This is a genomic window from Rossellomorea sp. YZS02, assembly GCF_033963925.1.
In the GTDB taxonomy this organism is placed as follows: Bacteria; Bacillota; Bacilli; order Bacillales; family Bacillaceae_B; genus Rossellomorea.
Genome location: NZ_JAXBLY010000015.1, coordinates 1 through 57671, shown reverse-complemented (window position 1 = coordinate 57671; position 57671 = coordinate 1). Strand labels below are relative to the sequence as shown.

At 43.0% G+C, this 57671-nt stretch carries 61 protein-coding genes, 1 tRNA gene and 1 riboswitch (1 of these 63 running past the window's edge); of the genes, 10 read left to right on the top strand and 52 right to left on the bottom strand.

Annotation, left to right across the window (positions count from 1 at the left end; genetic code table 11):
- The 8 genes from SLH55_RS15300 to SLH55_RS15265 all read right to left on the bottom strand — a co-directional run.
- Positions 1-107: the beginning of a dihydrolipoamide acetyltransferase family protein gene (locus tag SLH55_RS15300; protein ID WP_320323883.1), read on the bottom strand. 1207 nt of this gene lie to the left of the window's left edge; only the first 107 of its 1314 coding nucleotides appear in the window; the start codon lies at positions 105-107; its stop codon lies beyond the left edge, outside the window.
- A gap of 45 nt (positions 108-152) precedes the next feature.
- Positions 153-1136 (bottom strand): alpha-ketoacid dehydrogenase subunit beta, encoded by a 984-nt coding sequence (locus SLH55_RS15295; protein ID WP_098353637.1) that lies wholly within the window; start codon positions 1134-1136, stop codon positions 153-155.
- A gap of 14 nt (positions 1137-1150) precedes the next feature.
- Positions 1151-2149, bottom strand: a complete 999-nt coding sequence (locus SLH55_RS15290) for a thiamine pyrophosphate-dependent dehydrogenase E1 component subunit alpha (RefSeq protein ID WP_219168464.1) — start codon at positions 2147-2149, stop codon at positions 1151-1153.
- A 108-nt stretch (positions 2150-2257) separates the two neighbouring features.
- On the bottom strand, positions 2258-3682 hold the full coding sequence (gene lpdA, locus SLH55_RS15285; protein ID WP_320323882.1) for a dihydrolipoyl dehydrogenase: 1425 nt from the start codon (positions 3680-3682) through the stop codon (positions 2258-2260).
- Positions 3683-3701: 19 nt separating this feature from the next.
- Positions 3702-4808, bottom strand: coding sequence for a butyrate kinase (gene buk / locus SLH55_RS15280; RefSeq protein WP_219168466.1), 1107 nt, complete (start codon positions 4806-4808; stop codon positions 3702-3704).
- 149 nt (positions 4809-4957) lie between these two features.
- Positions 4958-6055: a branched-chain amino acid dehydrogenase gene (bcd, locus tag SLH55_RS15275; protein WP_219168467.1), complete on the bottom strand. Its 1098-nt coding sequence runs from the start codon at positions 6053-6055 to the stop codon at positions 4958-4960.
- A gap of 46 nt (positions 6056-6101) precedes the next feature.
- Positions 6102-7007, bottom strand: a complete 906-nt coding sequence (gene yqiS / locus SLH55_RS15270) for a phosphate butyryltransferase (RefSeq protein WP_320323881.1) — start codon at positions 7005-7007, stop codon at positions 6102-6104.
- Positions 7008-7142: 135 nt separating this feature from the next.
- A complete protein-coding gene (locus tag SLH55_RS15265; RefSeq protein ID WP_320323880.1) occupies positions 7143-9212 on the bottom strand; it encodes a sigma 54-interacting transcriptional regulator in 2070 nt (689 codons plus the stop codon).
- 125 nt (positions 9213-9337) lie between these two features.
- Between SLH55_RS15265 and SLH55_RS15260 the strand changes: the two genes are divergently transcribed.
- Positions 9338-9577, top strand: a complete 240-nt coding sequence (locus SLH55_RS15260) for a DUF2627 domain-containing protein (RefSeq protein ID WP_219168470.1) — start codon at positions 9338-9340, stop codon at positions 9575-9577.
- 9 nt (positions 9578-9586) lie between these two features.
- Here SLH55_RS15260 and SLH55_RS15255 read toward each other — a convergent pair whose 3' ends face one another.
- The 29 genes from SLH55_RS15255 to SLH55_RS15115 form a co-directional block, all read right to left on the bottom strand.
- Positions 9587-10324, bottom strand: coding sequence for a glycerophosphodiester phosphodiesterase (locus SLH55_RS15255; protein WP_320323879.1), 738 nt, complete (start codon positions 10322-10324; stop codon positions 9587-9589).
- A gap of 146 nt (positions 10325-10470) precedes the next feature.
- Positions 10471-10683: a hypothetical protein gene (locus SLH55_RS15250; RefSeq protein ID WP_219168472.1), complete on the bottom strand. Its 213-nt coding sequence runs from the start codon at positions 10681-10683 to the stop codon at positions 10471-10473.
- Between the two features lie 242 nt (positions 10684-10925).
- Positions 10926-11705: a sporulation transcription factor Spo0A gene (gene spo0A, locus SLH55_RS15245; protein WP_206849709.1), complete on the bottom strand. Its 780-nt coding sequence runs from the start codon at positions 11703-11705 to the stop codon at positions 10926-10928.
- A gap of 313 nt (positions 11706-12018) precedes the next feature.
- Positions 12019-13308, bottom strand: a complete 1290-nt coding sequence (gene spoIVB / locus SLH55_RS15240; protein ID WP_219168556.1) for a SpoIVB peptidase — start codon at positions 13306-13308, stop codon at positions 12019-12021.
- 126 nt (positions 13309-13434) lie between these two features.
- Positions 13435-15144 carry a DNA repair protein RecN gene (gene recN, locus SLH55_RS15235; RefSeq protein WP_320323878.1) on the bottom strand — a complete coding sequence of 570 codons (1710 nt, stop codon included), beginning with the start codon at positions 15142-15144 and terminating at the stop codon, positions 13435-13437.
- A gap of 111 nt (positions 15145-15255) precedes the next feature.
- Positions 15256-15705 (bottom strand): transcriptional regulator AhrC/ArgR, encoded by a 450-nt coding sequence (gene ahrC / locus SLH55_RS15230; RefSeq protein ID WP_098353657.1) that lies wholly within the window; start codon positions 15703-15705, stop codon positions 15256-15258.
- A 497-nt stretch (positions 15706-16202) separates the two neighbouring features.
- Positions 16203-17036, bottom strand: a complete 834-nt coding sequence (locus tag SLH55_RS15225; protein WP_219168630.1) for a TlyA family RNA methyltransferase — start codon at positions 17034-17036, stop codon at positions 16203-16205.
- A gap of 2 nt (positions 17037-17038) precedes the next feature.
- The gene (gene dxs, locus SLH55_RS15220) at positions 17039-18931 is read right to left on the bottom strand and encodes a 1-deoxy-D-xylulose-5-phosphate synthase (RefSeq protein WP_219168558.1); all 1893 of its coding nucleotides are present in this window, start codon (positions 18929-18931) and stop codon (positions 17039-17041) included.
- A 21-nt stretch (positions 18932-18952) separates the two neighbouring features.
- A complete protein-coding gene (locus SLH55_RS15215) occupies positions 18953-19585 on the bottom strand; it encodes a hypothetical protein (RefSeq protein ID WP_219168559.1) in 633 nt (210 codons plus the stop codon).
- Positions 19586-20285: 700 nt separating this feature from the next.
- A complete protein-coding gene (locus tag SLH55_RS15210) occupies positions 20286-21176 on the bottom strand; it encodes a polyprenyl synthetase family protein (protein WP_320323877.1) in 891 nt (296 codons plus the stop codon).
- 2 nt (positions 21177-21178) lie between these two features.
- The gene (gene xseB, locus SLH55_RS15205) at positions 21179-21412 is read right to left on the bottom strand and encodes an exodeoxyribonuclease VII small subunit (RefSeq protein WP_061809680.1); all 234 of its coding nucleotides are present in this window, start codon (positions 21410-21412) and stop codon (positions 21179-21181) included.
- Positions 21399-22766 (bottom strand): exodeoxyribonuclease VII large subunit, encoded by a 1368-nt coding sequence (gene xseA, locus SLH55_RS15200; protein WP_320323876.1) that lies wholly within the window; start codon positions 22764-22766, stop codon positions 21399-21401. The genes xseB and xseA overlap by 14 nt, the downstream gene beginning before the upstream one ends.
- A gap of 116 nt (positions 22767-22882) precedes the next feature.
- Positions 22883-23749 (bottom strand): bifunctional methylenetetrahydrofolate dehydrogenase/methenyltetrahydrofolate cyclohydrolase FolD, encoded by an 867-nt coding sequence (gene folD, locus SLH55_RS15195; protein WP_320323875.1) that lies wholly within the window; start codon positions 23747-23749, stop codon positions 22883-22885.
- 20 nt (positions 23750-23769) lie between these two features.
- Positions 23770-24156, bottom strand: a complete 387-nt coding sequence (gene nusB / locus SLH55_RS15190; protein WP_219168563.1) for a transcription antitermination factor NusB — start codon at positions 24154-24156, stop codon at positions 23770-23772.
- 580 nt (positions 24157-24736) lie between these two features.
- Positions 24737-25147, bottom strand: coding sequence for an Asp23/Gls24 family envelope stress response protein (locus SLH55_RS15185; RefSeq protein WP_219168564.1), 411 nt, complete (start codon positions 25145-25147; stop codon positions 24737-24739).
- A 23-nt stretch (positions 25148-25170) separates the two neighbouring features.
- On the bottom strand, positions 25171-26523 hold the full coding sequence (gene accC, locus SLH55_RS15180; protein WP_219168565.1) for an acetyl-CoA carboxylase biotin carboxylase subunit: 1353 nt from the start codon (positions 26521-26523) through the stop codon (positions 25171-25173).
- A gap of 15 nt (positions 26524-26538) precedes the next feature.
- Positions 26539-27042: an acetyl-CoA carboxylase biotin carboxyl carrier protein gene (accB, locus tag SLH55_RS15175; protein WP_219168566.1), complete on the bottom strand. Its 504-nt coding sequence runs from the start codon at positions 27040-27042 to the stop codon at positions 26539-26541.
- A 270-nt stretch (positions 27043-27312) separates the two neighbouring features.
- Entirely contained in the window at positions 27313-27870 is a 558-nt protein-coding gene (locus SLH55_RS15170) for a SpoIIIAH-like family protein (protein ID WP_320323874.1), read from the bottom strand.
- 14 nt (positions 27871-27884) lie between these two features.
- Positions 27885-28535: a stage III sporulation protein AG gene (gene spoIIIAG, locus SLH55_RS15165; protein WP_219168568.1), complete on the bottom strand. Its 651-nt coding sequence runs from the start codon at positions 28533-28535 to the stop codon at positions 27885-27887.
- Positions 28525-29154 (bottom strand): stage III sporulation protein AF, encoded by a 630-nt coding sequence (spoIIIAF, locus tag SLH55_RS15160; protein ID WP_219168569.1) that lies wholly within the window; start codon positions 29152-29154, stop codon positions 28525-28527. The genes spoIIIAG and spoIIIAF overlap by 11 nt, the downstream gene beginning before the upstream one ends.
- A gap of 13 nt (positions 29155-29167) precedes the next feature.
- Complete coding sequence (spoIIIAE, locus tag SLH55_RS15155; RefSeq protein ID WP_320323873.1) at positions 29168-30367, bottom strand: stage III sporulation protein AE; 1200 nt, start codon at positions 30365-30367, stop codon at positions 29168-29170.
- A 23-nt stretch (positions 30368-30390) separates the two neighbouring features.
- A complete protein-coding gene (spoIIIAD, locus tag SLH55_RS15150) occupies positions 30391-30783 on the bottom strand; it encodes a stage III sporulation protein AD (protein ID WP_206850505.1) in 393 nt (130 codons plus the stop codon).
- Positions 30784-30797: 14 nt separating this feature from the next.
- Positions 30798-31004, bottom strand: a complete 207-nt coding sequence (spoIIIAC, locus tag SLH55_RS15145) for a stage III sporulation protein AC (RefSeq protein ID WP_034758004.1) — start codon at positions 31002-31004, stop codon at positions 30798-30800.
- 54 nt (positions 31005-31058) lie between these two features.
- Positions 31059-31574, bottom strand: coding sequence for a stage III sporulation protein SpoIIIAB (gene spoIIIAB, locus SLH55_RS15140; protein WP_219168571.1), 516 nt, complete (start codon positions 31572-31574; stop codon positions 31059-31061).
- Complete coding sequence (spoIIIAA, locus tag SLH55_RS15135; RefSeq protein WP_219168572.1) at positions 31575-32498, bottom strand: stage III sporulation protein AA; 924 nt, start codon at positions 32496-32498, stop codon at positions 31575-31577.
- 239 nt (positions 32499-32737) lie between these two features.
- A complete protein-coding gene (gene efp / locus SLH55_RS15130; protein ID WP_098354363.1) occupies positions 32738-33295 on the bottom strand; it encodes an elongation factor P in 558 nt (185 codons plus the stop codon).
- A gap of 38 nt (positions 33296-33333) precedes the next feature.
- Positions 33334-34398: a Xaa-Pro peptidase family protein gene (locus SLH55_RS15125; protein WP_320323872.1), complete on the bottom strand. Its 1065-nt coding sequence runs from the start codon at positions 34396-34398 to the stop codon at positions 33334-33336.
- A complete protein-coding gene (gene aroQ, locus SLH55_RS15120; RefSeq protein WP_219168574.1) occupies positions 34388-34846 on the bottom strand; it encodes a type II 3-dehydroquinate dehydratase in 459 nt (152 codons plus the stop codon). The genes SLH55_RS15125 and aroQ overlap by 11 nt, the downstream gene beginning before the upstream one ends.
- A gap of 94 nt (positions 34847-34940) precedes the next feature.
- A complete protein-coding gene (locus SLH55_RS15115; RefSeq protein WP_219168575.1) occupies positions 34941-35510 on the bottom strand; it encodes a YqhR family membrane protein in 570 nt (189 codons plus the stop codon).
- A 305-nt stretch (positions 35511-35815) separates the two neighbouring features.
- On the opposite strand from SLH55_RS15115, the gene SLH55_RS15110 reads away from it, so the two are divergent.
- A complete protein-coding gene (locus SLH55_RS15110) occupies positions 35816-36178 on the top strand; it encodes an SA1362 family protein (protein ID WP_226673114.1) in 363 nt (120 codons plus the stop codon).
- Between the two features lie 16 nt (positions 36179-36194).
- Here the strand turns inward: SLH55_RS15110 and SLH55_RS15105 are convergent, their stop codons facing one another.
- The 3 genes from SLH55_RS15105 to SLH55_RS15095 form a co-directional block, all read right to left on the bottom strand.
- Positions 36195-37076, bottom strand: coding sequence for a patatin-like phospholipase family protein (locus SLH55_RS15105; RefSeq protein ID WP_320323871.1), 882 nt, complete (start codon positions 37074-37076; stop codon positions 36195-36197).
- A gap of 106 nt (positions 37077-37182) precedes the next feature.
- A complete protein-coding gene (locus SLH55_RS15100) occupies positions 37183-39753 on the bottom strand; it encodes a vitamin B12-dependent ribonucleotide reductase (protein ID WP_320323870.1) in 2571 nt (856 codons plus the stop codon).
- Positions 39754-40102: 349 nt separating this feature from the next.
- On the bottom strand, positions 40103-40939 hold the full coding sequence (locus SLH55_RS15095; RefSeq protein WP_320323869.1) for a biotin/lipoate A/B protein ligase family protein: 837 nt from the start codon (positions 40937-40939) through the stop codon (positions 40103-40105).
- A 212-nt stretch (positions 40940-41151) separates the two neighbouring features.
- On the opposite strand from SLH55_RS15095, the gene SLH55_RS15090 reads away from it, so the two are divergent.
- Positions 41152-41535: a rhodanese-like domain-containing protein gene (locus tag SLH55_RS15090; RefSeq protein WP_219168632.1), complete on the top strand. Its 384-nt coding sequence runs from the start codon at positions 41152-41154 to the stop codon at positions 41533-41535.
- Between the two features lie 421 nt (positions 41536-41956).
- On the opposite strand, the gene gcvPB is transcribed toward SLH55_RS15090, so the two are convergent.
- From gcvPB to gcvT, 3 genes are read right to left on the bottom strand one after another with little or no spacing between them, the layout of a single operon-like run.
- Positions 41957-43420: an aminomethyl-transferring glycine dehydrogenase subunit GcvPB gene (gene gcvPB, locus SLH55_RS15085; protein WP_320323868.1), complete on the bottom strand. Its 1464-nt coding sequence runs from the start codon at positions 43418-43420 to the stop codon at positions 41957-41959.
- Positions 43413-44759 carry an aminomethyl-transferring glycine dehydrogenase subunit GcvPA gene (gcvPA, locus tag SLH55_RS15080; RefSeq protein WP_320323867.1) on the bottom strand — a complete coding sequence of 449 codons (1347 nt, stop codon included), beginning with the start codon at positions 44757-44759 and terminating at the stop codon, positions 43413-43415. The genes gcvPB and gcvPA overlap by 8 nt, the downstream gene beginning before the upstream one ends.
- 16 nt (positions 44760-44775) lie before the next feature.
- Entirely contained in the window at positions 44776-45882 is a 1107-nt protein-coding gene (gene gcvT / locus SLH55_RS15075) for a glycine cleavage system aminomethyltransferase GcvT (RefSeq protein ID WP_219168582.1), read from the bottom strand.
- A gap of 180 nt (positions 45883-46062) precedes the next feature.
- Positions 46063-46154: riboswitch (glycine riboswitch) on the bottom strand.
- A gap of 174 nt (positions 46155-46328) precedes the next feature.
- Here gcvT and SLH55_RS15070 point away from each other — a divergent pair.
- Together SLH55_RS15070 and SLH55_RS15065 are read left to right on the top strand one after the other, a co-directional pair.
- Complete coding sequence (locus SLH55_RS15070) at positions 46329-48029, top strand: DEAD/DEAH box helicase (protein ID WP_320323866.1); 1701 nt, start codon at positions 46329-46331, stop codon at positions 48027-48029.
- Complete coding sequence (locus SLH55_RS15065; RefSeq protein WP_320323865.1) at positions 47998-48789, top strand: YqhG family protein; 792 nt, start codon at positions 47998-48000, stop codon at positions 48787-48789. Before SLH55_RS15070 ends, SLH55_RS15065 begins: the two co-directional genes overlap by 32 nt.
- 66 nt (positions 48790-48855) lie before the next feature.
- Here the strand turns inward: SLH55_RS15065 and SLH55_RS15060 are convergent, their stop codons facing one another.
- From SLH55_RS15060 to comGA, 7 genes are all read right to left on the bottom strand, one after another.
- The gene (locus SLH55_RS15060) at positions 48856-49035 is read right to left on the bottom strand and encodes a YqzE family protein (RefSeq protein ID WP_206849811.1); all 180 of its coding nucleotides are present in this window, start codon (positions 49033-49035) and stop codon (positions 48856-48858) included.
- A 48-nt stretch (positions 49036-49083) separates the two neighbouring features.
- Complete coding sequence (locus tag SLH55_RS15055; protein WP_219168585.1) at positions 49084-49593, bottom strand: shikimate kinase; 510 nt, start codon at positions 49591-49593, stop codon at positions 49084-49086.
- Between the two features lie 352 nt (positions 49594-49945).
- A complete protein-coding gene (comGF, locus tag SLH55_RS15050) occupies positions 49946-50461 on the bottom strand; it encodes a competence type IV pilus minor pilin ComGF (protein WP_320323864.1) in 516 nt (171 codons plus the stop codon).
- A 209-nt stretch (positions 50462-50670) separates the two neighbouring features.
- Positions 50671-51117, bottom strand: coding sequence for a competence type IV pilus minor pilin ComGD (comGD, locus tag SLH55_RS15045; RefSeq protein ID WP_320323906.1), 447 nt, complete (start codon positions 51115-51117; stop codon positions 50671-50673).
- Positions 51113-51439, bottom strand: a complete 327-nt coding sequence (comGC, locus tag SLH55_RS15040; protein WP_413787098.1) for a competence type IV pilus major pilin ComGC — start codon at positions 51437-51439, stop codon at positions 51113-51115. Before comGC ends, comGD begins: the two co-directional genes overlap by 5 nt.
- A gap of 8 nt (positions 51440-51447) precedes the next feature.
- Positions 51448-52470: a competence type IV pilus assembly protein ComGB gene (comGB, locus tag SLH55_RS15035; RefSeq protein ID WP_320323862.1), complete on the bottom strand. Its 1023-nt coding sequence runs from the start codon at positions 52468-52470 to the stop codon at positions 51448-51450.
- Entirely contained in the window at positions 52454-53494 is a 1041-nt protein-coding gene (comGA, locus tag SLH55_RS15030) for a competence type IV pilus ATPase ComGA (protein WP_320323861.1), read from the bottom strand. Before comGA ends, comGB begins: the two co-directional genes overlap by 17 nt.
- A gap of 220 nt (positions 53495-53714) precedes the next feature.
- Here comGA and SLH55_RS15025 point away from each other — a divergent pair, with 220 nt between their 5' ends.
- Positions 53715-54353: a cupin domain-containing protein gene (locus tag SLH55_RS15025; RefSeq protein ID WP_320323860.1), complete on the top strand. Its 639-nt coding sequence runs from the start codon at positions 53715-53717 to the stop codon at positions 54351-54353.
- Between the two features lie 57 nt (positions 54354-54410).
- Positions 54411-54482: transfer RNA gene (locus SLH55_RS15020), tRNA-Gln, on the top strand.
- Positions 54483-54821: 339 nt separating this feature from the next.
- Here SLH55_RS15020 and SLH55_RS15015 read toward each other — a convergent pair.
- The gene (locus SLH55_RS15015; RefSeq protein ID WP_219168592.1) at positions 54822-55202 is read right to left on the bottom strand and encodes a Spx/MgsR family RNA polymerase-binding regulatory protein; all 381 of its coding nucleotides are present in this window, start codon (positions 55200-55202) and stop codon (positions 54822-54824) included.
- A gap of 393 nt (positions 55203-55595) precedes the next feature.
- Between SLH55_RS15015 and SLH55_RS15010 the strand changes: the two genes are divergently transcribed.
- The gene (locus SLH55_RS15010; protein ID WP_034757675.1) at positions 55596-55841 is read left to right on the top strand and encodes a DUF2626 domain-containing protein; all 246 of its coding nucleotides are present in this window, start codon (positions 55596-55598) and stop codon (positions 55839-55841) included.
- A 36-nt stretch (positions 55842-55877) separates the two neighbouring features.
- Here SLH55_RS15010 and SLH55_RS15005 read toward each other — a convergent pair whose 3' ends face one another.
- Positions 55878-56513, bottom strand: a complete 636-nt coding sequence (locus SLH55_RS15005) for an MBL fold metallo-hydrolase (protein WP_320323859.1) — start codon at positions 56511-56513, stop codon at positions 55878-55880.
- Positions 56514-56718: 205 nt separating this feature from the next.
- On the opposite strand from SLH55_RS15005, the gene SLH55_RS15000 reads away from it, so the two are divergent.
- A complete protein-coding gene (locus SLH55_RS15000) occupies positions 56719-56892 on the top strand; it encodes a DUF2759 domain-containing protein (protein WP_320323858.1) in 174 nt (57 codons plus the stop codon).
- A gap of 208 nt (positions 56893-57100) precedes the next feature.
- Complete coding sequence (locus SLH55_RS14995) at positions 57101-57454, top strand: winged helix-turn-helix transcriptional regulator (protein WP_206849844.1); 354 nt, start codon at positions 57101-57103, stop codon at positions 57452-57454.
- Positions 57455-57671: the final 217 nt, after the last annotated feature.

The window sequence follows — 57671 nt, the reverse complement described above, 5'->3', positions numbered from 1 at the left end:
GGGTCATATTTATTAACGGTATCACCAGGTGACACCAACCATTTACTAATTGTACCTTCTGTAACACTTTCCCCTAGCTGAGGCATTTTCATATTTTCAATACCCAATGAGGAACCCTCCTTACTCTCGCGTTTAATTGGTGTTGATTGTGATTAAAATTCTGCAAGTTCACGCATTGCTTTTTCTACTTTGTCCGGGTTAATCATAAAGTATTTTTCCATTGTCGGTGCATACGGCATAGCAGGTACATCTGGACCGGCAAGACGTTTAACCGGAGCATCAAGCTCAAATAAACAATTTTCGGCAATGATTGCAGAAACCTCACCCATGATGCTTCCTTCTTTATTGTCTTCAGTCACAAGAAGGACTTTGCCTGTTTTAGAGGCTGCTTCAATGATTGCTTCTTTATCTAAAGGATAGATGGTACGAAGATCCAGGATATGCGCTTCGATTCCGTCCTGGGCAAGTTTTTCTGCTGCTTGAAGAGCAAAGTGAACACACAGACCATATGTGATGACCGTGATGTCTTCTCCTTCACGCTTCACATCTGCTTTTCCGATTGGAAGAGTGTAATCATCCTCAGGCACTTCTCCTTTAATTAGACGGTAAGCACGTTTGTGTTCAAAGAATAATACCGGATCTTCATCGCGGATCGCAGCTTTCAGCAAGCCCTTTACATCATAAGGAGTAGAAGGCATCACTATTTTCAATCCTGGCTGATTGGCAAACACAGCCTCAACGGATTGTGAATGGTAAAGCGCTCCATGTACTCCGCCACCATAAGGAGCACGGATGACCATCGGACAGCTCCAATCGTTATTTGAACGATAACGAATACGTGCTGCTTCAGATATGATCTGATTAACTGCAGGCATAATGAAATCAGCAAATTGCATTTCAGCAATCGGCCTCATACCATACATGGCAGCCCCGATTCCAACTCCTGCGATCGCAGACTCCGCAAGTGGTGTATCAATGACACGGTCTTCCCCAAATTGATCATACAATCCGTGGGTTGCTTTGAACACCCCACCTTTTTTACCTACGTCTTCTCCAAGAACGAATACTTTCTCATCACGTTCCATTTCTTCTCTTATTGCCATCGTTACGGCATCAATATATGAAATTACTGGCATGATTGAATTCCCCCTTACTTCTCTTCTGCGTATACATACTTCATCGCTGATTCAGCTTCAGCATATGGAGCATTTTCTGCATAATCCGTTGCTTCGTTCACAAGTTTCATAATGCGGTCATTGATTTCTTTTTCAATCTCATCATTCATGACGCCTGTTTCTTTTAAGTAAGCACCAAAGGTGATGATTGGATCATTTGTTTTCGCTTTGGCCACTTCGTCAGGAGAACGGTAGCTGCGATCATCATCATCAGAGGAGTGAGGAGTTAAACGATAAGAAACTGTTTCAACAAGCGTTGGACCTTCACCACGACGACCGCGGTCAGCGGCTTCCTTTACAGCTTTATATACTTCGATCGGATCATTTCCATCTACTGTGATACCAGGCATGCCGTATCCAATGGCGCGGTCTGATACTTTTTCACATGCCAATTGTTTTTCAATCGGAACTGAGATCGCATATTTATTATTTTCACACATGAAAATAACAGGAAGTTTATGTACACCTGCAAAGTTTGCACCTTCGTGGAAATCTCCCTGGTTGGAAGATCCTTCACCGAATGTCACAAACGTCACAACGTCTTTCTTCTCCATCTTTCCTGCAAGGGCGATACCCACTGCATGGGGAACTTGAGTCGTTACAGGAGAGGAACCCGTTACGATATTATTTTTCTTTTGACCGAAGTGACCTGGCATTTGACGTCCGCCAGAGTTTGGATCTTCTGCCTTGGCAAAACCGGATAGCATTAATTCCTGCGCAGTCATACCGAATGTCAGAACGACACCCATATCGCGATAGTATGGAAGAACGTAATCCTTCTCACGATCTAAGGCGAATGCAGCACCTACTTGAGCCGCTTCCTGACCTTGACAGGAAATAACAAAAGGAATTTTACCCGAACGGTTCAATAACCACATACGCTCATCGATTTTCCTGGCAAGGAGCATGGTTTCATACATTTCTAATACTTTCTCATTGGAAAGTCCTAATTCTTCATGACGATTTTCTGCCATTTTATTTACCTCCTACACAATCTAATGGTTGTAATAAGGTAGAGAAACTCTCTACCTTATTACTATTTTTCTTTTCATGAAGAGGGCTAATAAGCCTTCTCCGTTCTTTTAAGAGTGAATCGCCTTTCCATCCACAGCAAGTGCTGCTTCTCCAATCGCTTCAGATAAGGATGGATGAGGATGGATGGTATGGGCAATCTCCCATGGTGTTGCGTCTAATACTTTCGCCAGACCAGCTTCGGAAATCATATCCGTTACGTGAGGTCCGATCATATGAACACCCAGGATATCATCACTGTCCTTGTCGGCAATGATCTTCACAAAACCATCCGATTCCCCGTAAACAAGTGCTTTACCGATGGCTCTGAAGCTGAATTTACCGACTTTTAAGTTGTATCCCTTTTCTTTCGCTTCCTGTTCTGTGATACCGACACTTGCGATTTCAGGATTGCTGTAAATGCATTTAGAGATAAGTGAATAGTCAATCGGATCCGGCTTTTCATTAGCCATATGTTCAACTGCCGTGATTCCTTCATGAGAAGCGACATGGGCTAATTGAAGTCCACCGATCACATCACCGATCGCATAGATGTGGGATTCCTTCGTTTGGAAGAACTCATTTACTTCAATGAAGCCTTTTTCGACTTTTATATCTGTATTCTCAAGTCCTATCCCTTCCACGTTTGCTTGACGGCCAACGGATACCAGGATTTTATCAGCGGTAAATGATTTCTCGTCACCTTTATGCTCTGCTTTAATCGTGACCATTCCATCCCCTGTTTCTAAGGACTCAGGAAGCACCTTGGCGCTTGTCACGATTTTGACGCCTTTTTTCTTCATCAGGCGCTGCATTTCTTTTGAGATTTCATGATCTTCCGTCGGTACGATTTTATCCGCGTATTCAACTACGGTTACTTCAACATCGAAGTCCGAAAGCATAGAAGCCCATTCGATGCCGATGACACCTCCACCGACGATGATGATCGACTTCGGAAGCGCATCAAGTGAAAGCGCTTCATCAGAAGATAAAACATAGTCACCATCTATCTCAAGTCCAGGCAGTGAACGCGGTCTTGATCCTGTTGCCACAATGACATTCTTCGGAATAAGCATTGCGTTTTCTTCACCGTTGTTCATTTCCACGGAAATCGTCCCAGGCATCGGAGAGAAGATGGATGGTCCCAAAATACGTCCAAGACCTTCAAAGACATCGATCTTACCTTGTTTCATCAAGTGTTGAACGCCTTTGTGAAGCTGTTCGACGATTCCATCTTTTCTTGATTGCACTTTGGTGAAATCAAGTTCAACCCCATTGATTTTCACACCAAAGTTTTCACTGTGTTTCGCTGTTGCATATACTTCAGCACTGCGAAGGAGAGCTTTACTAGGGATACATCCTTTATGCAGGCATGTACCACCGAGCTTTCCCTTTTCAACGATTGCTGTTTTTAATCCAAGTTGAGAAGCACGGATGGCGGCTACATAACCACCCGTCCCTCCTCCTAGAATGACTAAATCATATTCTTCTGCCAATCTTGAGTCCTCCTTGCTCTTATACTCTTGCTTCCTTTTTCACATTTCCAGGGTATACTTTATAGTCTTCTTCCTTCCGCAATACCCGGAGTGCCCCTTCAGCAAGAGCCTGAAGTTCATTTTCTCCCGGATGGATGACGACATCCGCTATCCAGTTGATCCGATCGCTGATCGCTTTGACGAATTCTTTGCCATATGCAAGTCCTCCCGTTAATACGATCGCATCTACTTTGCCATTTAAGACGGCGCTTGCCGAACCGATTTCTTTCGCGATCTGGTAGGCCATCGCATCATATACGGCTTTGGCCTTTTCATCGCCATTTTCAATCATTTTCTCTACTTTTACTGCATCATTGGTACCAAGATACCCGACCAGGCCGCCTTGACCAACAAGTTTTTTCATGATTTCATCCCGATAATAGTCCCCGGAGAAGCATAAATCAACCAAATCACCAGCAGGTACGGTCCCTGCCCTTTCTGGACTGAACGGTCCGTCACCGTGCAATCCATTATTCACATCTACGACTTTTCCATTCCGGTGAGCCCCGACGGTGATTCCTCCACCCATGTGAGTGATGATCAGATTCAAATCTTCATATTTTTTTCCGATTTCTTTCGCGACTCTACGCGCAACCGCTTTCTGATTCAACGCGTGGAAAATACTCTTTCTTTCGATCAGGGAGAACCCTGATACCCGGGCAAGAGATTGAAGTTCGTCTACGACAACGGGATCTACGATGTACGATGGAATATTTAATCCGGAAGCAATTTCAAATGCCAGAATCCCTCCCAGATTCGAAGCATGCTGACCAGAGTACCCTTCTTTCAGGTCCTTCAACATGTCATCATTGACAAGGTAAGTGCCGCCTTCTATCGGTCTTAGAAGTCCCCCGCGGCCACATACGGCACTCAGTTTAGAAACATTGATCCCTTCTTCATCCAATGTCTGAAGAATGGTGTTCTTTCTGAATTCATATTGATCGATGATGGTTGGGAATTCATTTATCTTTTCTGAATCATGACGGATCGTTTTTTCAAATATTGAGCGATCGTCATCGAAGACACCAATTTTGGTAGATGTCGATCCAGGATTAATAACGAGTATTCGATGTTTGTTTTCTTGCACTGTTGTTACCTCCATTTGGGCAGCTATATTGTATTGTTTGCATGAAAGATTTTTCCCCTATGATAGATAACCCCTTAGTCTGTTACATGTTCGCATTAACAGGGAAGAAACGCTTTACTTTCTGAAAGTAAAGCGTTTTTCTCTTCTCATTATCCACGTCTGCTAAGGATGTGGTGTCCATTTTGCAGGAATTGACTTCTTGAACGGCGCATTTTTTCAATTCGTTCTTCTGCCATGCGGTCAGCAGCTACGTAAGTTGGGACGTTATCACGTTTCGCGATTTCGATTACGCGCTCAACGTTGTTGTATACCTGCTCGACTTTCTTCATGGCTCTTTCACTGTTGTAGCCGTATAATTCATCCGCTACGTTGATGACTCCACCAGCGTTGATTACATAATCAGGTGCATAAACGATACCCATTTCATGGATCGCGTCACCATGACGCGTTTCTTTCAGCTGGTTATTCGCAGCTCCTGCAATGACTTTTGCTTTAAGCTGAGGGATTGTTTCATCGTTAATGATCGCACCAAGCGCACATGGGGCAAAGATATCACAATCAACACCATAGATATCGTTGATGTCAACTGCTTTAGCACCAAACTCTTCAACAGCACGTTGAACAGCTTCTTTGTTGATATCTGTAACGATCAGGTTCGCTCCTTCTTCGTGAAGGTGGCGGCACATATTGTATGCTACATTCCCGACCCCTTGAACGGCAATTGTTTTCCCTTCAAGGGAATCTGTTCCGAATGCTTCTTTCGCTGCTGCTTTAATTCCACGATAAACTCCGTACGCAGTAACAGGAGATGGGTTACCAGAAGAACCAAAGGCTGGTGAAATACCTGTTACATAATCCGTTTCTTCATGGATCAAATCCATATCGGCAACTGTGGTACCCACATCTTCTGCAGTAATGTAACGGCCGTTTAAGCCTTGGATATATCGACCAAATGCACGGAACATTTCTTCGTTCTTATCTTTACGTGGGTCACCGATGATAACCGTCTTTCCCCCACCTAAGTTAAGGCCAGCGGCAGCATTCTTGTACGTCATCCCTTTCGCAAGGCGAAGTGCATCTTCAATCGCCGCTTCTTCAGATTCGTATGTCCACATACGAGTTCCTCCAAGTGCAGGTCCAAGTGTTGTATCATGAATGGCGATGATTGCTTTCAATCCTGATGCTTCATCTTGACAGAATACCAATTGCTCATAATCATATTGTTCCATATAGCTGAAAATTTTCATTATTATTTCCCCCTGTAGTCTGGTAGTATTTGTTGTTTTACATCATTTATTTAGAAGCAGAGCATATAGCGAGTGCCAATGAATATAATTTACTTTCAGCACTGTCCGCTCTGGATGTTAATACGATTGGTGCTTTTGCCCCGGCTATGACAGCCCCTACTTTGGCTTGGGCAAAATAGATCAGTGATTTGTATAAAGCATTCCCTGTTTCAATATTGGGCACCAACAGGATATCCGCCTGCCCTGCAACGGAGCTTTCGATCCCTTTATGTTCTGCTGCATGGTGAGAAACGGCATTATCGAGGGCCAACGGACCATCAACGATACAATGACGAATTTGTCCCCTATGGTTCATCATAGTAAGAGAGGCAGCATCGACTGTAGCCTGCATTGCAGGATTCACTACTTCCACAGCAGCAATCGGCGCTACTTTCGGCATGTCCACACCGATTGAACGCGCAACAGATACTGCATTTTCTATGATTTGTGCTTTTTGCTGAAGGTCAGGAGCAAGGTTCATCGCTGCATCTGTAATAAATGTAAGTCTCTCGAATCCAGATACCTCAAATGCTGCAACATGTGAAAGTACATTCCCTGTACGAAGTCCCCACTCTTTATTTAGGACTGCTTTCAAGATGACTGCTGTAGGGACATTCCCTTTCATTAAAACCCCTGCTTCGTTTTCCTTAACAGCCTTCACTGCAAGTTCCGCTGCTTTCTGCGGAGAAAAAGCATGTTTGATCTTAATATTGCTATGGGATATAAGATGCGGAGCAACCTCTTCTAAAAGGGAGAGGATTTCTTCTTTATCCCCGAACAATAAAAAGTCTGCCATCTTCTTTTCAACCGCCATGGTGACAGCACCCAGGACTTCTTTATCTTCTGCAGCGGCAACGGCTACAGTGGAGTTTTCAATTCGGGTTGCTTTTTCCACTAAAGATTGTAGATTCATGTATGTCGTTTCAACCCCTTTTTTCTGTTTTTTTGTTCCCATAAAACTACATGCAAGAAGCGTGCCAACTTCAAAACATTGAAAACGCTTTAAAAAATCGAATAAAAATGCGCAAATTATTTCATACCCTGCAAATTATTTCATGCTATTTATTTCAATGTTATATTTTTCAATTTTATAATATAAATTCCTCACCGACACATTTAATACTTTGGCCGTAGCCGTTTTGTTACCATTATTCTGCTCTAAAACCTTTTGAATTATATTCTTTTCAAAAACCTCAACTTGGATGGCAAGATCTTCAACGGAGTCAGGCGAAGGTAATTCCGCTGTATTGACCACGGTTTTGACTGAAGATTCTAATTGAGGTAAATGCTTCCCATCGATATTCACTTCATTGTATTTCATGAAGATGATGGCTCTCCCCAGGACATTCTCCAGTTCCCTCACGTTTCCCGGCCAATGATAATTCATCAATTTGTACATTGCGCTTTCTGTTATCCCCTCTACATTTCTCCCATAATCCTGATTGATCTTAGTTATCAACGCTTCAGCAATGAGGGGTATATCGGATTTGCGCTGCCTCAAAGGCGGTATCTGTATCGGCATCCGATTCAGTCGGTAATAGAGATCTTCCCTGAATGACCCGTCAGCAATTCCCTTTTCAAGGTTTACATTCGTGGCAGCGATGACACGGACGTTGATTTGAATTGACTTCGTCCCACCTACTCTCACAATTTCATTTTCCTGGAGGACCCTTAATAATTTCGCTTGTGTATTTGCACTCAGTTCTCCTATTTCATCAAGAAAAATACTGCCGTTATTCGCTTCTTCAAATAGACCGCGTTTACCTCCACGCTTCGCTCCGGAGAACGCACCCTCTTCATACCCGAATAACTCACTTTCCAACAGGTTCTCTGATAAAGCTGCACAGTTCACCCTGAGGAATTTATTGAATTTACGGTCACTGGCATTATGTATCGCATGGGCAAACAATTCCTTCCCGGTTCCCGATTCCCCGCGAAGGAGAACGGTAGCTGGCGTCTTGGCCCCTAGCTTAGCCTGCTCAATGGCAATCATCATTTCCTCAGAATCACCGATAATATCCTCAAACATATACTTTGCTTCAAGCGTTCGGATAATTCTTCTGGCACGGTCCAGTTCCTGGGTTAGTGACTGGATTTCTGACATGTCATGAATGACCCCGACACTTCCCTTAAGCTTATTGTTCACAATGATGGGTGCAACGTTGACGATGACTTCCTTTCGTTTCGGTCCTACCCGCATTTTTGTTCCACGGATCGCTCTCCGCGTTTGCAGCACCTTCAAATGAATACTTTCTCCTTCAGAAATGTCTGCCGTCGCAGGCTTCCCTATCACTTCCTCCTGGGAAAGGCCCGTTATCCTTGTATAAGCGGGATTAATCAGGATCCCTTTCCCATCTTCATCTACGACAGAAATTGCATCGTCACTAGAATGGATAATGGCTTCAAGCATCGTCTGAATTTCTTTGAGGTTGGTTATTTCTTCAGCCAAATTCACTACTTCCGTGATATCTTTGAAAACCGAAAAGGCCCCTATTATTTCATCATGGTCGGTGATCATCGGTATTCGGTTTGAGATAATCTTCAACCCATTCCCCAGAATGACCTCCTGATTGATTTCCGTCCGCTTTGTCTGAATCGTTTTGGTCAATTTACTTTCCGGGATCACTTCTGAAATATGAAGACCCATTACATCTTCCTGATTCTTCCCAATCATCCGCTCAGCACTTTTATTGAATAACATAACAATGCCTTGTTCATCGATCCCGACCATTCCATCATCAGTCGAATTAAAAATAAGATCCCTTTTAAATGATTCACTCGTCAATTGGTGGATAAGGTCTTCTTTTTCTTCAAGGAGCTTCGAAATAAGGAATGCCACACTTCCAGGTATGATGACCGTGTTTTTACCACGCTTATCCCTTATCTGTTCGAACACTTCCTGCTCACCGGTCACTTCTATGACGATGTCGACAGAATCATTGAGGAAAGGCCGCCAATCCGTACCGACTTGGATCCCCAGTTCTTTTGAGAGCTCGATCCCCGGAGCTTTTTCATTTATGTCTACAACCGCAATCACTTTCATGACTGAGACTTCATGGAGGATCTGTAAAATAGCTGTACCGCCCTTACCCCCACCAACAATTAGAACCTCTTGCAACTTTCTTCACCCCGACACCTGCAATATTTTTCACACTCATAATGTTACACTACTTTTTGAAACTTGACAATTTTCTGCGTGGATGTAGAATTTTAGTATGGAAACGAAAAGGAGTTATGCATCTCATGGTCCGTCTAATTGCCTTGATTATTATGTTGATCCCCGGCGCATTTGCAGCTCTTGGGATTAAGTTAATGAGAGATATGCTATTCGGGATCCTGCAGCCCCCGATCCCTTTTTTATGGCTGCAGTTCATTATCGGGTTACTATTCTTTATTTGTGGTTTAGCATTCATTGCCGGATTCGTCCTGCATCGTGATCGAAAACGCAATAAAGTTCAGTCACGATTCAACAAGAAAGGCTAGCGCAGAGCGCTAGCCTTTCTTGTTGGTTTCTCTCAATTTCCTTGCTTTTTCCGGGTAGTCCGTTACAAATGCAGTGCATCCTAAATTCAATAACCTCTCCATCTGCTCAACCTTATTCACCGTGTAAGGCCTGACGCAAATCCCATTGTTCATCGCCTCTATTATAATGTCGTCCCTGACGGCTTTCAGATTGGGATGTATCCCCTTCGCCCTTAATGACTGGGCATAAATCCAGGGCATGAATAAGCCCGACGAATAGAGGGGTGCAATTTCGACGGCAGGCTCTAACCGGTAGCATGCTACAATCGAATAATGATTAAAAGATGATATAATGATCCGTTCCTCAAATCCAAATTCCCTGATTAAGGCAATCACTTTTTCTTCTAGGCCTTGATAGTCGATGATACTATTCTTCAGCTCAATATTACAAAGAAGTTCATTCCCCTTCAGCCACTGAAAGACCTCCTTTAATGAAGGCACACGATTCTTCTTGAATAATTTACTTTTAAATGTAAAGTTCGCTTGTAATTTTTGAATTTCTTTCAACGAATAATCTTTAACGAAGCCCTTTCCATTTGTCGTCCTATTAACGGTTTCATCATGTATCACAACCATTTCTCCGTCTTTCGTCAGCTGAACATCCAATTCAATCCCATCAGCCTTCACTCTTTCAGCTTCATAAAAAGCTTCCATTGTGTTTTCCGGATGAGTACCTGCGGATCCACGATGAGCAAAAATCAGCGTCATGAGTTCACTTCCTTCTTTTTCTTTATGTACGCTTTATATCTGACTTCATTATATACTTATTATACCCCTTCTCAAAGGATGAACCTTATAATCCAGAATAATAAAAAATCCTGAGAAACTCAGGATTTTTTAAGGGTGGCTTTATATTAGAACCAGCGGCAACCACATCTGCGGCGGTTGTCCATTTCCCCGGCTACATCATTATCTCTGCAACGGCGCACTGCTCTGCAGAAATCTTCTCCTCTGATATAAGCTCTAACAGGAACTCTGAAGTCGTTGTCGGAAGCACCTGCAACATCATTGTTTCTGCAGCGGTCAGAAGCTCCTCCAACATTGTTATTATTACGGTAGTTTCCCATCGTCTCACCTCCCCCTATATTGTTTTTGCACTACCCTTTATCTTATGCCACCGAGGACAAGCTGTAAGGGCTAACCACCATCTATGAACAAAAGAGGCGATTGCAATAGGGTTTGATGAGGATTCACGCAAGAGGAAGAGGAGAACTTAAGCAAACAAAAACCCCCTGAACCGCATGGCCCAGGGGGATTGTCATAAATGTATGATTCAATTTGGAAGATGTTTGTATTATTTCTTACTCTTTCAAGAAGCCATATGCTCCAATCGAAGCTTGTCAGCCACCATGGCGATGAACTCTGAGTTGGTTGGTTTCGCCTTAGACATGCTGACGGTGTATCCGAACAAGGAAGAAATGGAATCAATATTCCCTCTGCTCCAAGCCACTTCAATGGCATGACGGATTGCCCGCTCCACACGCGAAGCCGTTGTATTGTATTTCTTGGCAATATCTGGATACAAGACCTTTGTGATCGATCCAAGCAATTCGATATCATTGTAAACCATAGAAATCGCTTCTCGCAAATATAAGTAACCTTTAATATGTGCCGGTACGCCGATTTCGTGGATGATGCTTGTAATACTTGCATCCAAGTTTCTTGGTTTTTGCTCTGTATTCATTCTGGATGAGGAAGGTTTTTTGATGATTGGGTTTGATTTTCCGCTAACTTGTCTGATATGACTCACTAGGTTTTCCATATCGAATGGCTTTAGGATAAAATAAGAAGCTCCTAGGTCGACAGCTTTCTTCGTAACATCTTCCTGACCGAAGGCCGTAAGCATGATAACGTTCGGAATGCTCTTCTTTTCACGAAGTCGTTCCAATACAGCCAGCCCGTCCAGATGAGGCATGATAATATCTAAGACCAGAACATCTGGATCGACTTCTTCTAATAAATCCAAACAATCTTGACCATTATGAGCAATACCTACTACTTCCATATCATTTTGTGAAGCGATGTAGTCCTCCAATAATGACGTCAGTTCACGGTTATCATCCACAACACATACTTTAATCGATTTCACTACAGGTTTCCTCCTCAATCCTAATTAATTCATCTCTGTAATTTTATTCTAAATTACTTTTTCGACAATGCAACCTAAATTCCTTTTATTTTTGAAAAAAACTTGAAAAATATTATATTTTCTTTGATTTTCTAAAGATTTCTTTATATTTCGACCCTATTCGATATTCCCGTTTCTGTTTGTCGAATAATCTTTATTTTAACAAGGAGAGGCTCTTTTTGGCAAACCGACATGATGATAAATCCATATTTCTAAAACAAAAAAGAACCCTTAAAAGCACCCGGGTTCGGTACTTTGGTAAGGGTTTTCCACTTCAGCTTGCTCGGTTATGATCTTTTTTATAAATATCGATTCCAGCTTCACTCAGCATCCATTCGATATGGACACCATATCCACTGGTCGGGTCATTCACAAATACATGGGTGACAGCCCCGATGACCTTCCCGTTTTGAATGATCGGGCTACCGCTCATACCTTGGACAATTCCACCTGTTTTCTTTAGGAGCTCAGGATCAGTCACTTTCAGGACCATCCCTTTCGTTGCCGGATACTTCTGCGGGATGGTGCTGACTATTTCGATGTCGTACATCTCAACTTCTCTTCCATCCACCACAGTTAAGATTTGTGCCGGTCCTTCTTTCACTTGATGAGAGAGAGCGATTGGCATCGGTTTATCCATCAGATCATTATCGATGGACTGATTCAGTTCTCCAAAAATTCCAAAAGGGCTATTTCGTGTGATATTACCAATGACGTTCCGGTCAGATGAAAAGCGCGCTAGTTTTTCCCCAGGCTTTCCATCCGTGCCTTTTTGAATGGACGTTACTTCCGAGTTCACGATTTCACCATTCTCAACGACGATGGGCTTTTTTGTATCCATATCTGAAATGACATGCCCAAGTGCACCATATTTTTTGGACTTCGGATCATAAAATGTCATTGTGCCGATACCTGCTGCTGAATCACGGATATACAGACCCAATTTATAATTTTTATCCCCTTTTTCCTTCAATGGCAGCAAGTGTGTCTTTACCGTCTTTTGCTCCCTCTTGATCACCACGTCCAGAGATTTGGATTCTTCTCCCGCCTTCTGAACAAAAGGAGCAACATCAGCTAATTCTTCAATTTTTGACCCATTGATTTCTGTAATCATGTCCCCTACCTGAATACCGGCCTTTTCGCCGGGGGACATTTTCCCATCATCTGTATCAACCAGATGATGACCAACCACCAACACCCCAACAGTATTTAACTTGACTCCAATAGATTGCCCACCAGGAATCACCTTGAAATCTTTCAGTACTTCAACATCGACCTTTTTAATGGGTAAACCGGCGAGCTCAAAGACCACTTCGTCCTTCCCTACAGAACTTCCCTGGATGGAGAGCTGCCCTTTCCCTTCTTCTACTTGAACATGTCCATTATGCGACGAACCCATAGTCGTGACGGATGCAGCCTTAGGGAGAGCAACTTGATCCCCTTCCATCACCCTTACAGTGTTCGGTGTATTGATATATTGTTGAACAGGCTTGTAAAAACCAATAAGACAAAGCGAAACAAGGAGAATTCCACCTATACATTTCCTTAACCAATCTATACTCAATATATTCACTCTCCTCGCTTCTAATCCACACACATTAACTATTGGCTACAGTTATAATTTTGCCTTTAAAAGCCACATTTATAACTGGTAATCACGAAAAAAAAGCTACCCGAATTGGATAGCTTTTCATGTTTCTTTTATAGATCCTGCCAACTGCAGTAGTTCCTTTGCATGTTCCAACGTTAAATCAGTTATTTCCACACCTGATATCATGCGTGAGATTTCTTTAATCTTATCTTTCTCCTGTAGCCGTTTCACCATGGTACTTGTCCTGCCACCGGACAGCTTTTTCGATATGAATAAGTGACAGTCTGCCATAGCAGCCACCTGTGGCAAATGGGAAATACACATAACCTGGGAATGGACGGCAACTTGATAAATTTTTTCGGCGATTGCCTGAGCGACTCTTCCGCTCACACCCGTATCCACTTCATCGAAAATGATCGAAGTAATTCCTTGATGTTTTGAAAAGATGGTCTTAAGAGCGAGCATGATCCTTGAAAGTTCTCCACCTGAAGCCACTTTAGATAAAGGCTTTAAAGGCTCTCCAGGATTGGTAGAGATATAAAACTCAACCGTATCCCATCCATCCTTTTTGAAATGTTGAAAGGAAAATGATTCACCTTCTCCACTTTTCACAAAACGGACTTCGAATTTCGTTTTATCCATATACAGCTGCTTTAGCTGCTCATGAATACTTGCGGTCAATTTTTTTGCCCATTGCTTTCGTGTTTGGGAGAGATTTTTCGCTTCCAGAGATAAATCTTTCTCCAAAGAATGTAATTTACTCTGTAAATGTTCAACATGGGAATCCTTATTCATGATGGTTTCGATTTCTTCTTCGATCTTTGAACTGTAAGCAAGGATTTCTTCCACTGATGATCCATATTTTCTCTTAAGACCATTGATTTCATTCAACCTTGCCTCGATCAAATCCAAACGATTCGGCTCGAACTCAAGCATATCCAACGCTCCCCTTACCTGATGGGCAGCATCTTCTAGGATGTAATAGGCATTTGACACGGATTCAAGTGTCTTTTCATATTGTGAATCCACTTCTGCAGCCGTTTCAAGATGGCTCATGGCAAGTCCTGCCCAGTCCATCCCTTTTCTCTCGCCCTGAATGCTATCATAGGAAGTTTGAAGCGCTTCAAACAGCCGTTCGAAATTCATCAGCTTCCGTTTTTCTTCCACCAGCTCTTCATCTTCGTTGAGCTGTAGATTCGCTTCATGGATTTCTTTCAGTTGAAATTGAATGAGATCCAGACGGTGCGCCATCTCCTGCTCATTCTCATTCAATCTGTTCAATTGCTTATAGATGGAAAGATACTCTTTATATACTTCTCCGTAGCTGGATAAACCAGAGGCGATTTCACTGCCACCGAATTGATCCAATAAGGAAAGATGCAGACTTTCATTCATCAGTTCCTGATGTTCGTGCTGTCCATGGATATCAATGAGACTTGCCCCGATTTCTCTCATGATAGCGATGGTCACCAGCTTGCCATTGATTCTACATACACTTTTTCCAGTGCTCGAGATATCCCTTCTGAGGATGATCATGCCTTCCTCAATCTCAATCCCGAAATCCGCCGCTTTCCGAAAGCAAGGATGAGTTTCATTATCAAGAATAAATAACCCTTCAATTTCAGCCTTTTTCTCTCCATGCCGTACATATTCAGAAGATCCTCTACCGCCAACCAATAAATGAATGGCATCGATGATAATCGATTTACCAGCACCCGTTTCACCAGATAATACGGTCAATCCTTCTTCAAAGGAAAGGGAGAGGGAATCGATTATGGCGAAATTTTTGATTGATAGTTCTTGTAGCAAAACATTCACCTCAAATAAAAAGGAGCTTTCCCCTCACATTACTCAAAAGAGAAGCCTCCTATTGGATTTTGTATAAGGGTCAGTAATAGACCCATTGTGTTCATTACTGATTTACAACATATCTAAAAATCGTTCCGAAACGACTCTGGTTTCTTCCTCTGTCCGGCAAATGATCAAGCAAGTGTCATCGCCACAAATGGTCCCTAAAATTTCTTCCCAATCCAAGTTATCGATCAATGCACCGATGGCGTTGGCATTACCGGGTAACGTTTTCATTACCAGCATGTGTCCTGCCTGATCCACTTTCACGAAAGCATCGGTCAGTGTCCGCTTTAACTTTTGAAGGGGATTGAATCGTTGATCAGCCGGTAAACTATATTTGTACCTGCCATCCATCAACGGAACCTTAACGAGATGCAGCTCCTTGATATCCCTTGACACGGTTGCCTGCGTCACATTAAAACCTGCATTCTTCAGGCTTTCCACAAGCTCATCCTGTGTTTCAACATCTCTATTCGTAATGATTTCCCTGATTTTAATATGTCTTTGCCCTTTGTTCATCATAGAACATACACCTCTTACATTGGATTAAATCCTGTATAAATATACCTCTACGCTTATGTTAGCCTATTTTGTATGGAAGTACAATAAAAAAGAAAAGCGGAGGCGGCTTGGTAGGGGCGACAAGCATAAGGCGAGTAACCCGGAAAGGCGCTCTTTGCCTTTTTGGGGTGCTTGACTTATGACCTCGAGCCCCTAGCCGCCGGAGCTGGACAATCGAAAAGCGGAGGCGGCTTGGGTAGGGGCGACAAGCATAAGGCAAGTAACCCGGAAAGGCGCTCTTTGCCTTTTTGGGTTGCTTGACTTATGACCTCGAGCCCCTAGCCGCCGGAGCTGGACAATCGAAAAGCAGAGGCGGTTGGCTCTTGAACTGAGCAGCTGCTCTATTCTCAAAAGTGAACCGATTATAATAAATTTTAGAGTTTTATTTTCAAGACCAGCCCAATGATAATAAAAACGAAAAAAAAGCCGCCCTCCGAAGAAGAGCGGCATGATCCTTATTCCGATTTTGCTTTTAATTGACTATGAGCATCCTCGATGACTTCATCCGGGGTGATGTCTAGAAGCGACTGTCCTTCACCTTCAGCACCTGACCATTTCAAGTGAATGAGAAACTCGATATTACCGTCTCCACCAGTAATAGGAGAGTAAGACAAGCCGGCGATTTGATAGCCTTCTTTGATTGCCAGCGTCATGATTTTCTCGATGACCATCTTGTGCACAACTGGATCTCTTACGATTCCTTTTTTCCCAACCTGGTCCTTCCCTGCTTCAAACTGCGGCTTGATTAAGGCGACACAATCCCCACCAGGCACTAGCAATGTTTTCAGAACAGGCAGTATCAAGGAAAGGGAAATGAAGGATACATCAATGGATGCAAAGCTTGGCATTTCCCCATCGAGATCAGCCGGGGTGACGTAGCGGAAGTTGGTCCTTTCCATCACGACGACCCGTTCATCCTGTCTCAGTTTCCAGGCTAATTGATTGTATCCTACATCGAGGGCATAGGACATTTTGGCACCGTTTTGAAGGGCACAATCCGTAAATCCACCTGTGGAAGCACCGATATCTATCATCACTTTACCGTCTACATCCACATCGAAGACCTGCAAGGCTTTCTCGAGCTTCAACCCCCCACGGCTCACATAAGGGATTACTTTCCCCTTCATCGTCAGAGGGATGTCCTCACTGACTTTTTCACCCGGCTTGTCCAGTCTCATTTCATTGGAATAAACTAGTCCAGCCATGACGGCCCGTTTCGCTTTTTCTCTTGTTTCAATTAATCCTCGTTCTACTAGAAGTACGTCTACACGTTGTTTTTTTACTTTCATCATTAAGCCCTTTTTTGTTTTTTTGGTGTAATCGTCAGTATCCGATCCACAACATTTTCTTTCGTCATACCGATTTCGTTCAATAATTCCTTCACGCTTCCATGCTCTATGAAGTAATCCGGGATTCCGATACGGTCGATCACTGCCTCATGGAAGCCATGTTCCTGTGCAAACTCGAGAACGCCGCTCCCGAATCCACCTTGAAGCACAGCCTCTTCAATCGTCAGCACTGGCATTTCTTCTTCCAGGATACTCTTCAGCATGGCTTCGTCCATCGGTTTGATGAAACGCGCGTTCACCACCCGGACTGAAAGCCCTTGTTTTTCAAGATCGGCCGCCGCTTCCATGGCCATCGGTATCGTTGTCCCAAAGGTCAGGATCGCTGCATCCGTTCCGTGTTTCAATACTTCCCACGACCCAATAGGAATCGGCTTCAACTCTGAATCCATCGGTACCCCATACCCGTTTCCACGAGGGTAGCGCAGAGCGATAGGACCGTCATCATATTGAAGTGCCGTACTGACAAGGTGTTGTCCCTCATTCTCATCCTTCGGCATCATGATCACCATATTAGGCAAATGTCTTAAAAACGCGATATCAAATACACCCTGATGCGTTTCACCATCCGCTCCCACTAAGCCGGCACGGTCAATTCCAATGAAAACATTTAAATTCTGGCGGCAGATATCATGAACCACCTGATCATATGCTCTTTGCAAAAAGGTAGAATATATTGCTAAAAACGGCTTCATATCCTGAGTTGCAAGGCCAGCAGCAACCGTTGTAGCGTGCTGCTCGGCAATTCCTACATCAAACATCCGGTCAGGGAATTCCTCCGCAAACCCGAGCAGTTTTGAACCTACAGGCATAGCCGGGGTGATGGCAACAATCCGCTCATCCTCACGGGCAACCTTTCGAACTGTTTCACTGACAAGGCCGCTCCATGATGGAGGGGCATTCACCGGCTTGATGAGATCCCCGGTATCGATCTTATACGGACCAGTGCCGTGCCAAGTCCCCTGTTTGTCGGACTCTGCTGGATGAAACCCTTTTCCTTTTTTCGTGATCACATGTAAAAGGACGGGTCCTTTGGTTTTCTTGGCATATTGGATGTTTTCTGAAAGATCTTGATAATCATGACCATCGATTGGTCCAAGATAAGTGAATCCCAGCTCTTCAAAGAACATGCCAGATACGAATAAATACTTTAAGCTGTCTTTCACACGCTCGGCAGTACTCGCAAGTTTCCCCCCTACAGCAGGGATGCGCTTAAGGATATACTCCATTTCATCCTTCACCCAGTTGTATTTGCCAGCTGTGCGAAGGCGTCCGAGTACATTGTGAAGGGCCCCTACATTCGGGGCGATGGACATTTCATTGTCATTCAGAACAACAATCATATCTTTCTTTTCATGACCGATGTGATTCAGAGCCTCGAGTGCCATTCCCCCTGTCAGGGCACCGTCCCCGATCACAGGGATGATGTAGGAATCTTCTTTCTTAACGTCCCTTGCGATCGCCATACCCATTGCAGCAGACAGTGACGTAGAACTGTGACCTGTTTCCCATACATCATGCTCACTCTCATTACGTTTCGGAAAACCGCATAACCCTTTGTACTGGCGGAGAGTGTCAAACTGACAGGCTCTCCCTGTTAAAATCTTGTGAACGTACGATTGGTGACCAACATCCCAAAGGATTTTATCTTTCGGACTGTTAAAATGCTTATGGAGGGCAACAGTTAATTCGACCACCCCTAAGTTTGGACCAATATGACCGCCAGTCTTGGATAGATTCTTGATTAAGAATTGGCGAATCTCCTGGCTGAGCTCTTCCAATTGTTCATTTGACATGCTTTTCAGAAAAGAAGGCTCCTTTATTGATAATAAATCCATGGGGTCCACTCACTTTCATCACTAAATATTTTGTTTCTCACGCTTATACCCTTTTTTCTTGTTTTTATCTTTTTTGTCTTTTTTATCTTTGATTAACACGATTTTGAATCGATCTTCAAGGAATTGTAGAACTTTACCAACTCTAAATATTATATCCTTAGAATAGGTGATAGCAAACGTTTTTCCAAGTGCTTTACCTCCGACCGTCAAAGAAGCGATGATGCTTGTAAGGGTTACGCTTACGATATATTCCTTCAAGGATCCCCCTTCAAGACGGAAGGTTACAGCCAGCTGAATCAGGACAATGGCCGAGGCCGTCCCGCTTATGATCCCTGATATATCACCGATCACATCGTTACAGAAGCTTGCAAACCGATCCGCGTTACGTACTATTTTAATTGAATATTTGGCACCGTACACCTTTTTGGCTGCCATGGCATGAAAGGGTGTTTCATCAGCCGCTGTAGCTGCGATTCCCAACATATCAAAAAAGATCCCGATGAAGACGATGATCAACACGACGATGAGCCCTGTAAACCATGCGACACCATTCAAAACCATATTGGATGTGACTGAAAAAATAGCCGCTAACACAAATGTGATAACGGCAATGCTGACACTCCACTTTATTGAGTTTTTCATCGTTTCATTCATTATCGTTTAAACACACCGTTTCTTGTGTAAATAGTTTGTTTTTATGTAATTGGGGGGTCATATAAAGAGTAAAAATTGCAGCTTAGGTCCAGTAGGTTTTCCCAATCAGGTACCGGATGTTGCCATACCGGCGGTTTCCCATTAAACCCGACTTAGCCGCGTCACCACAAGCTAGACTGGATTACCACTTAGTCCGCACTATAATCCTCTTTATATGTCCGAATATGAACAGTCTAGGAGTTTTCCTCAACAGTCCTTAACGCAATCCTTAGCCTCTTTTGCAAAGAGGATTTCATATGGGCGAAAAAGCACATATCAATGGCCAACTGATGTGTACCCTGTAACCATAATCCCCTCACTCTTCACTCAAGGCAGGCTACGCTGCTAGTGAATCATCACATCGCAGGTTCATACTTTGTTCTTATTGCATATGCTTAATGCCAGCATAAGAAACAAAGCCTCCGCGGCTCGCGGGTCAACGCCCACATGCCATTGTGGATCGCCCTCAAGCCTTACTCCCAGATATGACCCAAAGCTGGGCGCCTCAAGCCAATTCCAGGAACTTCATCGATGTGCCCTTTAGTGGATTTTTAGGCCCACCTTCAGGATTGGTGGACTGACTAGAATACTGCACCACCCCAAAATTTATTCTAACCGTATTATAACATATGTTAAATCTTTTGCTCAAACATAGAATGTTTTAATGATTCCTTGAAACAATCAATTGGGCAATTTCTGTAAGCAGACTGGAATCCACCGGCAATTCATCAATGGACATTAACGCTTCGTCCAAATGGGATTGAAGCTTCTCTTTCGCGCCTTTCATCGTCAATAGACTCGGGTAAGTACTTTTATGTTTCGATTCGTCGCTCCCCACCGGTTTACCAATCATTTCTTCTGATCCCTCAATATCAAGGATGTCATCCTGAATTTGGAAGGCGAGACCGATATGAAAAGCAAATCGTTCAAGAAGCTCAAGTTCATTATCTGACGCCCCTGAGATGATCCCACCGGCTATAACACTGAATGTAAGTAACTTCCCCGTCTTGTGAACGTGAATGTTCTCAAGCTCATTGGCTGTAAGCTGCTTCATTTCACCTTCGATGTCGGCGACTTGCCCCCCCACCATGCCTTCGGGACCGGCACACCGTGCGAGAAGGGCTATAAGCTTCACCTTCTTATCACTTGTTAAGGCAGGATCTTCTGCTATGAGCTGAAAGCTATATGTAAGCAGACCATCGCCGGCTAGAATCGCGGCTGCTTCCCCAAACATTTTATGATTGGTCGGCTTTCCTCTCCTTAAATCGTCATCATCCATGGAAGGAAGATCGTCATGGATAAGGGAATATGTATGAATCATTTCAAGGGCTGCCGCAGTATTCAAGCCCAGCATCGGGTCCTGATTGAAGGTTTTGATTGCAGCTAACAGAAGGATGGGGCGAATTCTTTTCCCACCTGCCTGCAGGGAATAAACCATGGCCTCCTTTAAGACAGGGGGCATGGAAAGTCTCTCGACGTTTTCAACCATATGATTGGTAATCAATTCACCATGCTCCTGTTGAAACTCTTTCAATGTAATGGGAGAATTCACATTTATTCCCCCTCATCAAGATCAAAGGATTTTTCCCCTTCATCTGTCATCATTTTCGTTAATTGATTTTCTGCTTTTTGCAGCGTATCATGGCAGTATTTCGAAAGGTCCATCCCTTTTTGATAAAATTCCAGTGCCTTTTCTAAAGGAACTTCTCCTTCTTCCAATTTCTCCACGATCTCTTCCAACTGATCCATTGCTGTTTCAAATGATAGCTCTTCTTTAGACTTTGCCATTTTCCTCACGCTCCTCAACAGTTTCCACTTCGCAATGTATTTTCCCATCTCTGACATTGATCTCCAAGCGGTCGCCTGTTTTGATTTGTCGAGATGATTTAATCAATGTACCTTCATCCCCGTAAACCAAACTATATCCTCTGTCCATGATCTTCAATGGACTTAGGGCATGCAGGGTAGAAAGAGCTGAACTGAAACGAAGATTCTTTTCCTTCAACACTTGTTTAAATTGCTTCTCCAATCGTGTTTGCATAAACATGATCCGTTCATTCTGCATCTTGATGAGTTGTGATGGATGAACTCGCTGCAGCCTGGAATGAAGGGCGCTTAATTGATCCCTGTTCTGTTTCACATGGAGACTGATATTCCTTTGAAGCTGATCCGTCAGCCTGTCGACGGTCTCAACCTTTTGCTGATAGAGGTTACGGGGATTTCTTAAAGCGTAAGACTTCATCAATCCATTCAGTCGGCTTCTTTCACTTTGAAGCTTGGTTTTAAAGGACTTAATCAGGCGTAACTTACGGTTCATAATTCTTTCCAATAAGTCATCAATATGGGGTACCGCAAGTTCACCGGCAGCCGTCGGGGTTGGAGCCCGAAGATCTGCTACAAAGTCTGCGATTGTAAAATCCGTTTCATGTCCGACAGCTGAAATGACGGGAACATCGGACTCCACGATGGCTTTTGCCACAATTTCTTCGTTAAATGCCCACAATTCTTCTATTGACCCTCCGCCACGACCGATGATCATCACATCAATATCCCCTACACTGTTCACCATATTCATCGCCCCGGCAATCGAGGCTGCAGCCTGATCACCTTGGACCAAAGCAGGAAATACGAGGATTTCACCAATCGGAAAACGCCGTTTGATCGTTGTGATGATATCCCGTATCGCAGCACCAGTCGGAGAGGTGACCACAGCAATCCGTTTAGGGAATTTGGGGATCATCCGTTTGCGGATTTGATCAAAGTAGCCGGCTTTCTCGAGCTTCTCCTTCAACTGTTCATAGGCTAAATAGAGTTCACCTATGCCATCAGGCTGCATTTCTTTCACGTAGATCTGATATTGCCCACCTGATTCATATACAGAGATATCCCCGCGTATCAATACATTCATCCCATTTTCCGGCCTGAATTTAAGGGAATGATTGTTGCTTGAAAACATCACTGACAGGATACGGGCTTTTTCATCCTTCAAGGTGAAATACATATGACCGCTTGAATGCCTTTTGAAGTTGGATATTTCCCCCCGTACAAACAGGTTGGAGAGGTGGGGATCTTTATCAAATTTTCTTTTTATGTATTTTGTCAGAGCTTGTACCGTTAAATATCGAGATTGATCAAGTTCCATGCTCAATGACTCCTTTGTTCCGTTCATGATCTGGTGGATTTTTTATGCAGGAAAACGGAAAGGGACCAGCAATTTGACTGTCCCTTTCCTTTTCGTTAATTCCAGTGTACTATTTTTTAACCATTTTGGCGATTCTGAATGGCCCATTCGGCAGATTTCACAGTGTTATATAGAAGCATTGTGATCGTCATTGGGCCGACACCACCTGGTACCGGTGTAATTTTACCGGCCTTTTCCTTCACCTCTGCAAAATTCACGTCCCCACATAGCTTGCCTTCTTCATCACGATTCATTCCCACATCAATGACAACGACCCCAGGTTTAATATCCTCTGCACCGATCAAGTTCGCTTTCCCCACCGCTGATACGATGATATCAGCCTGTTTGGTGTAGGAAGACATATCTTTGGTCCTTGAATGGCAATACGTGACTGTCGCATTTCGGTTCAGGAATAAATGACCGGCCGGTTTCCCAACGATGTTACTTCTCCCTAATATGACAACGTGTTTACCATCAACGGGGATGTTTTCATATTCAAGCATTTTCATGATTCCCAATGGCGTGCACGAATAAAACGTATCTTGGTTCGTTACCATTTTGCCAATCGAAACCGGATGGAATCCATCAACATCCTTCGATGGGGAAATGGTTTCGATCACCGTAATCGGATTAATGTGTTCCGGGAGGGGAAGTTGCACGAGAATCCCGTGGATATGGTCCTGTTCGTTTAACTCCCCAATTTTTGTTAGGAGCTCTTCCTCTGTTAGGTTGGATTCATATTGATAAAGCTCTGAATGAATCCCAAGGTTGCTGCATGCCTTCCTTTTCATTCTCACATATGAATGGGAGGCATGGTTATCCCCAACCAATACAACAGCCAAACCCGGAGTGACATCTTGTTGTTTCAGCTGTGTAATCTGATCCTTTAATTGTTCCCGGTAATGATCTGCAATGAGTTTACCATCAATTATGGAAGCTGACATTCAATCGTCCCCTGACATTGTTAGGATTGACTTACCTTTGAAAGAACACCATTGATAAATTTACTGGACTGATCATCCCCAAAGATCTTTGCAATTTCGACCGCTTCATTTATGACGACTTTATTCGGTACATCTTCTACAAACAGGAGCTCGTATACACCTAAACGCAAAATATTCCGATCAACTTTCGCCAGCCGGTCAAAAGACCATTTCTCCAGGTTTTCACGAATAAGACCATCGATTCGCTCCTGATTTTCAATGAATCCCAGTACGATCTGTTGAAGATAGGCATCCATCTTCTCTTCTTCCTCCAACACATTCGTTAACGCAACCTCTGGCTCAATCCCACTCATATCTATTTGAAATAACGCCTGTAAAGCCTTTTCACGGGCAACTCTTCTTTTCATCTTATATTTACTCCTTTTACTCCATCAATTTTCATACCTTTGATAATAGCACAAACTAAGGGCAATACGCACGCGTATGTAAAAAAATCAATATTCTGAAAGAAAAGCGGAGCCGACTGGGCTGGCCCGACATGCATAAGATGAATGGGCCTTGAAGGCGTCCTTTGCCTTCATGGACCATTTAGCTTATGACCTCGAGGGACAAGGAGGCGGAGCTCGACAATGAAAGGTGGAGGGGCTTTGCCAGAGGCGACAAGTATATGACGAACCAGCCGGAAAGGCGTTCTTTGCCTTTTTGGTTGGTTTGACATATGACCTCGAGCCTCTAAGCCCCGGAGCTCGACAATGAAAAGCGGAGGCATAATCGCGCACCCACATAAGAAAAATCCAGCCAAAATTCAAATAAATCCAGCCGTTTCGTAAAAAATTCCAGCCGAAACTTTTAATAATTCAGCCGTTCCAGATAATAATCCGGCCAATTTTCACAATAATCCAGCCATTTTACAATGATATCCAATTATCCGATCACAAAACCTCAGCACAAAAAAAGAACGGTCCCCCTAAAGGACCGTCCTCCCTATTACATTTCGTCTTCAATTTCAGCTTCATACTTTTGATTTTCAAATTGTACGCCTACGATATGAACATTTACTTCTTCTGCTTCGAGAGCTGTCATATTTAGCAGGGCTTGACGGATGTTGTCCTGGATTTTCTGGGCAACTGTCGGGATTGCTACACCAAATTTCATGATGCAATAGACATCTACGACGATTCCTTCTTCGGAAAGCTCAACCTTGACACCTTTACCGTGGTTTTTCTTACCAAGACGCTCTACGACACCTGTCGCGAAGTTCCCGCGCATCTGAGATACTCCTTCAACCTCTGACGCTGCGATACCTGCGATCACTTCAATCACTTCAGGTGCGATTTCAATCTTCCCGAGACCGTCTTTTCCGTGAGACATTTGTAAAAGGTTTTGATTTTCAGCCATGTAAGGCACCTCCTGAATTCACACTAGGATTTCATTACTTCGTATTTCTCTAAAAACTTCGTATTAAATTCTCCGCCAACAAAGGTTTCATGATCTAATAATTTAAGGTGGAACGGAATGGTTGTGTGTATTCCTTCAACCACAAATTCACTCAGGGCACGTTTCATCCTTGAGAGGGCTTCTTCACGAGTCGCACCATAGGTAATGACTTTGGCAATCATGCTATCGTAATATGGAGGGATCATATAACCAGGATATGCTGCGGAATCGACTCTTACGCCAATTCCACCTGGTGGAAGATACATTTCAATCCGTCCCGCTGAAGGCATGAAATTCTTCTCCGGATTCTCTGCATTAATACGACATTCAATGGCCCAGCCAGTGAACGTTACTTCCTCTTGTGTAAGTGAAAGTTTTTCTCCTGACGCCACCAAAATCTGTTCTTTAATCAAATCGACCCCGGTAACCTGTTCGGTTACTGGATGCTCCACCTGGATACGGGTATTCATTTCCATAAAGTAGAAGCTTTGGTTAACGTAATCATATATAAATTCTACCGTGCCTGCACCTGTATAATCAACCGCTTTGGCTGCTTTTACGGCTGCTTCCCCCATTTTAACACGGATTTCCTCTGTTAAAGCAGGTGACGGTGTTTCTTCGATCAGCTTTTGAAGGCGGCGCTGAATGGTGCAGTCACGCTCCCCAAGATGGATCACATTTCCGAAATTATCTGCCAGGACCTGAATTTCCACGTGTCTGAAGTCCTCAATAAATTTCTCGATATAGACACCCGGGTTTCCGAATGCAGTCATGGCTTCCTGTTGGGTAATCGTCACCCCTTTAACAAGCTCTTCCTGACTTTTTGCAACACGGATCCCTTTTCCTCCACCACCGGCAGTGGCTTTGATGATAACCGGATATCCCATTGATTCCGCAAGTTTAACCGCATCTTCTGCGTCCTTAACGATCCCTTTTGAACCGGGTACGATCGGAACGCCTGCTTCCCTCATCGTTTCACGGGCAACATCTTTTGTCCCCATCTTCGAGATCGCTTCGGGTGATGGTCCGATGAAGATGATATTGCAATCGCGGCACAGGTCGGCAAAATCAGAGTTCTCCGCTAAAAATCCATAACCCGGGTGGATCGCATCACAATCCGTCAATTTTGCCACGCTAATGATATTGGTGAAATTAAGGTAACTGTCTTTCGATGCAGTGGGTCCTATACAGTACGCTTCGTCCGCTAATTGGACATGAAGCGCTTCTTTATCGGCTTCAGAATAAACGGCTACACTTTCGATGCCTAAATCACGGCATGCACGAATGATTCGTACAGCAATTTCTCCTCTATTGGCGATTAATACCTTTTTTATCATATCTGTTTTCGCTCCTTATTCAGGTTTAACCAAGAATAATGGCTGTCCATATTCAACTAATTGACCGTCTTTTACTAAGATTTCTACGATTTCACCTTTCGCTTCGGCTTCGATCTCATTAAATAATTTCATGGCTTCTACGATACACACGACAGAGCTTTCATCTACCTTATCTCCGACTTTCACATATGGTCCTGCTTCAGGTGAAGAAGATTGATAGAACGTACCAACCATCGGGGAAGTGATTTTATGTAAGTTTTCATCCTCAACATTTGCTTGTGGAGCTTCTTTTACTGGCTGTGCAGGAGCTGGTGCTTCCTGTACAGGCGCTTGTTGGACTGCCTGTGCAGCAGGCTTCACTTCTTCTACCGCTTGTACCACTTGTGGCTGGGCAGATACCGTTACTCCATTATTTTTCTTTAAATTGATCTTTGATCCATCATGCTCGTATGTAAACTCTTCAACACTAGACTGATCTACGAGTTTGATTATTTCGCGAATTTCTTGAATTTTCAACACTGTTGACACCCCTCTTATAGTTTAAAAAATTATGACTAGCTACTAATATCATACGATAATACCATGTATAAATTCAATATGCGATTCCTACCATCCTGTAAAGCGCATACAACTCTCCTTCTATTCTAGACCTTTTTCGAAAAAAAATAAAATAATAGAAAGGGATTTTTGATGAATCCTGTAAAAAAAAGTACGAAAAAGGGATTTTGAGATGAGTACAAACAGAAATAAGCCGCCTAAAGTTCTCCTTTAGGCGGCAAGGATTTTCATTTATTCAGTTGTGGGTTGGAATTCCACAGCAACTGGCTTCATTTGCCCCACTTCACTCATTACCAGACGGATGATTTCGTTGGCATCTGCTTTAGAGTGCTCCTTGTCTGATTTCACTGTGATGCGGATGTTTTCTCCGTTCGCTCTTACCAGTGCATCCTCATATCCCATTGTTTTAATCATGGTTTCGAGGACCGATTCTGTCATTGCAAGTTCTCGAAGATTTTCCATCTGCTCATAAGCTGCACTCTTTTCTTCTGCAGACACATCTGCGTTTGCTACTTTTGCTTCAAGTTCTTCACGGAGCTGTTCACGCTGGTCTGTCACTTCTAAACGGAGTGCTTCGAACATTTCATTTCCTGCCGCGTCGGTCACTACTTCCATGTCAGTGCCTGACATCGTTTCTTTATCTCCACCTTTCACCTGCTCTTTTCCATCCTTTTCCTGATAGGCCATATCTGTCGCCTGCTGCGTGGGCGACGTAATGTAATAAACTGAGAGTACGATTACAAGGCTCAACATCGTTAATAACCAAACTGTTTGTTTTTTAAGTAACATCTATCATTTCCCCCTTATTGTTTGGGCAGGACCGACACCCTGTGGCTTGGAACATTAAGCGAACGGGTTACGGCCTCTATAATCCATTTTTTGATTTGTATGTTATCGGCACCTTTTGCTACTACAAGGACACCGCTGACTTTAGGCTTTTTCGTTTCTTTCACTATGGGAACTTCCTTATCTCCGTTATTGACAATGACGATTTCTTCTTCTTGTGATTTATCTTCTATCGACCGCTTCCCACCTTCTTTATCTTCTTCATCAGTGGATTGCACCTTGGTCGATTCATTCTTCTCATACACTTTCGATTCTGTCGCTTCTACATTGACTACCACATACACATCGCTTACCCCGACGATTTGATCAAGTGCTTCTTTCAACTGATTTTCGTATTGATCTTCGTACCCCCTCATCGAACCATCCGATTCCTTTTGACTGGAGCCGAACGCCTCCACATCCTGGGTTCCTCCATCCACGGTCTTCGCGACCTCGATGCCCCTATCACTGCTCCACAGATCACTGATCAGCATGAAAGCGACACCAACCAGCAGAACGATGAGAAAATAATGCAACCTTTTTCCTTTTTTAACTTTGGGCGGAGAATTCGCATCTTCCTTTGACAACCATTCCTTCAATAGATTCAGCGGACCTTTATTAAAGTTCATTTCCTTCCCCAGTCCCCCCTTCAACGGTAATGATTATTTTGTCTGGTGTAAGATTCCATTGTTCGGCAAGTAAGGAGGCCAATCGGGACGTATCCTCTTCTGATGTGTTCTTTCTCGCTTCAGACCCCGTATCGATTTCAACGTTCTGGACTGTTTCAATTGTGCTGTCTGTTTCACTTTCTTTGTCTTTCATTAGGACTGATACTTCTGAAATACTATCAGGAACATTTTCCAGATCATCTGCTTGTACGGTTATTTTCTCAATAACTTTACCGTGTTCATCCATCAGCTCCTTTTCTGCTTGTTGTTTCATTTGGACAGCCATCTGTTCTAAAATATATGCATGTTGTGAGGCTTGTATTTCTTTTTTCTTCATTTCTATTACATTTTCTACAGAATTATTCTGAGAAGTTCCATTAAAATCGATTGAATTCATCACTTCATCAAAATCGGTGGACATTAATTTGAACAGCGGTGTGAGGATGATGGTGATCAGTAGTAAGCCCGTCACGATTTTGGCATATTTTTGCATGTTGGAGCTTGGAAGAAGCATGTCGATGACGGTGGCTAATAGGACAAAGATAATGATATTCGTAATCCAATCGGTTAGAAATGACAAAACTTCTTCCTCCTTAACGCATCATCATCGTGATATTACCTGCTGCAATAATGACCGTAAGACTTAAGAAAAACATGAATGACACGATGGCCAGGGCTGCAAATACATAGATTACACTCTTCGCGATTGTATCGAGACATTCTATGACCGGCCCTCCACCCAGGGGTTGCAGAAGGGCAGCTGCAAGTTTATATATAAATGCAATCATGAGGATCTTGATGGCAGGAAAGGCCGCAATGATCAGTACGATGGCGACTCCCGCTATCCCTACCGTATTCTTAAGAAGGACCGACGCGCTGATTACCGTATCAGTGGCATCTGTGAACATCCTTCCGATGACAGGGACAAAGTTTCCTGTCACAAATTTCGCCGTTCGGATCGTAATGCCGTCCGTCACGGCGGCAGTGGCCCCCTGCACGGAAATAACACCGAGAAAGACCGTCATGAATGCTCCCAGGAGTCCGATACTCCAGGTCCTCAAAAGCTGAGCCAGCTGTGTCACTTTATAGTGAACGGAAAGGGTGCTTACGATGCTCAGGAGTGCGGAAAGGAATAGGAGCGGCAGCACGATATTTTGAATGAGTAAGCCGCTTGTATTCATAAGAAATATAATCACAGGGTGAAAGAATGCTGCCGAAACCACTCCGCCTGAAGCGGCGATCAAGGCGAGCAGCAGGGGGATGAGGGCGATGATGAAATGAACCATGGTGGAGATAGCATCCCTGGTGTAATCGATCGCCACATGAAAACTGTTCAGGGCGATGATGATCAACACCATGAAAATGATGCTGTACGCCACCTTACTGACACTCCCCCCTTCGAAAGAATTCTGAAGGGATTGAAGAAACATACTGAAAATCGTGAGCATGATCAGGGTCCCCAACAATTTCCCATTCATCACGAGCTCTTGAAAGGCAAATTTGAAGATGCCGCTGAACCACACCTTGAATGAAAATTCTTTTTCTCCTTTCATGAAATCAATCAAACTGCCTTTTTGACTTTCAGGAAGAAACCCGCCGTACTGATCCACGATGTCATTCCAGTATCCTGTTAGTTCTTCAATTCCTAATCGGTCCAGCTGAGTATCGATCATTTCCTGCTGAATGGTTGAATCGGGAGGGCTCTCCCCTTCCCCCTCTTCTGCTTGTCCACTTGAGGTGCTTATCATAAATAAGACGAGTGCCATGACGATAATCCGATATAGCTGCAACATTTTTTCACCTCTTAACGTTTCGCTTATCCAGTCGGTATCATATTGATAATTGTTTCGATCATCACTGTAAGGATGGGAACAGCCATTGCCAATATTAATATTTTTCCGGCAAGCTCCACTTTTGCTGCAAGGGCCCCCTGCCCGGCATCTTTCGTAATGTGAGAAGCAAATTCCGCTATGTAGGCGATGCCGATGATCTTTAAGATGGTTTCCACATACACCATGTTCACATTTGCGTTGGCAGCAAGTTTTTCAATCATATGGATGATCGAGTAGATCTGGTCAATCAGAAAAAGAAAAATCGTACAGCCTGTAAATACAATGAGCAGGAAAGCAAAATTCGGTTTCTGTTCTTTAACAATTAACGCAAGAAATGTCGCAACCAATGCAATACCTACAATTTGAATGATTTCAATCGCCGCCGCCCCCTCTATCCTTGATATAAGAAGACCGACTTAATCTTCTGGAACAAATCATCCACAATCGAGGCCACCATGAACAAAATATAGATGAATCCAAACAACGTGACCCACTGGGCATATTCTTTTTTTCCCACCTGGTCCAGAATCGTGTGTAAAAAGGCGACCACTATCCCTACCCCTGCAATCTTGAAAATAATATCCACGTCAATTCCCATTGTTATTTCCCTCCTGGTTTCTACATGCTAAATCCCCCGTCCGGGTGCGGCAAATCAAAGCAATAGGATGATCAGCAGCAATCCCGATAGAAAGCCTAAACTCTTCGTCATCTTTTCATATTTCCGCTGTTTTTCTACGGCTTCTGTTTCTTCCCTTTCAAGATGCTTCAGAGCAAGCTGGATATGTTTCTGTTGAGTCATCATATCGTGTCTGCCCAGATTTTCGCCGAATTGCTTGAGGATTTCGAATTCACCTGACTTGAAAGCCGTTAATTTCCAAATATCATTGAGGCTCTCTTCCCATGCTTTCTTCACGGAGATTTCCTGCTCGGTCAATTTCTTAGAAAATGTTTCAAAAAACCAGGAAACAGGCTTTTGCAGCTGCTTGGAAATCTTTCTGGTTGCTTCATGCAAAGGGGTATGACTGTAGGTGATCTCTGCTTCCAAAGACTGAAGTGCCACTTTCAGCAATCGAAGCTGGCGGGGACGTTCCGTCAAATATTTCGAAGCTTCGAATCCTGCCCAGGAAGTGGATAGGAGAATAAAAACTGCACCGATCAGTTTGATCATTTATGTCACACTCACTTTTTTGAGAAGAGATTTACCGTGTTGGTCCCACACTTCATGAACCATTCCGGGTTCATCCCCTCTCCTTAGTTCAACGAAACGCTCAATCGTTTGGAGACTCACTAAGTCCTTGATCACCGGTCTTTTTCTCACTTCATTCAGTGTTGCTCCATGAGTCGTCATGACCAGAGTAATACCGGCATTCACGGCTTCCTGGATGGCTTGACCATCTTCTTTCCGCCCGATTTCATCGACAATCAGGACATCGGGGCTCATGGAACGAATCAGCATCATCATGCCTTCCGCCTTTGGACACGCATCCAGCACGTCCACTCTCGGCCCAAACATCAGCTGTGGAATTCCATTCACACATCCGGCAATTTCCGAACGTTCATCGACGATCCCCACTTTATAAGGCGGGATATTTTTTTCTGGGATACCCGTGGAAATCATCCTGGCAAGATCCCTGAGGAGCGTCGTTTTTCCGGTCTGGGGTGAACCGATCATCATCGTATGCTTCCAGCCTTCGTTGTAAACATAAGGTAAAATGGACTGTGCAATACCAATTTTCTCCCTGGCGATACGGATATTAAAGGAAGAGAGGCTGCGAATCCCTTTTACGACACCTCCTTCGAGTATCACTTTCCCGGCAAGACCTACACGATGACCGCCTTCAATCGTGATATAGCCCCTTTTCAATTCTTCTTCCAATGTATAAAATGAATGGCGCGATAATTTGTTAATGAGCTGTTCACTATCATCCTCTGTCACGACATAGGAGAGAAAATGGGGTTTCCCTCGTGCCGTGACTTCCAAAACACGGTTGGTTCGGATCCTTATTTCCTCTATCCGGTCGATCAGTTCTTGTGGAAGAGTCAGGACTTTTTCAGAAATAGTGCTGGGTAGTAAGGCTAGAACTTCTTGCATTTGGAGTACCTCCTAATCTTGTTCCACTTCAGGATGAATGAAAAAGGGAACGCTCCCTCGTACATGCTTCCCGATAATACAATGTATTCTAGTGAAATAAGATTATGACAGTGGAGGTGGAAGATTTCTGGTTGACGTGGATTTGAATGGAGTAAAATGGATGAAGAGTAGAAGCATGTAGCTAAATAAACATAAAAAAAGCCTGAACAGGAGTATTCCCGTTCAGGCTTTATGATCATTTATCCACGTGATACGTATGATCCATCCGTAGTATTGATGATTAATGTATCCCCTTCGTTGACGAAGAATGGTACGTTAACCACGAGTCCCGTTTCTACAGTAGCAGGTTTTGAACCACCGGAAGCCGTGTCTCCTTTGATTCCTGGTTCCGTTTCCGTCACCTTCAGTTCGACTGAGTTCGGTAGCTCCACCCCAAGGGTTTCACCTCCGTACATCATGATGGATACTTCCATGTTTTCTTTCAAATACTTCAATTCATATTCGATGGAAGTAGCAGGAAGCTCAATTTGATCATAGCTTTCATTATCCATAAATACATGCATGTCCCCATTTGCATACAGGTACTGCATTTTGCGGTTATCGATTTGCGCTTTCCCTACTTTTTCACCTGCACGGAATGTTTTTTCCTGGATGGCACCTGTGCGAAGGTTACGGAGTTTAGAACGGACGAACGCGGCTCCCTTACCCGGTTTAACGTGTTGGAAATCGATTACTCGCCAAATCCCGTTGTCGACTTCAATCGTTAAGCCTGTACGAAAATCATTTACTGAAATCATGTTTATTCCTCCTATTGTCTAGTAGGCCTTATTCAGGACTAAAATGGTAGAATGATTAGATCTTTTGTTGAGTGTGTCAGGGTTTCATTCGAATCTTCCGTAATGAGTGTATCATCCTCGATACGTACGCCGCCAACACCCGGTACATAGACACCTGGTTCAACCGTTACAATCATTCCAGGCTCAAGAACCACATCAGAGCGTGAGGACAATCCCGGTCCCTCGTGTACTTCAAGACCGATCCCATGTCCTAATGAATGTCCGAAGTACTCACCATAACCTTTTTCTGTTATGTAATCCCTTGCGATCGCATCCGCTTCTTTACCTGTCATGCCCGGCTTGATTTGTTCCATTGCAAGAAGCTGAGATTGAAGGACGACATCGTAAATCTCTTTCAATTTCTCGCTCGGTTCACCTACAGATAAAGTGCGTGTCATATCGGAGCAATATCCTTTATAGTATGCACCATAATCCAATGTTACAAAATCACCTTTTTCAATAACTTTATCACTGGCAACCCCATGAGGAAGTGCAGAACGATTACCTGAGGCTACGATGATATCAAAAGATGATGACGTCGCTCCTGCTTTTCTCATGAAGAATTCTAATTCGTTGGAAACTTCTAACTCTGTCACACCCGGTTTGATAAAATCTAATATATGCTTAAATGCTGCATCGGCAATATCAGCCGCATCCTTAATTATATTAAGCTCTTCAGGTGTCTTAATCAAGCGTAACTTTTCCACAAGGCCTGATACAGGCACCATTTCCGCTTCCACTGCATCCCGGTAGCTTTCGTATGCACTGTAAGTCATGTCGTTCTTTTCAAAACCGAGCTTTTGTATGCCCAGATTTTTAGCCTGTTTCGCTACTTCTTCATGAATCGGTCCCGTGTGCTGAACGATCTCATAATCAGCCGCCTGTTCTGTTGCTTGCTCTATGTATCTGAAATCTGTAATGAACAGGGCTTTCTCTTTTGAGATCAATACGACACCGGATGAACCCGTAAAGTTCGTCATATAGCGTCGGTTATACGTACTTGTTAAAAGAATACCGTCTAATTCATTTTGTGAAAAGGTCTCTCGTAATCGTTCAATTTTCATCCAAATCCACTCCCTTAATGTGCTTTATGATTGCTTGTAGAGCTAATTCGTATCCAAACAGTCCCAAACCAACAATCTGCCCAATCGTTTCGGCTGCTATGACTGACTGGTGCCTGAACGCTTCACGGGCATGAATATTTGAGATATGCACTTCCACGACCGGTACAGATACGCTTGCCACAGCATCCCTTATGGCATAGCTGTAGTGGGTAAACGCACCGGGATTCAGTATGATTCCACCAAAGGCTTCGTCTTCTGAATTATGGATGATATCAATCAAATCCCCTTCATGATTCGATTGGGCGGCAATCAATTGAAAGCCTTCATTTTCTGCTTGTTTCTTTAATTTCTCTTCAAGTTGAATCAGTGTTACATGACCATAGATTTCAGGTTCCCGCTTTCCTAACCTATTTAAATTCGGGCCATTCAACAGTAAGATTTTAACCATATGTAAACTCCTAAAAAAAAAGAATGTTCATCATGAACATTCTAACATAAACCTTTTACCTATACCTACATAATTGTCTGATAAATAGGATTTCTTAATGAGATACTTCCCCGGACTTTTCCTTATTATCCTGGTGTCTTAATTCATTTTCTTCATAAGAAATCGAGTAACCTATGAATACCCCATATAGAACATATATACAAAGAGTGGTGATTAATGTATGATAATCAATCGCGGTAAAGGATTTTATACTTGGGAAAAGTGGATTAAGAACCAGGAAAAAAGCCAGGTAAAGCACAATCCCATACCCTGCACCTACCCACATTGACTTGAATTTCCTCAATACTCCATAATAGATAAGGGCCACACCGATCGAGATGACACCGTAGGCGACGATGGATAACACGACTCCGATCCATTTGTCCACCCAGTTCCCCACTGCCCAAGGTTCGAATATTATATTCGGTTCAATCTTCGTAAAGGAAAAGAAATAGCAGAGGTATGCAATCGAACTCCAAAACATTCCCCCGATAAACCCAGTGACGACGACCATTGCCGTGAAGGAAAGAGGTTTTTCACTCTGATTCTGCTCTAAACGAGGGTTTTCTTTACTTTCTTCCGTACCCTCCTGGACTTTTTCATGTTGACCTTTTTGTTCTGCCATCTGTAACACCTCCATTCGTAGTATGTCCCATCGAATGAAACATTTGCATATAATTGAGCATATTTCATTTAAACGGCAGGCAGTATTTCACAGAATTACTTAATGAGGAGACCTCTCTCTAGTGCTTTTCTTCATTTTTTAGTAAAATAGATAGTATCTTTCGAAACTTCAGAATAAAGATGCGAGAATGGTACATTTATAACACGATAAAAAATCAATTAATACGGTTAAAGAACACACAAATGGTCTAGAATAATAGTATAGATATCATTTATGATGGATAGTCATGTAAGGAGGTGGCTTTGTTGAACGCTCGTAATATCTTTGTTTTCACACTCATATTATTGGCTACGATCGGGCTTGGAACTTCCCTGTTCGGAAATCCTTTAGGACTTGCAAGAAAACTGCTCGTGACAGCAGCTGTCATCGGAATCATCTATTTTATATATCGAAGGTGGTTCAGCGGCAGAGGGGCTGGTAATAGCAATGAACAGAGAGCGTTTGTTAAAGCAGCCAAACAATCAAAGAAGCGGCATAAGAGGAAAACTGCAAGTAAGCCTCAAGTATCCAATGTTTCAAAAAAACGCCCGATACGAAAAAAATCCAATGCCAAACTGACTGTAATTGAAGGTAAAAAGAATAAAAAAAACAATCGAGCCTCTTTTTAGGAGCTCGATTGTTTTTTTAATAGTGCCATTTTTGCAGAAAGCTTTCAGCCTTGGATTTACCATATTGAATGAGTTCTATTTTCCTTTCCGGAGTGAGTTCAAACTCCGTGGTCAGGACTCCCTCCGTCGGGATAAAGATGATATTCTTTTCGAGCTTTCTGGATATATACCTCGAATCATGGGCATCTTTCATGGTAGTAAAGAGCGCTCCGTATAAATCAATGGCATTCTTGATTTGCTTTTTTGGTTTGCCTATGATGTCGTGACTCAGCTTGACACCGATAACAGGTCTAATCTTTTTCACGTTCTCTCTGTCAAATAGCCACATGGGGAAATTACTGAGTACCCCTCCGTCCACCATAAAGCTGACCCCTTCCAATGAACGCAGTTTCACCGGTTCAAAAAAATAAGGAAGACTCGCGCTCATCCGGATCGCCCGTGCAACAGGGAAGGTTTCTTTCGCGATCCCATACTTTTCGAGGTCATCCGGGAGGACCAATAACCGACCATTTGATAAATCGGATGCTATGACACGTAGTGAATGTGGAGGTAGATCGGCAAACGTGTAGACCCCCCTCGCTTTCAGCTTTTCTTCCAGCCAGTTTTCAAGTGCCACACCTTTGTATAGCCCTAAACGATAGTAGATACGAAACCACTTGAGAATGGGAAGGGGAATGATCGCATTTGAGTCCAACAGCTTTTTGAAATCCACATCGTCCATGATATCGAGCAGTTCACGGCTTGAATACCCGGCTGCAATAAAAGCGGCAATCACGGCACCTGCGCTTGTACCCGCCAGTCTCTTGAATGTGTACCCTTTTTCCTCTATAGCCTGATATGCTCCAATCAGGGCGAGTCCTTTTATGCCTCCACCAGAAAATACGCCGTCAATGTCCACAGGCTCCACTCCTCTTAGGTGTATTACTACATCTTTAATTCACCGTGAAGGAATTTAGACTAAAAAAATAAGAGGGGAACCAGTCCCCTCTTACCCTTTTCCCTGATTATAGTCCACACTTCAGCTGAGCGCCGCAGTTGGTACAAGTATTGCACCCGCCCATATCTTTTACCGTCCCTTTACGGCAGACAGGGCATGTATTCCCCACTTCAGAACCGATGGTCACGTCCGTTGAACGTACGTCCTGGATCGTATCCAGCAATACAATCGGCTTCTTGGATGTTGGAATATCATGTTGAACTTGTTCCTCTTCATCGTCAAAGCTGTTTTCTTCCGCTTTAAGGGTAAGGACCTGTGAATCACGGCTTCCGTCGACGTACACGGTCCCGCCCTTGGCGCCGCCTTTATAAAGACGCTCATACACTTTTTCCACTTGCTCAACCGTGTAACCACGAGGTGCATTGACGGTTTTCGAAATAGAGCTGTCGATCCAATTCTGGATGACACACTGCACGTCAGCATGAGCTTGAGGTGCCAGGCTCATGGAAGAAACGAACCATTCCGGGAGATTATCAGCATCGGCATCGGGATTTCTCTTTAAGTAATCCTCAACAATATCCGCTTTCACTTCAATGAATTTACCGAGGCGCCCGCTTCTGTAATACGTAAAGGAGAAGTACGGTTCAAGACCTGTCGAAACTCCTACCATCGTACCTGTAGAACCTGTTGGAGCGACGGTTAACAGATGGGAATTCCTGATACCGTATTGTTCGATGTCGGCACGTACATCCTCAGGCATTTTGTTCATGAATCCTGTTTCCACAAAGGCTTTTCTTAAGGCCTTTGTTTCTTCATCGGTACTTCCAGTAAGGAATGGGAAGCTTCCTTTTTCCTTCGATAATTCAACGGATGCACGATAAGCCGTTGTGGCAATGACTTCAAAAACTTCGTCCACAAGCTTATTTCCTTCTTCGGATCCATATTCTTTTTCACAATAGATCAACAGGTCTGCAAGACCCATTACGCCAAGGCCTACCCGTCTCTCACCGAGTGCCTGCTTCTTATTTTCATCAAGGAAGTATGGCGTCGCATCGATGACATTGTCCTGCATGCGTACACCGACTTCAACCGTACGCTTCAACTTCTCGAAATCAACCGTTTTGTTCTCCTTATCCGCGAACTGTGCAAGGTTGACGGCAGCCAGGTTACACACGGAATATGGAGCTAGAGGCTGCTCGCCGCATGGGTTCGTGGCCACTACCTTTTGACCGTATGCTTTCGCATTTGTCATATCATTGGCGTTATCGATAAAGAAGATTCCAGGCTCAGCAGAGTAAGTTGCACACACATTGATCAGGTTCCACAGCTCTTTTGCCTTGATCTTACGGTACGTGCGCACTTTGTAGCCGAGCTTTTCCCACTCACGGACATCACCGACGTTGTGCCATTCTTCATTATAGTATTTCATTTGCTCTTCATTATAGCTCTCCACATCAGGGAAGCGCAGCTCATATTCGCGGTCGTTTTCCACCGCTTCCATAAAGTCGCTCGTCAGGCACACAGAGATATTCGCACCTGTAAGAAATTCTGGATTATGGACGCTGTATGTTCCTCCTGTACGGAGTTTTTCTTCTGCATTTTTAAGGATCTTTGCATCAAATCCACCGTAGCCCGGGATTTGTCTGTAGTTCAAAATCCCTTGGTACATCGCTTCCTCTTGTTCTGTCAGCGGAGTGAACTTCAACTTTTCCTGAGCAGCCTTTTTGATGGTTTCATCTTCTGTGTTCTCAAGAAGATAGCGCAGGATACGCGGGTTTTGCATTTTGGAAATGATGAATTCAATGATATCGGGATGCCAATCGGAAAGCATGATCATTTGAGCCCCACGTCGTGAACCGCCCTGCTCAACCAAGTGAGTCAACTTCGCAATATCATCCAGCCATGAAACGGAACCGGATGATTTACCGTTCACACCTTTTGCCAAGGTATTGCGTGGACGTAGCGTCGATCCGTTCGTTCCGACTCCTCCGCCGCGGCTCATGATTTCCATCACCTGCTTGCGGTGTTCTGAAATGCCTTCACGGGAATCCTGGACGAAGGGCATTACATAACAGTTGAAGTACGTTACATCCGTTCCTGCCCCTGCTCCGTAAAGCACACGCCCTGCTGGAACAAAATGCAGATTTACTAATTCATGATAAAATTTTTCAAACCAAACTTGTCTCTTTTCAGGAGTTTCTTCCACTTCTGCCAAGCCTGTTGCGTTACGCTTCGCAATTTGTTCATAGTAGACTTCCAGTGGTTTCTCAATGACATCCAGTGTTCTTGAGACGATCCCCGTTTCCATTTCCTCCGGCTTGTCGATGGCGCTTCTGTATTCATCTTCAATCCAGACAGATGCTTTTTTCGTTTCCCAATCGATACTCGTGATATACCCTAATCCCCTTGCAGGAAATTTAGGATCTTCCTTGATGGTAAGAACGACAAAGTCACCTTCAGACAGGGTGATTTTTTCTGTGTCCTTGAACGAATAACGATCGATCATGACCAGACGGGATACACCTTTGTGTGTTGTTTTCATATCAGGGGTGATGGGATGTACTTGAGGAAACAATCCAATATCCTTGTTTAATCTTTCGGTGTTTAAATTCATCGTATTTTTCGACGCAACAGTCATAAAGACAACTCCTTCTATCTCAAATGTTTCAGTTTATGTTATTTCGCTGATGACTAATATCAAATATTAAGATATCACAGCCATTCTGGAAAAGCAATAAATAAACACAACATATTGTGTACGAAAAATTATTCGACACACCATATATTGTGTTTCAGGTCAATAGGTCATTTGTTTGTCAAACGGATAATAAGCCAATAAAAATAGAAAACAGGAGTAAATAATAGAAAACAATATAATCCATGAGTCAATTCTATTAATTCAAGACTTGATATAAATCGAAGCCCTGCAATAGTTGCTAAAATAGGAAAAAAGCGACAAGGATCGCTTTTTATCTACAAAAAAATTTTTACCGTTTAAAATTCCATTCATCTGATTCGTATCTGGATTTCGCGAGGTCCACTACATATTGTGTTTCTTCTTCAGAAAGTTCATATGGCTCAAGATGAATGTTCAATCCCTCTTCAAAGCCTTTTTTGAATGCGTCTTTGGCCATGTCCATCATTATCGTTTCAGAACTGATTTCGTTCATGGCAACCGCCTTGTTTTTGAAGGCACGCTGCATTCGCTCTTTTACTCTGTCAGATGGATAGTTAAACAGACTGAACAATTTATCTTCATCAAGATCCAAGAGAATAGAACCGTGCTGAAGGATGACTCCTTTTTGACGGGTCTGAGCACTTCCTGCCACTTTCCTTCCCTCTACCACCAGCTCATACCAGCTTGGTGCGTCGAAGCATACGGAAGATCGCGGGTTTTTCAATCCTTCCCGTTCCTCTGCCGTTTTAGGAACTGCAAAGTAAGCTTCGAGCCCGAGACCCTGGAACCCCTTAAGAATCCCTTCAGAAATGACACGGTATGCTTCTGTGACGGTTTTAGGCATCTCCGGGTGTTCTTCTGAAACGATGACGCTATACGTCAATTCATGTTCATGTAGAACTCCACGCCCCCCCGTCGGCCTTCTAACAAATCCGAGTCCATGTTCCTTCACGGCATCAAGATTGATTTCTTTCTCTACCTTCTGAAAGTAACCGACCGATAGTGTAGCTGGATCCCAGCCGTAAAACCGGATCGTCGGAGGTATCTTCCCTTCACTGTGCCATTCAAGCAGTGCCTCATCAAGGGCCATATTATAAGAAGGGGAGCAATTTCCCGAGTCAATGAATCTCCATGTTTCCTTTTTCATGTAACATACCTCATTTACGTCTTTGCGTTAAGATTTTGTTATGTACGATTGTTTCTTGATTCAAGTCCGTTACTAGTCTATCAAATCCACACCAAAAAACAAAGAAAAACAGATTGGAAAGTCTTTGCTTCAAAATGAAAAATATGTTTTGATTATCACTTGAATGATGAATATAATAGAAGATAGCGCATTTGTAGAAAGGAGCATGAATGATGGAAGGATTATATATTCTTTTAGTCGTACTGGGTGGAATTATCATCTATTCACTTTTTACGTTCTTCTATCAAAAGAGAATCGTGAATACACTGAGTGAAGAGGAATTTCGAGCAGGATATCGCAAGGCTCAATTGATAGATGTTCGTGAAGCGAATGAATTTGAAAATGGTCACGTACTGGGTGCACGGAATATTCCATTGTCACAGATCAAAATGAGACAAAAGGAAATCCGTTCGGATCAACCCGTTTACCTTTACTGCCAAAGCGGACTTCGCAGCGGGAGAGCAGCTCAAATGCTGCACCGCAAAGGATACCGCGACCTTCACCACTTGCAAGGCGGCTTTAAAAAGTGGACAGGTAAAGTAAAACATAAAAAATAATGTAGAAGGATCGCCCTGGGGTGGTCCTTTTTTAGTGGGATGGGGTTTTGTTCATCATCAGATGATTGAATGGAATTAAATGGATGACGGCTGGATTTTTGATAAAGATGACCGGATTGAAGGTAGAATCGGTTGGATTCCTTCTCAATTCCGCCGGATAATCCACCAAACCGGCTGGATTTTATGCCGGATCGGCTCCATCCCCTTTCCACACATTCGTATTCGGCACCACAACTCTACGGATTCCTCCATTCTATTTGAATGATTATCACTCTTTCTACAATCACCATCCTTTTAAAGGTTTAAATCACCTCTATTCCCTCAGGTAAAAAGAAAATACCTAGCGACAATCCGCTCAATATAGATCCGTCCCTCAATAAAAACCCCTCAGTCATCCGACTGAGGGGTTTAAGTATGCGCATTAGCCTTCTTTCGTATAGCGCAGGACCGGTTTTCTTGCTGCCAGTGTCTCATCCATGCGCTTCACGATGGTCGTGTGTGGCGCTTCCTGGACGATTTCCGGTGTTTCTTCTGCTTCTTTTGCAATTTGGATCATGGCATCAATGAAAGAATCAAGGGTTTCTTTTGATTCTGTTTCCGTTGGTTCAATCATCATGCACTCTTCGACATTTAATGGGAAGTAAATGGTTGGCGGATGATATCCGAAGTCCAAGAGCCGCTTCGCAATATCGAGCGTGCGTACGCCAAGCTTCTTCTGACGTTTCCCACTGATGACGAACTCATGTTTACAATGACGATCATACGGCAGGTCAAAGTAAGGAGCAAGGCGGCGCATCATGTAGTTTGCGTTCAGTACGGCATTCTCCGTCACGGCTCTCAGTCCGTCCGGCCCCATAGTTCGGATATACGTATAGGCCCGAACGTTGATACCGAAGTTACCATAGTATGGTTTTACACGACCAATTGAGTCAGGACGGTTATAATCGAATTCATATTGCTCTCCGTTTTTCACAAGGACAGGTTTTGGAAGATATTTAATTAAGTCTTCCTTCACTCCTACAGGACCGCTTCCTGGACCTCCGCCTCCGTGAGGACCGGTGAACGTCTTATGAAGATTCAAATGCACGACGTCAAATCCCATATCCCCCGGTCTTGCTTTTGAGAGAACCGCATTCAAGTTGGCTCCGTCATAATAGAGCTTTCCACCTGCTTCATGAATGATGGAAGCCATTTCCATGATGTTTTCTTCGAATAAACCTAGAGTATTTGGATTTGTCAGCATGAGGGCAGCTGTATCATCTCCGACTACCCGCTTTAAATCTTCTAAATCGACCAGACCGTTTTCATTCGACTTTACCGTCACCGTTTCAAATCCGGCAACTGTTGCACTTGCAGGGTTCGTTCCATGAGCCGAGTCCGGTACGATCACCTTCGTACGATGGGTATCTCCATTCGCCTCATGGTAGGCACGGATCATCATCAGACCTGTCCACTCTCCATGGGCTCCCGCCGCAGGTTGAAGCGTGACTTCATCCATACCCGTGATTTCTTTCAAATGCTCCTGGAGATCATACATCAGTTCAAGAGCACCTTGCACGCTTTCAGCTTCCTGAAGAGGGTTGATGTGAGCGAATCCGTTCAGTCGCGCAACGTTTTCATTCACTTTTGGATTGTATTTCATCGTACAGGATCCAAGTGGATAGAAACCGGAATCCACCCCATGATTGCGTTTCGATAACGCTGTATAATGGCGCATGATATCTAGTTCCGATACCTCAGGAAGTTCAGGTGCTTCTGTACGGATATAGTCGGTCGGAATGAGATCTGACAGTTCCACCTGTGGTACATCCATTTCTGGCAGGCTGTACCCTGTGCGGCCTTCTTTAGATAATTCAAAAATAAGAGGCTGATCTTTCTTATTCATGACAATCCCCCAATTCTGCTGCGAATGCGTCGATTTCTTCTTTGCTGCGAAGTTCTGTAACAGCTACCAGCATATGCTGAGCAAGGCTGTCATCCATTAATCCAAGATCGTACCCGCCGATCATTTCTTTTTCCAGAAGCTTTTTATTGATTTCTTTAACAGGTCTATTCACCTTTAAGACAAACTCATTGAATGAAGGGCCTTCAAATGCGATGGAGAATCCTTTTGCTTTAAAGGCTTCTTTGGCATAGTGAGCTTTTTGGATGTTTTGAATGGCCATTTCTTTGACTCCCTGTTTTCCGAGTGCCGTCATAGCGACAGATGCGGCAAGGGCATTCAGAGCCTGGTTGGAACAAATATTCGAAGTCGCTTTGTCACGACGGATATGCTGCTCACGGGCTTGCAGGGTCAACACGAAGCCACGGATGCCATCTTCATCGACGGTTTGACCGACCAGACGGCCTGGTACTTTACGCATAAGCTTCTTATTCACGGCAAAGTATCCACAGTGAGGGCCTCCGAAGGCACTTGGAATGCCGAATGGCTGCGCGTCACCAATGACGATATCAGCACCTAATTGTCCCGGAGGTGTAAGTGCTCCAAGGGCAAGGGGATTGGATGAAACGACGAACATTGCTTTTTCTGCATGTGCCACTTCTTCAATCGCTTTCAGCTCCTCCACCCGTCCAAAGAAGTTAGGGTATTGAACGATGACCGCTGCTATGTCATTCCCCATCAATTTCTTCAGTTCTTCCACGTCGGTTACACCATTATTGTGCGGAATTTCAACTACTTCGATATATTGACCCTTCGCGTAAGATCTCAATACATCACGTGATTCAGGATGAACTGTACTCGAAACGAGAACTTTCTTGCGGCGTGTTTGACCTGCACTCAACATAGCTGCCTCTGCCAGAGCCGTTCCTCCATCGTACATGGATGAATTGGCTACATCCATACCTGTCAGTTCACAAATCATCGTTTGGAATTCAAAGATCGCTTGCAGTTCTCCTTGGGAGATTTCCGGCTGGTAAGGTGTATAAGCTGTATAGAACTCTGAACGAGATAATACATGATCCACAATGATCGGCATGTAATGATCGTATACCCCTGCCCCTAGAAAGGATGCATGACTTTTCAGATCCGCATTTTTCGCGGCCATCTTAGTGAGTTCTTTTACCAATTCCGTTTCCGACTTCGCTTGTTTGATTTTGTAATCCCCAATAAAACGAACCTGTTCAGGAATATCTTCAAATAGATCGTGAACGCTGTCTACTCCAATGCTGTCTAACATTTCCCTTTGATCTTGCTCTGTCATCGGTAAATAACGATGCTTCATGACCGTCATTCCTCCCCTATTTCTTTGGTCTTTTATAAAAAGGTGTTGCTACCACTTTCGCATTTAACTTTTTCCCTCTGATTTCCACCAGTACTTCCGTATCCAAGGCAGTAAACTCTTTATTCAAGAGGGCCAACCCTACATTTTTCTTTAACGTTGGTGATTGTGTACCCGTTGTGACTTCACCTATTTCTTCTTCTCCGGAAAATACTTTATAGCCATGACGTGGAATGCCGCGATCAATCATTTCAATTCCCACGATCTTTCGTGTAGCACCTTCTTCTTTTTGTTGTTTCAGCACTTCCTGTCCGATGAACGGAACCTCTTTATTCACTTTTACAGCAAACCCGATCCCGGCTTCAATCGGCGTGATGGATTGTGATAATTCCTGTCCGTAAAGTGCAAGATTCGCTTCGAAACGTAAGGTATCCCGTGCACCAAGTCCACACGGAAGGACTCCATGCTCTTTACCTTCCTCAAGGATCGCCGTCCAGATCGCCACTGCATCAGTTGAGGCACAATAGATTTCAAACCCATCTTCACCCGTATAACCGGTACGGGAAACGAGTGCAGACTTCCCATTTATATTCACTTCAGTTTGGAATTTAAAAAAGCCGATATCGCTCAATGTATGTTCATTGGTGATTTTTTGCAGTACTTCTTCCGCAATCGGACCTTGAAGGGCCAATTGCGCCATATGTTCAGAGATATTGTTGATTTCAACACCATCTGTTTCATGTTCTTTCAACCACTGAAAATCTTTATCTATATTTGCTGCGTTTACAACGAGCAAATAATCATTGTCTTTTATTTTATAAACCAGTAAGTCGTCGACTGTCCCACCGTTTTCGTAGCACATGGCCGTATACTGTGCGCCTCCGTCTTTTACTTTGGAGACATCATTTGTCATCATTTTCTGTAAGTAGTCAAGAGCCCCTTCACCCTTCACTTCAATTTCTCCCATATGAGAAACATCGAATAGTCCTGCCCGGGTTCTTACCGCTTCATGTTCTTCTTTAATACTTGAGAATTGCACTGGTAAAGCCCAGCCACCGAAGTCGATGGTCTTACCTCCATACTCTTTGTACACATCGTATAAAGGTGTTTGTTTTAACTCTGACATGACTTTTCCCCCTTTAAATTCCTTGCTTGCATAATTCTTAACCAAGTTTTATCCCATGAAAAAAGGACAGAAAAACCCCTTTTCATAAAGAAGTTTTCTCTGTCCTTGCACCTGAAAGTTTACCGAAGAACGGCTTTCCCCTTTGGTGGTTTCCTGTTTCGGAAACGCTCTCCAGAGTTGCGTCCAACAAGAGTCTTTTTGCCTGAGAGATTCACACATAAACGTGCTTGCTCCTTCGGCGCTGTTTGCACAGTCTCTCCCCTTGTCATCATTCGCCAATATTCCTTGAAACAATTGGTCATACTAGAAATATACAGAAGAAATGTTGTAAATGTGAATGTTCGGATTTTCGAGTTTTTCTAACAATTGAAAATCTATTTTCATCCTACCATTAAATACGAGTTTTGAGCAATCATTTTTATTAGAAATAAGGAGATGTTTTTCAGATGAATGTTGAGGTTATATTTGATGAACAGTGGGGAGAAGGTCTTGAAAGTTTAATCGAAAACGATGGCCCCTGGGGGAACTGGGAGCTTTATAAACTCGCCATCGAATTTGAGCACCATCTTGCAATTCCGAACTTTGAAGGCCTGCAGGCTCCAAAACATTTGGCAAATGTCACTCCTCTCCCTCACCAGCTGGAAGCAGCGAAGCAGGTAGTGGAAACGATGAACGGAAAAGCGATTCTTGCGGACGAAGTTGGACTCGGAAAAACGATTGAAGCCGGATTGATATTGAAAGAGTACATGATTAGGGGATTAGTCAAAAAGGTATTGATTTTGGTTCCTGCTTCTCTCGTTTCTCAATGGGCATATGAATTAAACACTAAGTTCTTCATTCCCGCCGTTCCCCAGCGTAAGAGCTACGTATGGGATCAATGTGACATCGTGGTTTCATCCATGGATACGGCAAAGAGGAGCCCTCATCGGGAAAAAGTGTATGAGCAGGATTATGACCTGGTGATCATCGACGAAGCTCACAAACTGAAAAATCATAAAACAAAAAACTATGAATTTGTCCAAAATCTCAAGAAGAAATTCTGCCTGCTATTGACTGCAACACCTATCCAAAATCGTGTAGAAGAAATCTTTCATCTTGTTTCCCTTCTAAAGCCTGGGCATCTTGGGAATGAATCTGGGTTCACGGACAGATATAAAAAAGGGGATCGTACACTTCAGGAGGATGACCATCTGAAAAGCCTCATCAACAAAGTAATGATACGCAATAGGCGTGGCGATACAGGGATTGAATGGACGAAGAGGCATGTGAAGACTGTATTAATTGATTTCAACGAGGCTGAGAGAGATTTATATAACAGCATCGACCTGCTCAGAGGAAGATATGATGACTGGGCAAATTCCAGCTCTTTCTCACTCCTCACCCTTCAAAGAGAAGCGTGCAGTTCCCGTGAAGCTGTATTTTACACACTTAAAAATATGCTTGAAAAGAAGGAATCACCTACACCTGCTTTTGAACATACGATTGGTACACTGATGAAAAAAGTAGAGAACGTGACCATGAACTCAAAGGCACAAAAGGCGCTGGAAATCGTTCAATCGATAAATGATAAAGTGATCATTTTCACAGAATACCGTGCAACACAGCTCTATCTTCAATGGTTCTTGAAACAGCACGGAATCAGCTCGGTCCCTTTCAGGGGAGGATTTAAACGAGGAAAAAAAGACTGGATGAGAGAGTTATTCCAGAAGCATGCACAGGTGTTGATTGCCACTGAAGCTGGAGGAGAAGGAATCAACCTCCAATTCTGTCATCACGTGATCAATTTTGATCTGCCATGGAACCCGATGAGATTGGAACAGCGAATCGGCCGCGTTCACCGTCTTGGGCAGACAGAAGATGTTCATATTTATAACTTCGCTACAAAAAATACAGTTGAAGAACATATCCTGAAACTTCTGTATGAGAAAATCAATCTGTTTGAACGGGTGATCGGTCAACTGGATGAAATACTCACCCGCCTGGATTTCAGGGATTTCGAAGAGCATGTGACAGATATCCTGTCTTCATCCCGAACAGAGGGAGAAATGAAGATCAAAATGGAGAATTTAACAAGTATGATTCAATTTGCAGAACAATTAAAGGAGGAGAAAACAAATGCAGCAGCACGAAATTCATCGATTTCTTGAGCGGTATTTCATCGCCAATGGATGTGATATGGTTGCGAACGGAAATGGATACATGACTGTACAGCTCACGATCGATTTGGATAAAGAACTTATGAACCGACCATTCTACTGGCATTATCTTGAAAAGACAGGGGGGACACCGAACCCGATGACGTTATCCCTCATCACCAATCCTGATCATGCACCTGAGGATATGAAAGGTGAACCGATCCACTTTGGTTCACCGAGGCTTCATCAGATCTTCCACTCAACCCGGAATCTTGCAGGGTATATACGGCTTTATGAAAATCGGTATACTCCGAGCGGCCAACAGACGCCCCTTCATCCTTGGCTGGGATTGAACATTAAAATATCTTATCAATCCAACCGAAAGAAAGACAGCATCCGTAGTATCGGTGTAAACTTGATCAATGGAATCATAGAAGAAAACTTTCATGGGGCTCTAATGACCAAAAACATGACACCGAAGATTCCAGATTTCTCTTTCACTTTGACACCAATCATCAGACCGAAAAGTGGAGTGAACAGAGTCCAGTCATATCTATACGAAGAAATTAAAAGGGAACCCGTCGAGTGGGCGGAGCAAGCAAGAAAGACTTGGGAGGATGATCTTCAACTTTTGAATCATTTTTATGGAGATCAGGAAGAAAAACCCGAATCCTATTTTCTTGAGCAGCAGGCTTTAAAGGAGCAGTATGAACCAAAAATTACCATAGAGGTCATAAACGGTGGAATATTTTATTTACAGCAGTCACAGTGAGGAATCTGGGGGATACCTTCCCCCAGGATCAAAAAAAGGACTGCCGTTTAGGGCAGCCCTTGTCCACTATTTATTTTTCTTGAACAGTATCATGAAAGCATACGGAATGATGCCGAACCATCTGAAAAGAAATGGTTCCCGCTCGTTCTTTTTCTGCTTTTTTAATGTTTTACGTTCATGAGGTGATTTTTCATAATGTTGAACAAATGTTTGTGTTATGAACTTAACATAATCATTCACTGACATAAAAGCACCACCCTCCGCTTCCATCAGTATTCCCGGTAGTGCCAGGAATTATACAACATTATGTTGAAGATAGGGTAATATCAGCTCTACCACTTCATCCACGGATTTACCCTCTGTAAAAATGGTCACTGTGCTCCCACTTTCGTAAAGGGGCAGCCGACGCTCATACAGCTCCTTTAAACTGGTTTTCGAATTTCTTTGAACAAGTGGCCTGTCCTGATCTCCTTCAAGCCTTTTCCATAATGAACCAAAAGGGCAGGTAAGATGGAAAACAGAACCACAATTCCGTAGAAAGGCACGGTTCTCCTCCCTTTCTACTATTCCACCACCAGTCGTTATGATGGCCATTTCTTTTTTCAGTTCCTGAAGAACACTCGTTTCAAGTTCTCTAAAATACGTTTCACCATGCTGATGAAAGATGTCTCTAATCGATTTTTTCTCTTTAGTCTCAATATATTGATCCAGATCAATGACAGGAAGATTCAGTACTTCTCCCAAACGTTTTCCAACCGTTGTCTTTCCCACACCCATAAAGCCTACAAAGAAAATCGGTTTCATATTCTACTCCCAACGTATGATTTGTTTTGTTTCCCTATTATACACAACCGTTTCAGGAAGAAAAACCTTCTCGTCCCTTTTGAACGTCAATTCCATTTGAACTTCACTGGAATTGAGCATCGTACTTGAGGTCATGACCTCGCCGAAAGTTAGATTTATTACTCCAGTGTATAAGGATTCATTCTCCATCTCGAGTAAGATGCTGTGGGAGAGGCTTATGTTTCTCTCGTGCATACTCTTCATATTCGAAAGGTATTGATACTTACTTATATAAATGTCTTTTGATGCAAAAGCCAAAAAAAGGACAATCACCAGGAGGAACAGGGTATACGGCAGGATGAACCCTCTATCATTAAGGTGAAAACGGCCCCTCAAATGGTGAAAAACACATGAAATCCCCTTCCACTTTTTCGCCTCCTTCAAATTCCAAATCCAAACGCACCCCCCCTCGAATGGAAGTAAAGGTAACCTGATCCACTGCCTGAAGTACGATTTCATGCCCTCTATTGTTCACCCTCCTTCGAATGGATTGATCGTAGGTTTCATATAGAATCGTTTCTCCATCCATCACAAATGAAATGTGCTGTGGCGCGATTTCTACAGCTTCCGCATTCTTTAACTCTTTCCTTACGCTCTCATTGAATAAATTCCACTCATAATAATGGGGTGGGACCAAATCATTCTTAATCATCATAAAGCCCTTCATCATAAGAGGAAGACTGAAGGATATCATGCAAAATACACTAAAACTTAACAGGGCTTCAACCAATGTAAACCCCCGTTCATCTTTTTTGTGATGTACAAATTTCCCGGCTATCGTAACGAACGCAAGCTTCATCACCACTCCCATCTTTCCAAACGACCTCATACCTGACCCCCTTATACATCCTTGCATGAGTAGAAAATTCATGCGTAACAATCTCTTTTTCTACACTTTCCCTGAGAAATTTCAGCGCTTCCACTTCATACTGAAGCTGTTGAAGGCGGTTCATGTATTGAATGAGAAAGGGTATAAACAACCCACATATCATAAGGGTACAACTAAAAGCGACAAGCGTTTCAGTAAGTGAGAAACCTTTAGAATTCTTGTACATAAAATCTCCCTTGGCCAATTTGGAACATGAGGTACAAAGTCTCATGTTCCGTTTTAAAATTTACACTGCCAAATCTGTTCGTATTTCCATCAGGATAAAAAGTGATCTCTTCGAGGCTGTTCCTTGCTGCTATCTCAATTCCTGCAGGAAGCTCCCTTGATACAACCGTTTGTCTTGCTTCCGTTTTTGCAACATATTTATTGGTTAGTGGATAAAAAGTCAAGAAAATCAGTGATTGATGGTTGATACTGTAGCTTTGAATTTGGTAAAGATCCGATTCAAGCTGGGATATGAAGAGTTCCTTTTCAGTGTGGCTTTTTAAAGGTAGGACAGAAAAGCCGACCCATGAAAGGAGAATAGTGAAGATCATCAAGACGATGAGCATTTCAATGAGGGTATAACCTGCTTCAGCTGTACCACTATCATTAATCGGAAGTCACCACTTTTCCTTCTGCATCCACCGTGATGGCTCTCCCATCAGGACATGCTTTATACTCATCATTCAGATAACCATCTGTAACAAGAGAATCAATGGTCACTGGATCAGTATTCCCGTCCATCTTATATGCTTCAATTTGCCCTTCGACCATATGAATGAATGCCTCACAGCCTTTTGAATTAATGGAATTACTCTGATTGGTCACATTCGGGATTGTAATGAAAAGTAAAACAGAAATGACGAGCAAAACAATCATCATCTCGATCAAAGTGAAACCTTTTTCATTTTTGAGCATATTTGTCCTCCTGGAAATAATATTTTTCATATCCCCTGCATCATTTGAAATAGTGGCATCATAATGGAGAAGTAGATCGCCATGATGAATAGTCCGACAATAGTAAAAATGGCAGGCTGGATATACTTGAGCCATGTATGCGTTCTTTCTTCTAAATCCTGAAAGCAGATATCACTGTAAACACGAAGTTCTTCCGCCAATCTTCCGTTCGTTTGACCATGCTGAACGATGAACGGCAATTCTTCCTGAAAAAATGGCAGAGAAGCAAAACACTCATGAAAAGGAATACCTGCTTTAAGTTTTTGTATGAGCTGGCCTGAAATGTACTGCAATGTCGGACGGAATGATTGACTCTCGATGATGAGCAAGGATTCAGTAATGGATACTCCGCTTGAGAGAAGAAAGCTTAATTCCCGGGAAAAAAAGTAGGAATGACCCAGCTTTATATAAAACGACAAAATTGGAAGTCTGCTTAAGGCTGCCGATAGTTTTTGGGGGGAAATTCGCTTTTTAAAAAGAAAGAAAAGAATGGTGGAAAATAGGAGAATAAAAAAAACTACACCTAATACCATTGGGAAGTTTTCGATAAAGTGTAAAAGATGCGTAAGTTTTGCTGAAGGTTCATAGCCCATTGAGGAATACAGGGACTGAAATCTAGGAAAAAGCACTTTGCGAAGCAACACCATCATGATGATGGAAATGAAGATCAGCATTAGGGGGTATTGAAAGACTTTTTGCAACTGCTGTTGATTTTTCCTTCTTTTAATAAGATAGGTCCCAGCTTCAGACAAAGTGTGGCCCATTTGACCATGATGTTCGGCGAAAAAAATTTGTGCGCTGACGTGATTGGGAAGGTTTAATTGTTTACTCATCACAGTGGAAATGGATTCACCTTTCTGGAGTGAGGCAACCAATCTCCTTTTTAATTTGATGGTTTTCTTCTCCTTTGGTACCAAGAGAAAGTCGATGGCTTCCATAAAGGTATATCCCTTTTGAAGTAAATCACCAAGTCTCTTTAGAAATTTACCTTGATCATCGCTTTTCTTCATGAACCCATTTCCTATATTCATTCTCTGAAACAAAACCAAGTGCCACCCCTTTACAGATTAATGTTTGCAGTGTGCGATACTTGTGTTGGACAATTTCACCCCTGGCCTCTTTCAATACTTTCTTCAAGGCACTTCCCGTAATGATCTCATAAACCGATGCCCTGTTCCGCTTTTCCCCTCTTAAACATTGTCCTCCACACTCCGCTTTGCAGATCGGACATAAAAGTTTCAACAATCTTTGAGCGGATACAGCAAGCAGGGTCTGCTCGATATCATGCCACTTGATTCCTAATTCCATTAAGCGGTAAATCGCCCCTTTTGCATCTCTTGTATGCATGGTTGAAATCACCAAATGCCCCGTCAAGCTTGCCCTAACAGCAATTTCTGCCGTCTCCCGATCACGGATTTCCCCCACCATGATAATGTCGGGGTCGTGTCGCAGGATTGCTTTTAATCCGGTGGAATACGTAATCCCTGCTTTTTCATTTACCTGGATCTGAACCATTTCATCGTGCTGCTTCTCGACGGGATCCTCCAGGGTGATCACATTACGGTTTAAAACGACGGAACAGTGGTGAACGAGTGAATATAACGTAGTGGTTTTACCACTACCAGTCGGTCCAGTGAACAAGATGAGGCCATGGGAATGCATAAGCAGGGCAAGAAGTTTCTTGGCAGAAGATGGGTAAAGAGACATTTTCTCAATGGGAATCTGGTATTTTTGAGGGAGTATCCGAATGACAAGACTTTCTTTTAAATGTGTCGTAGGCAGGGTAGATATTCTGAGAGAAAGAGGGGTATTTTTGACGGTAAGGCTGAAAGAGCCACTTTGAGGTTTGCGTTTTTCTCCGATATCCATGGAAGCCATGAACTTCAGATGTGCAATCAGACGTTCAGCCTGATCTTCGTCGATGGTCTGGAATGGTACCAAACCCCCGAGTTTCCTGAATTGAATCAAGTATTCTTTCGTTCTGGGTATCAAATGAATATCTGTTGCATCATTGCTGAATGCTTCTCCAATCATCACTTCCGATAAAGATTCGACTGAGTGAAATATGAATGTGCACCACCTTTCTTATTTCTTACTTTAAGATATACGACATTTTGTTACAAATTCCTTCTTTTCCCACAAACTTTTTTAAATCTTGCATTGAAGTATCTTCTCTTTCTCTTCGAATCACATATTAATCGCCCACCCATATATTATGAAGGTAAACATTCATTCGAAAGCGGTGACCCTTCTTATGACGAAATATATGGATTACACCTCTCCAGATGTACAATTCTCATATGATGTTAACAAAAGTACTCTATTTAAAAAAGACCATCAAAACTTGATCAATATTTTGGGGGTAGGCCAATTAAATACATTGGATCAAACATCCCTGCTTGATATCTATTTAAGTAAACATAACTTTGTAGAGCCCCACTATCATCAAAACGCTGCCGAGCTGGTATATTGCATTTCAGGTGCGGCTACAGTATCGATTCTTAATCCATTTACAAAGGAAATCCAAAATTACTCTATATCCCCGGGACAAGTTGCAAACATACCTCAAGGCTGGTGGCATTACGAGGAGGCGACCAAGGACCGTACTCACCTATTGGCAATTTTCAATGCGCCTACCCCGGAAGTGATACTAGGTTCGGATATCTTGAAGCTCACCCCTTCAAGTGTCATGGCGAAAAACTATTGCATGAATGAAAGCGCGTGGATCAAAACGACAGAAAAGGTGAAGCCCGGCACCTATATCGGTCCGAGTTGCTTAGAACCTGAAAGGTATCCACCAGCCCGGACAACACAGCTCAATTATTTCCCATACCAATATCAATATCAGCCAAACCCCTATTACTACAGGCAATGCATCCCGAAAACATTTTAAAATACATGAATAGATCCTCAAAATTGAACCATACTATATTTTGTAAAGTAGATTCATTGGGCTATAGCCAAGCGGTAAGGCATCGCACTTTGACTGCGACATGCGTTGGTTCGAATCCAGCTAGCCCAGTACCAAAAGCGGAGGCGGCTTGGTCAGCCCCGACAAGCACAACTGGAAAATCCCAAAAGGCGCTTTTTGCCTTATGGGATTTTTCAGTTGTGACCTCGAGGGGCTAGCCGTCGGAGCTGGACAACATAAAAGCGGAAGGGGCTTTGCCCAGAGGCGACAAGCATAAGATGAGGCATCCCGGAAGGCGCTCTTTGCCTTTTGGGGTGCCTTAGCTTATGACCTCGAGCCTCTAAGCCCTTCCAGCTGGATAATCCAAAAGCGGAGGCGGCTTGGTCAGCCCCGACACTTACCATTGAAAAAGGCAGTCATTTGAAAAATTCAAGTGACTGCCTTTTATATTCAGCTGCTTTTCTTCAATGTTCTGTTTTTATTCGCAAGACTCTGAAGTCCATCCGGGTTGTAGCCGACCACCAGTTTTTTTCCGTCTGTCAGAAGTGGCCTGCGAAGAAGCTTCGGTTCATCAATGATTAATTTAATCACTTCGGACAGTGGCAAATCATTCACATCTTTCCCTAATTCTTTAAAGGTTTGGCTTCGAGTGGCGAGGATCTCATCAAGTCCCTCTGTCGTAAGGGATAACAATTCCATTAGTTCTTTATGAGTCGGTGTCTCTCTAAAAAGGTGCCTCTCATCAAAATCAACAGAATGTGCGGTTAACCACTTTTTGGCTTTTCGGCAAGAGGTACAGCTTGGATAAGTAAAAAATGTAAGGTTATTCACTTTCTTGACCTCCTTCAAATTTAACTTTCAAGTTTCTAAGATTCGTTAAACATATTGTATACTAATTGTATAACTTTTGTACAGTAATTTCCCTTGGGAATTTGTGAACATTTTTTTACAGAGAATGGACGGAGTGAATTCTTCTTGGGTTGCTATCGTTTTAAAGCTGATTACAACTCAATATCAGGTAGAGGCCCCCTTCAGTAAACGGGAAGGTTTCACATTTTGAGCATTGTGGAAGTAAGTAACAAGGGTAAAAAACGGACAAATAAAATTTTAAGGGTTAGATTACACCTATTCGTCACAAACTAACATCAAACACTTATTTACTTTTATGGTAGTATTCATTTATAATATTGAGTGATGGACTTAGGGTGCAAAGGAGGGTTACATATGGATCGTATGTTTAGAGTTCTAGGTTTTTGGACTGGTATTTTTGCCGTTATGTTCTATCTTGGTGATATGACCACAACATCATTAATCTTTTTAGGCCAAACCGGATTCTTCATTATGCTTAGCTATTTAAAACTGTCCGAACGCATGTATATTTATGTTTTCGGTGCATACTTAACAGTGTTCTTTGCAGGTTTTACTTATTGGACGACCTTTATGATGACTCCGGGTGCAGGAGGACACTAAAAAAAATCCCTTCAGCTGATTGCTGAAGGGATTTTTTTAGAAGCCGTTTAAAAATGGATTTGAGTCCATTTCTGCTTCTATTGATGTTTCAGGACCATGTCCAGGAAGAACCTTTGTTTCTTCAGGCAGGGTCAATAACCTTTCATGAATGCTTGCCAGTAACTCTTTGTGATTTCCACCTGGTAAATCGGAACGTCCGATACTCCCCATAAACAGTGTGTCTCCTGCTAATACAATTCCACTTTCTTGTACATAATAAGAAATACTACCAGGTGAATGACCTGGTGTTTCGAACAACTGGAGCTGAAAGTCTCCGATTGTTAAATTCTTTTCATTTGTCAGTATGTAATCAGCCGGTTTAAGTCTGATCAACTCACCCATCATGAATAGCTGGGAACCATTTAAAGAGGGATCCAATAACCACTGAGCCTCTTTTTCATGAACATAAACTGGGATGTCAAAGCTCCTCCTTATATCGTCAACAGCTCCGATATGATCGAAATGAGCATGTGTGAGGAGAATGGCTAACGGGGACAACGATTGATTTTCCAACCAGTCAATCAGTTTCTCCCCTTCACCACCGGGATCAATGACAAGACAATCCTTGCTAGAGTTCCATAAGATATAACAGTTGGTTTGCAAAGGGCCTAATGGGATTTGTTTCCACTGCAACGTTTCCACCTCCATTTGTGATACATTAATTGTATCAGAACTTCCAGCTTCATAAAAACATGGAAGTCGCAAGGTAGACATAGAAGTGTCAATATTTGACCTCGACAAAAAGGAAAAAAAACTATAAAATGTTAATGAGTGCATTTATGTACATATTGTTATCAAGAGGTCAGTAAAACGCATTTTAATGAAAGGGGTCATATAAATGGGTCTTGTAATTATTACTTCACTGGTTACTTTATTAGCTTTATTTTCAGTAGTAAGCACTTTCAAAAACAAGAATGCAATGGGAATTCTTTTCTCACTTGCAACATTAGGTGTTTTTGGATGGTTTACAATTATGACTGTCCTTCACTCTGGTTACCCAGGTGGTCATTAATTAAAAATGTTTCACATTAAAAAGCCTTCCATTTCATTATGGAAGGCTTTTTAATTCAACGGCTTTACAGGCACCAAAAAGTACCCTATGGATCTTTTGAATATGTACGTTATACTATTAGTGACATTTACCTTAAGGCGATTGGATATTCGACATCCTTACAGCCAATTCTATATATAATTAGAACTCGGATGAGGAGGTTTAGTAATTGAAAAAGTACAATATACCGGTTGAAGCTTCCCTGGAAGTGATTGGAGGAAAATGGAAGGTTGTCATTCTTTGCCATCTAATCAAAAATAAACGGAGGACCAGCGAATTAAAACGGTTGATGCCGGGTATAACACAGAAAATGCTGACCCAGCAATTAAGGGAGCTGGAAGCAGATGGCGTCATCAACCGGATCATTTATAATCAAGTCCCTCCAAAGGTCGAATACGAATTGACAGAATACGGATGGTCATTAAAAGAGCCTTTGGACATGTTATGTGCCTGGGGAGAACAGCATATTGAAAAAACATATCCTGATAAAAGTGAAGTTCTCTTAGAAAGTGAAGAAGCGTAAAGATCAAATTAAAAAGCTGTTTTCACAAAGATTGTTGCTATTCGCATACAAACTAAGATTTACGATGCTCTGTCATTTAAGTTGTAGTGCAGGATGGTGAATGGAACAGTCCTGCTTTCCGTAGGAGTCTACGCAGTTCCCTTCACCCTCTCAAGTAGTAAGTAGTTGACAGAGCAAAATGGTTTGTGACCATCAGTTCAAAAAGAGTAAGGGACTA

Excerpts from the sequence above, each read along its gene's own strand:
- SLH55_RS15225 (WP_219168630.1), bottom strand. The coding sequence starts at position 17,036 with ATGAAAGTAAAAAAACAACGTGTAGACGTACTTCTAGTAGAACGAGGA.
- efp (WP_098354363.1), bottom strand. The coding sequence starts at position 33,295 with ATGATTTCAGTAAATGATTTTCGTACAGGCTTAACGATTGAAGTCGAC.
- bcd (WP_219168467.1), bottom strand. The coding sequence starts at position 6,055 with ATGAAAATTTTCAGCTATATGGAACAATATGATTATGAGCAATTGGTA.
- SLH55_RS15100 (WP_320323870.1), bottom strand. The coding sequence starts at position 39,753 with ATGACTGTTGCGTCGAAAAATACGATGAATTTAAACACCGAAAGATTA.
- comGF (WP_320323864.1), bottom strand. The coding sequence starts at position 50,461 with ATGAGGTCGTTTGGAAAGATGGGAGTGGTGATGAAGCTTGCGTTCGTT.
- nusB (WP_219168563.1), bottom strand. The coding sequence starts at position 24,156 with ATGAAAAGAAGAGTTGCCCGTGAAAAGGCTTTACAGGCGTTATTTCAA.
- SLH55_RS15055 (WP_219168585.1), bottom strand. The coding sequence starts at position 49,593 with ATGAAACCGATTTTCTTTGTAGGCTTTATGGGTGTGGGAAAGACAACG.
- spoIIIAA (WP_219168572.1), bottom strand. The coding sequence starts at position 32,498 with ATGCAAGAAGTTCTAGCCTTACTACCCAGCACTATTTCTGAAAAAGTC.
- spoIIIAC (WP_034758004.1), bottom strand. The coding sequence starts at position 31,004 with ATGGGAATTGACGTGGATATTATTTTCAAGATTGCAGGGGTAGGGATA.
- SLH55_RS15070 (WP_320323866.1), top strand. The coding sequence starts at position 46,329 with ATGAATGTTGAGGTTATATTTGATGAACAGTGGGGAGAAGGTCTTGAA.
- SLH55_RS15290 (WP_219168464.1), bottom strand. The coding sequence starts at position 2,149 with ATGGCAGAAAATCGTCATGAAGAATTAGGACTTTCCAATGAGAAAGTA.
- spoIIIAG (WP_219168568.1), bottom strand. The coding sequence starts at position 28,535 with ATGAACTTTAATAAAGGTCCGCTGAATCTATTGAAGGAATGGTTGTCA.
- dxs (WP_219168558.1), bottom strand. The coding sequence starts at position 18,931 with ATGGATTTATTATCAATAAAGGAGCCTTCTTTTCTGAAAAGCATGTCA.
- xseA (WP_320323876.1), bottom strand. The coding sequence starts at position 22,766 with ATGGAACTTGATCAATCTCGATATTTAACGGTACAAGCTCTGACAAAA.
- SLH55_RS15060 (WP_206849811.1), bottom strand. The coding sequence starts at position 49,035 with ATGTCAGTGAATGATTATGTTAAGTTCATAACACAAACATTTGTTCAA.
- SLH55_RS15260 (WP_219168470.1), top strand. The coding sequence starts at position 9,338 with ATGGTCCGTCTAATTGCCTTGATTATTATGTTGATCCCCGGCGCATTT.
- SLH55_RS15215 (WP_219168559.1), bottom strand. The coding sequence starts at position 19,585 with ATGAATGAAACGATGAAAAACTCAATAAAGTGGAGTGTCAGCATTGCC.
- gcvPB (WP_320323868.1), bottom strand. The coding sequence starts at position 43,420 with ATGAATAAGAAAGATCAGCCTCTTATTTTTGAATTATCTAAAGAAGGC.
- folD (WP_320323875.1), bottom strand. The coding sequence starts at position 23,749 with ATGTCAGCTTCCATAATTGATGGTAAACTCATTGCAGATCATTACCGG.
- comGA (WP_320323861.1), bottom strand. The coding sequence starts at position 53,494 with ATGATTGGAGAAGCATTCAGCAATGATGCAACAGATATTCATTTGATA.
- SLH55_RS15295 (WP_098353637.1), bottom strand. The coding sequence starts at position 1,136 with ATGCCAGTAATTTCATATATTGATGCCGTAACGATGGCAATAAGAGAA.
- SLH55_RS15025 (WP_320323860.1), top strand. The coding sequence starts at position 53,715 with ATGACGAAATATATGGATTACACCTCTCCAGATGTACAATTCTCATAT.
- SLH55_RS15065 (WP_320323865.1), top strand. The coding sequence starts at position 47,998 with ATGCAGCAGCACGAAATTCATCGATTTCTTGAGCGGTATTTCATCGCC.
- SLH55_RS15115 (WP_219168575.1), bottom strand. The coding sequence starts at position 35,510 with ATGGCAGAACAAAAAGGTCAACATGAAAAAGTCCAGGAGGGTACGGAA.
- SLH55_RS15185 (WP_219168564.1), bottom strand. The coding sequence starts at position 25,147 with ATGGCTGAAAATCAAAACCTTTTACAAATGTCTCACGGAAAAGACGGT.
- yqiS (WP_320323881.1), bottom strand. The coding sequence starts at position 7,007 with ATGAATCTACAATCTTTAGTGGAAAAAGCAACCCGAATTGAAAACTCC.
- SLH55_RS15095 (WP_320323869.1), bottom strand. The coding sequence starts at position 40,939 with ATGAAAAAGGAAACATGGAGATTCATTGACTCGGGAAATTGCTCCCCT.
- SLH55_RS15125 (WP_320323872.1), bottom strand. The coding sequence starts at position 34,398 with ATGAAAATTGAACGATTACGAGAGACCTTTTCACAAAATGAATTAGAC.
- ahrC (WP_098353657.1), bottom strand. The coding sequence starts at position 15,705 with ATGAACAAAGGGCAAAGACATATTAAAATCAGGGAAATCATTACGAAT.
- SLH55_RS15250 (WP_219168472.1), bottom strand. The coding sequence starts at position 10,683 with ATGGGAAACTACCGTAATAATAACAATGTTGGAGGAGCTTCTGACCGC.
- gcvPA (WP_320323867.1), bottom strand. The coding sequence starts at position 44,759 with ATGAAGCATCGTTATTTACCGATGACAGAGCAAGATCAAAGGGAAATG.
- SLH55_RS15255 (WP_320323879.1), bottom strand. The coding sequence starts at position 10,324 with ATGACGCTGATTTTTGCTCATCGTGGATCCGCAGGTACTCATCCGGAA.
- spoIIIAE (WP_320323873.1), bottom strand. The coding sequence starts at position 30,367 with ATGTTGCAGCTATATCGGATTATCGTCATGGCACTCGTCTTATTTATG.
- SLH55_RS15170 (WP_320323874.1), bottom strand. The coding sequence starts at position 27,870 with ATGTTACTTAAAAAACAAACAGTTTGGTTATTAACGATGTTGAGCCTT.
- SLH55_RS15090 (WP_219168632.1), top strand. The coding sequence starts at position 41,152 with ATGGAAGGATTATATATTCTTTTAGTCGTACTGGGTGGAATTATCATC.
- aroQ (WP_219168574.1), bottom strand. The coding sequence starts at position 34,846 with ATGGTTAAAATCTTACTGTTGAATGGCCCGAATTTAAATAGGTTAGGA.
- spoIIIAB (WP_219168571.1), bottom strand. The coding sequence starts at position 31,574 with ATGATCAAACTGATCGGTGCAGTTTTTATTCTCCTATCCACTTCCTGG.
- comGB (WP_320323862.1), bottom strand. The coding sequence starts at position 52,470 with ATGAAGAAAAGCGATGATCAAGGTAAATTTCTAAAGAGACTTGGTGAT.
- accC (WP_219168565.1), bottom strand. The coding sequence starts at position 26,523 with ATGATAAAAAAGGTATTAATCGCCAATAGAGGAGAAATTGCTGTACGA.
- SLH55_RS15000 (WP_320323858.1), top strand. The coding sequence starts at position 56,719 with ATGGGTCTTGTAATTATTACTTCACTGGTTACTTTATTAGCTTTATTT.
- gcvT (WP_219168582.1), bottom strand. The coding sequence starts at position 45,882 with ATGTCAGAGTTAAAACAAACACCTTTATACGATGTGTACAAAGAGTAT.
- SLH55_RS15010 (WP_034757675.1), top strand. The coding sequence starts at position 55,596 with ATGGATCGTATGTTTAGAGTTCTAGGTTTTTGGACTGGTATTTTTGCC.
- xseB (WP_061809680.1), bottom strand. The coding sequence starts at position 21,412 with ATGGCAAAGTCTAAAGAAGAGCTATCATTTGAAACAGCAATGGATCAG.